This is a genomic window from Empedobacter sp. UBA1574, from assembly GCF_002322895.1.
Lineage (GTDB): Bacteria > Bacteroidota > Bacteroidia > Flavobacteriales > Weeksellaceae > Empedobacter > Empedobacter falsenii_B.
On record NZ_DCOI01000036.1, the window covers coordinates 1 to 57,671 of the forward strand.

Sequence of the window (57,671 nt, forward strand, 5' to 3'; positions counted from 1 at the left end):
CTTTTTGCTGACGATTTACAGCTTACGACCAATATTAGTTAAATCAGGTCCTGTTCTCTCTGTTCCCATTAGTGTTGCTGTATTCTGAAAAAAGCTAATACGTTTATTTCGTGCATAATCTGCAGCAATACTTGGTCTTTCTCCAAAAACCTGATCCATATCTACATTTCTGATCTGTTGTGTATGACAAGCTACACAACCTTCTCTTATATAAATTTGCTTACCACGAACTTCCTCTTCTGTAGAGACATTACTTCCTGGCAAAGGACGATTTATTTTCTGATTATTAAGTGCAGGTAGAATACAAATAATCAATGTTAGAAAAAGAAAAAATGCCAATGCGGAAAGAAAAAGCTTTTTATGATTATTAAAAAAATCCATTATAATGTTGTTTTTTCTATATTAATAATATCTAAAAGTTCAGCTGGTGATTGCGGTATTTTTATTTCCTTTTTTGGTTTTAACATTCTATAAAAGTTATAAGCGAAAATAAAATGAGATATCCACATCATTGTACCTCCTATAGCCCTCCATAACCAATAGGGCATCATTAAAATTATACCTTCAAGAAACGGTTTTTTATCCATCCATAAAATTCCTTTTTCTGTAGATCCTATCATCAACGAAACAGTATAAACAAGTAAACCTATTAATGCAAACCAAAAATGTAAACCAACAGTAATACTTGGTGGTTCATGAGAAGTAAGTCTCGGTACAAGTGTATAAGTAAATGACCATAACATAAATGTGATAATACCATACATAGTTAAATGAGAATGAGCAACAGTGAAGTCGGTAAAATGCCAAACAAGATTAGTTACCCGAAATGCTTCTACAGTTCCTTGCATTGAACCAGTGAAATAGAAAATAATTGAAACGACATAAAATGGTAGTACATAACTTAATTTTAATCTGTGCCAAGAACCTCGAATAGTCATCATAAAATTAATGCTTCCTGCAGCTACAGGTATTATCATACCTACGCTCGCTACAATTGCAATAGTTTGCATCCACCATGGAATAGCACTAAATATAAAGTGATGAGTTCCAATTAGAGTGTAAAATAAGATTTGAGTCCAAAAAGCAAGTATACTTAGACTATATGAGTACACTGGGCTATTAAGTTCTTGTGGAAGGAAAAAATACATTAATCCAAGATTAAAAAACATGAACCACATACCAACACCTTGATGCATAAAATAACCTTGTGTAATGGTTTCACCTAATCCATCTTGCCAAAACGGAAGATAAGCAACAAGTAATATGACAACAACAAACATCATTGCAGATACTATATACCAATTCGAGACATAAATTTCTTCTGTTTTTCTTGATGATATTGTTTGGATATGATTATAAATACTGATAATAATTCCTATTGCAAAAAGAAGCATAACTGGCCAAACATATTCTCTGTATTCTCCACCGCTATTATTTATCCCAACCATTAAACAAATACTTCCTAATAAAACAGCTGAATTCATTAAAATTAGTGAAGTATAAGCTATTTTTAAGCTAAAGATTTTTGTATTACCTACTCTTGGAATAACATAATACGAAAAACCGACCATAGCAACAGATGCCCAACCCCAGAAAACAATATTCGTATGTACGGGTCTTAATCGACCAAAGCTTAACCAACTAACATGATCAGCATCAGGTGCGACAAATTTTATTCCCAAATACTCTCCTACGGTTGTTCCTATAATAAGCCATAAAATACCACATCCTAAGAACCAAAGTATAAGTTTTTTTTCGTTGTTAGGAATAACTATATTTTTTCTTTCTTTTCGTTTGGTTTGTAAAAAACGAATATCATGTATTTCATTTGTTTGATCTACTAATCCACGTGGATCTTCAACAGAATTATTTAATGAAAGTTCGTTTCCTATTAGTTTAAACTCAAGTTCTATCTTTCGTTTTTCAAGAGCAGCCACTTCTCCTGGTTGAAGATTCTTTAAATCTTCATAGATTTTTTTAATTCTTTTTTTCTTAACACATTTGATATAATGCTATTGATTTTAATTAAAATAAGAATCAAAGCAAAAAATACAGGAATAAAGAAAAACAAGATAGTCAATTGAAGACCAGGTTCATTTAATAAATTATCCATTATAGTTCTGTTTATATAATTTTGATTTTCTAATTTACATAGGATAGCGTAACAAGACTTATGCGTGTGGTCATAGGTGTGTTAAATAATTGTACTTGTGTCTTTTACAGAAATTATTTATTTAATATTCATCTTATGAAAAGAAGGAAGCCTTATGGAAGAATTATTATTAAATAGAAAAATAGAAGAGTCTTATCGTAGAAAATATTAACCAATAAATTAAAATTTAATTTCTGAAAATTTAATTCTCAATACTTATATCTACTTTTTACAATACTTTAATTTGCATCAAGATTTCTCGAAGGTCATATGAATTCATTTGAAAAATAATAAGAATAAAAAGAGAAAGGAAGTTTTACATTTTAAATTTAAAATCGTAATATTGCGATGTAATAAAAAGAGAAATGGGAATTACTAAAACAGAGATGTTTACAGAAGAACAAAATAGATTAGCCGTGCTGTTTAAGGTTTTGGGACATCCGGCTCGTATTGCTATTTTACAACATATTATCAATCAAAAAGCGTGTATTTGTAACGATTTGGTAGATGAATTGGGCTTAGCACAAGCAACTATTTCTCAGCATTTAAAAGAATTAAAAAATATAGGAATTATACAAGGTTCTATAGAAGGAAAGTCTGTTTGTTATTGTATTGAAGAAAAAGTATGGAATGAGATACAAAACGAATTAGTCACTTTCTTTAATCAAGAGGTGAAAGTTAAACAATGCTGTTAAAGGCATTTTTTTTTAATCTATATACATCGTAATATTACGATGAATAAAAAAGAAAATAAATTTAAAATTCAATTCATATGACACTTGAACAAATTAAAGAAATATTGCCAAATTTAGACAATGTTGAATTTCAATTAGAAGATGGAACATTTGTACCAGAACATTTCCATGTAACAGAAGTAGGGCAAATTACTAAAAATTTTATTGATTGTGGAGGAACAATACGAAACGAGAAAGCTGTGAATTTCCAACTATGGAATGCCGACGATTATGAACATCGCTTAAAACCAAATAAATTGCTTCATATCATCGAGCTTTCTGAAAAACAGTTGGGAATCGAGAACAGTGAAATAGAGGTAGAGTATCAAGCTGAAACAATTGGGAAATATGATTTAGAATTCAATGGTAAAAACTTTGTCTTAAAAAACAAACAAACAGCTTGTTTAGCAGAGGATGCATGTGGTATTCCAAATCAAAAACCAAAAGTGAAATTATCAGAGATTCAATCGTCTTGTTGCACACCAAATTCAGGATGTTGTTAAAATTCTAACTAAACAATGTATTCAATACTAAAAGAAAACATAATCAAGTTTCAAAATTTTGATCGAATATCTACCGACAGAAAGGCTGTTTTGCAGCCTTTGGTAGATTATATTCAACAGAAAATAAATGATAATCAAGCTGTAAATCTCAACTTTATTTGTACACACAATTCACGTCGAAGTCATTTTTCACAAGTTTGGGCACAGGTTTCTGCTTCGTTTTACAACATACAAAATGTATATTGTTATTCAGGTGGAACAGAAGAAACGGCGCTATTCCCGAAAGTAGTGGAAACATTAAGGAATCAAGGTTTTACTATTTTCAAAATTGAAGAAAGTACAAATCCGATTTATTCCATTAAGTTTGATGAAAATACACTTCCAATTATAGGCTTTTCAAAGAAATATGATCATCCATTCAATCCTAGAACATTCGCAGCTATTATGACTTGTTCGCAAGCAGATGGAGATTGTCCGTTTATTGCAGGAGCTGAAAAAAGAATACCGATAACATTTGAAGATCCTAAAGTTTCAGACCATACAGCAGAGCAATCAAAAGTGTATGCAGAAAGAAGTTTGCAGATAGCAACAGAAATGTTTTACGTTTTTTCTCGAGTTATATCACCCGATAATCGCTTTTTACCTGCTTCTAAAAATTCTTTATTCCACTTATAAAATTGAGATTGACTTATACTATATTTTCTACAAAGTTGGGCTATGGAGTTTCTGCTCGTTAAGCTTCCATTACAATTAAAATTTGTTCTTTGACTTCTTTTGCAAACTCAACACCATTACCATCAGGTAATTTTACATCACATAAAATAACTTCAGGAGTAAGTGTTTTAATTTTTTTTATCCCTGATTTTAAATTTTCTGCTTGATGTATTTCAAAACCTTCTAATTCGAGCTAGGAGTGTTCTGATTTTTGTTTTATCGTCTATGATTAAAATTGAATGCATTCTTATTACTTGTGAACAGAAGGTATTATTTTATGCATATAGCTTTTATAAACTCATTATTTTTTTCTTCTTCAAACTTTTTCAAGAATTCCAAAAATATATCGAATGTGGGATTGAGTAACTTTTGAATCCATTGAAAGGAATTTGATTATTTACTATGTTTTTTATAAATCAATCGTCCGTTCTATTTTTATTTGTTCCAAAAATGCTTCGTCGTGTGATACAACGATTAGCGTTCCTTGATATTCGTTTATAGCTTTTGTCAAAATTTCAATGTTCTGAATATCCAAATTATTGGTAGGTTCGTCCAAAATAATAATGTCAGGAGCTTTACTGTTTATTGTTAAACAACAAAGTAATAAACGCATTCTTTCACCACCACTCAACATTAAGCAAGGTTTCTCTCAGTCGTCTTTTGAAAATAAAAATCGGTTTAAACGAATCTTGATTTCATGTTCTTGTAATGCTGAGGTATTGAATTGTTGTGCTTGCTCATAAACTTTTAGTTTATTATTAAGTAACGAATAATCTTGGTCAATGTAAATGGATTTATTTTCTGCTCGATAAATTGTTCCTTTTTGCGGTTTTATCTTACCTAAAATAAGCTTTATCAACGTGGTTTTCCCTGAACCGTTTTTTCCTTTTAATGCAATGCGTTCGCGACTTGTAATCTCAAAATTTAAGTTGTTTTTCCAAATCAGTTTATCGTTATAACTAAAGTTAACGTTAGTTGCGGTAAATAAAACTTTTCCTTTATGTAAGTCTGAATGATCAAAACCAAATTTCATTTTATCTAAAGGAGATAAAGAGGAGCGAAGCGTTTGTAAATCTTGAGAAATTCCATTAATTTTTTCTGCATGAACACCTTTTAATTTTGATGTACTATTTTCGGCATTATTTCGCAAAGTGTTCATCATTATTCGAGCAACACCTGATTTTTCTTGTTTACTTTTTCCACGATTATCCAATTTTTGTTGTCGTTCTAAAGTATCTCGTTCTTTCTCTTTGGCTTTCCGCAATGCTTTTTCTTTGCTTTGAATATCTTGATTCAAGGCATTGTTTTCAATCTGTTTTTGAGCTTTATAAAAGTCGTAATTTCCACCATAAACTTTAATCCCGTTTTTACTTAACTCATAAACACTATTTAGAAGGTTTAGAAGTTTTCTGTCGTGGCTTACGATGATTAACGTGCTTTTTGTATCGAGAACTAGATCATATAAAAGTTGACGACTTACATTATCGAGATGATTGCTAGGTTCATCCAATAAAATTAATTCGGGCTGATGAATGGAAATTCCAGCTAAAAAAACTTTTGTTTTTTGTCCACCACTTAGAGTTTCCATTTTTTGATTCAAGTCCAAATCGTTGAGTTGCCAATAACTTAATGCTTCATTGCAACGGTCTTCGATTGTCCAATCATCATCGAGTGAATTGAAATTATCTTCACTTGTGTTTCCGTTTAAGATTTCGTTCAAAGCACTTAATTTATCTTCGATTTTCAGTACTTGAGCGATCGTCAACTGATTGAATTGTCCGAAAATTTGTGGAACATAATAAGGTTCAGTTTCAATGTTTATTAGACCATTTGATGGTTGATATTTTTTAGCGATAATTTTCAATAAAGTAGATTTTCCTACTCCGTTGTTACCAATTAAAGCAATTTTTTCTTGATTTTGTACTGTTAAATTAATGTCGCTAAACAGTATATTCTTGTTTGGATGTAGATATGAAATATTTTGTAAAGTAAGCATAATTCCTTTCTTTAGAAGTGAAACAATACAGCAACCGTTTTGAGGTTGTTGTTCTGATTTGTCTGAAAGAAATTATTTTTTACATTGTGTCTTACTTAAATTTTGATTTTGCGAATATACGAACTTTATTTAATGAATAAGAAATCAGAGGGAAGTTAAAGATTAGCTACATAGAAACATAAAATGCTAAAATATTTATTTTACTACTTTATACTCAACGCACCTGAAGGACATTGATGAACTTGTTTGATAAGTTCGTCACTACTTGCATTTTTTGGCTTTAGCCAAGGTTTTTCTTTCGGATTATATACATTTGGAAGTAGTTTTACGCAAATACCTACATGTTGACATAATTCAGGCTTCCAGATTATAGTGATTTCTCCGTTTGTATATTCGTGTTGACTCATTTTGATATTTTAGATGAATTGAAGTTACTTAAAAATTTTAAATATTCAACGTTAAAATAATCTTAGTTCCAATATTTTGGGTACTCTCAATTCGCATTTTAATGTCAGCTATTTTAGCTAACTGTGTCGCGATATTTAGTCCTAATCCAGAACCAGAAATATGGAATGTTGAATCATTTTTAATACGGAAAAATCGTTCTTGAACAAATTTTAAATCTTCTTGATTCATTCCAATTCCATTGTCTTCAAAAATCAATTCATAAGAATTGTTCTCGATGTTAGAAAGAATTGTTATTTGACCTTTTAAGTTAGAATATTTTATAGCATTTGATAAAACATTATCTATAATAATCTCAAAAAATTCTTGGTAATTATCAATTTCACAAGTTTGAAGTTGTTCTGTATCGACAGAAATTTGTTTTTCTTGTAATAAAACATCAAAACGTTCAATTGATTTTAAAACTTCGGTTTTTAGCTCAAATAAAGAAGTTTTCAACTCTAAACTATTATTTTCTACACGAGAAATCAACAAAAATTGCTCTACCAAACGATCCAAACGATTCACTTGTTTCAATGTGTAATCTATTTTTTCATTGTATTGCTCAGGCGTGCGTTCGTGTCGAATCAAAATTTCCAAGGTTCCTTTTATAATCGCCAAAGGTGTTCGAAGTTCATGTGAAGCATCAGCCGAGAACTGTTTAGCTTTTAAAATTTGAAACTCTAATCGATCTAAAAGTGAATTTATTGTCGCTGAAAGTTGAAATAATTCATCTTTATTTTTAGGTAATTGAATGCGTTCTGAAAGATTATTTTCGGTGATCGATTGCGCTGTATGAATAACATTGAAAACAGGTTTAATCGATTTAGCCGCAATAAAACGAGCTAAAAGAAACGTCAATAAAACCGAAATAGGAAAGATAATAAGTAAGGCGGTTTTTAAATAATCTAGCGCTAATTGATTGTGTTTTGTAGAAACGCCAACGACCAAATATCCCACAACTTCGCCGTGATGAATCAATTTTGCTTGAGAAATTAATAACTGAATTGAATTATATTCAGCGTAAAATGGCTTATTTTCTGGTTCTTCATTGTTCCAATCCAATTGATTTTGCACCATATTTGGAGAGCTCTCAATTAATTTGAAATTTTTATTATAAATCGAGATAAAAACAGGATTCAGTGCAATGTCTGTATGTTCAACTTCTTCCCATTCTCGCGGTTGAACAAAGTTCTCTAATGTTGGTTCGTGTAAAACATAATCAACGTGACTATTGATTTCTTCCTCCAACGTTTCGTACATCGTTTTGTTGATACCTCGGTTTACAGAAAAATAAATTAAATAAAATATAATCAGTAAAATAACCGAAAAAGTAAGGCTGTAGAAAAGCGCAATTCTATTTTTTACCGAGAATTTTTTAAGCATCTTTCGAAATGTAACCAACGCCACGAATGGTATGTAAGCGCGGATCGTCTTTTTTTAGATTCAATTTTTTACGAATCGCATTAATAAAAACATCAATCACACTTGTATCGTATTCAAAATGAATATCCCAAACGTTTTCAATGATTTCTTTGCGTGTACAAATTCGGTTTTTATTTTTGAAAAGATAAGCTAAAAGTTGAAATTCTTTTAGTGTTAATTCAACTAAATTATTGTCTAAAAAAGTTTGATGCGTTTCTGTATTTAATGAAATATTTCCGAAATTTAAAAGATTATTCGATTCATTTTGACGAAGATAAACGTTAATTCGCGCTACTAATTCATTGAAATCAAATGGTTTTTTGATGTAATCATTTGCACCAGCATTCAAACCTTCAATTGTATCTTGAACTGTATCTTTTGCTGTAATAAAAATAATGGGTGTTTTTTTATTTGGATTTTCGGTAGATCGCGTTGTTAAACAAACTTCTAATCCAGAAATATTTAACATCATCCAATCCAATAAAATAACATCAAATTTCTCGTTATTTATTTTCACTAAGGCATCTTCGCCGCTTAAACAGTGCGTTGGCGATAAATTTTCTTCTTCTAAACCTTGAAGCATAAAATTGGCAATTCCCAATTCATCTTCAACAATTAAAACTTTTGGTTTGTTCATTTTCTAATTCGGAACAATAACATTTAAAGCATTCGGGACAATCGAAACTTCAATAGAATTTTGGTTAAAAATAACAGCTTCACCATCAACTTGTGCAATGGTTTTAGGTTGTTTGGAATTGAATTTTACGGAATTAACTTGCAACACTTTTGCTTGCTTCATTTTTTCAATTCGTTTTCCTAAAACATTCGCCGAAAACTGAATTTGTTGGATAAAATTAAGTTTTTTTACCGCAAGAAAGTCTAATTTTCCATCATTTAATTTTGCATTGGGCGAAAATGAGATGCCGTAACCCGCTTCGTTAGAGTTGGAGCAGAACACAAAATAAAAGTCATCATCTAATGTATGTTCATTGTCTAATTCGATGTTAAATTTTTTCGGTTGAAAGTTGAAAATGGCTTTTGTACTGGCAGTTACATATCCCAAAAAGTTTCTTGTTTTGGTTTGTGCGTAATTGTTAATCACATCCGCATCAATTCCCAATCCCATATTGCTAAAAAAGTAATTTTCGTTGATTTTTCCTGCATCAATTTTATTGATTTTAGCATTCAAAATCGTTTCAAAAGCTTTTTCAGTAGTTTTAGGAATATGCAAATTAGCCGCTAATCCATTTCCAGAGCCAATCGGAATAATTCCCAAAGCAACATTGCTACCAACCAAAGCTTGAGCGACTTCGTTTATTGTTCCGTCGCCGCCACAAGCTACTATTATATCAGGATTTTTTGTTAGAACTTGATTTGTAATTTCAGTTGCGTGACCAATACTTTCAGTCAAAAATGTTTCGAATTCAACATTTTTTTGATTAAAATAACTTTGAATTTCAGTTTCAATCATTCGTCCTTTTCCCTTACCAGCAATTGGATTGATGATAAAAATGATTTTATTTTTCATTTAATAAATGATTGCTAAATAAATAATCGGCTGTTTGATAATTAGATATGATAGAACGTTCGAAAATAGGATCAACCTTTGTATCAATTAAATTTTTATCAATCCATTTGTATTGATTGATTTTCTTTTGATCGGATAAAATCGAAACATCTTCGCCTTTTTTCATTCCTAATTTAATATACGTACCAACAAAAGAACGCGATTTGTATTGCGGATCGAAAATGTCTTTTCCATAAAATTGAGACGTATATTTCCAATTAAACAACGAAAATAATGTTGGAAAAATATCAATTTGAGAAACTTCTTTTGTGACATTTTCGTTGGCATGCGATTTCAAATTATAAATAAATGCCGGAATGTGATGATTCTTAACGTCAATCGCATCTTTACCTGCACTACTTGCACAGTGATCGGCAATAAACACAAAAACGGTATTGCTGAACCAAGGTTTTGTTTTCGCTTTTGCAATTAAATCTCCAATCGCATAATCGGCATATTTTACAGCACCAGGACGACCAGTTCCAGACGGAATATCAATTTTTCCATCTTCGTACGTATAAGGTTTGTGGTTAGAAGTTGACATCACAAAAGCAAAAAATGGTTGTTTTGTTTTGTATTTTTCGTCCGCAACTTTGATTACTTTTCTGTAAATATCATCGTCAGCAATTCCCCAAGCATTTTCAAAAGTAACTTCATCATCATTAATATTGAAACGATTGGTGTTGATTCTATCACTTAAAACGCTACCACGACCTCGATCGTAAATGTCAAAACCATTTCCACCATAAAACGCATTCATATTATCAAAATATCCATCGCCACCATAAAAGAACATATTGTGATAACCTTTTGCTTTGAAAACATTCGAAATAGTATATAAATTTTGATTATCAACACGTTTCACAATACTGTTTCCAGGAGTAGGAGGAATTGATAATGTAACAGCTTCCATTCCACGTACTGTACGCGTTCCGTTGGCATACATATTCGAAAAATAGATGCTGTTATTTGCTATATCATTAAGGTTTGGAGTGATTGATTTTCCGTTGAATTGCTCTTGCAAAAATGAAGCGCTCATACTTTCCATCAACACAAAAATCACGTTTGGTTTTTGTTCTGCTTGAGACGGATTACTCGCTAAAATTGTTCTTCGTATTGGATTTTTGAATTGTTGATCGAAAACAGTTTTCGAATCTTGCAATTCAGATTTCATCACTGCAAAAGCATCTTCAATCGGAATAGATTTATAATGTTCGTCGTATTTTAAGTGATTATTTCGGAAAGCAGAAAAGAAAGAAAAAATTCCGGCTTTAGAAACTTCGTTGTTGTATCGATTTTCTGAAGTTGAACTACTATCATTATTTAAAAGAAACAATGAGCTAACCGCAAGTAGTAAATTGAACACAAAAACGCCAATTTTTTGACTTGTTTTTGGTTTGTTATGGAATGTGTTGTAAAAGAAATAACCTTTTTTTGTTGCGAAAATTGTCAAGCCTGTAATCAACACAATTCCGCCAATTAAAACTGGTAAAGGATATGATTCTTGAATATTTTTGACAACTTCGTAGGTATAAATTAAATAATCGACCGCAATAAAATTGAATCGGCTTTTGAATTCGTCCCAAAATGTAACTTCGGCAAAAAATGTAAAATAAATGATTACCAAATACAATGTATAAACGAAATACACGAAAGTTCGATCAAATAATGAATTGACGAATTTGTTTGGTAAAATCATAAAATAAAATGATAAGAATAACGTGAAACAGCTTACAACGCTAATGTCGTACACCAATCCATAAAAAATAGTGTGCAATAACGAGCCAATATTCCAATCGAAATCACTTTTTACCCAAATTGCAAAAATTAGGCGTAGAATAAATGAAATTAGAATAAATAACGAACTGAAAAATAGTAAAATACTGTAACGTCCTTTTAAATTATTTGTAAACATTTTGTTTTTGAATTATTGTTCAAATATCTTGATATTTAATAGATTATTAACATGGAAAAGTGAATCTTAAGCGAATCTTAAGTTTGCGATTCTTGAATGAAAGATAGAAACTGAAAACGTTAATAATTCGTGAAAAAATGGTTTTGATTAGAAATAGTTGTAAATTTGTAATTGGTTTATAAAGTAGGTAGAATGGAAGAGATATTAATCAATGAAAAAGAAGAAAAGTTTTTAACATATTGGGAGAAAAGATTCTCTACAATTTTTAAAGACAATACAAGTTGGACAACTTTGTTTATGACAGTTAACAAAGCTACTTTTCCAGATTCATTAAATATAGAAACGTTTTGCAAAAAGTTTATGCAAGATTTCAATATGAAATTATCATATAAATATGATGAATCAGACAACGAATACGATTTGACAATTACAAGATAATTACGGAAAACGAAAAATCCTTATCAATTTTGATAAGGATTTTTTTGTTGTAAAAAGGGACATTTGATTGATAATCATGCTTAAATTTTAAGAAAAATATTTAACCAAAAAATTAAATAAAATATTGTTGATTTAGATTTGATTTTACTAATTAAAATGTTTAATTTTGCAGTTCACTTTTAAAGGTGATTTAGTTTTTAAAGTTTACAACATTTGTATAGCTCATAATAAGGTTGAGCGTCTCTACGGCAGACCATAAAAAATTGCCACTACAAATGAATTTTTTTTCTACAAAATGAGTCTTGAACCACTCTCGTTAGAAAATAGTTTGTTTGTTGATGTAGATGATACAAATGGTTTAAACACATTAAACCAAATAGTACAGCAAACAATACAATGAACCACAGACTTTTCATTCAGAAGAAATCAAATTTTGACGTTATCAGTCAGAAGACTACAATAGAACTCAAAAACCTTGTACCTACAATTGTGTGCAAGGTTTTTGTTATTTATGATCTATTTAATATAGAAGAAAGCCAATTACAAGAGGTTCAAAATAAGGTGTTTGTCGATCCTGTGACAGACGTTGTTTTCAAATACGTAGAAGATGCAGTTAACGAAAGCATTCCTTATTCTAAAAATTATTTTGCAACCGAATTTTTACCAGGTCAATATAATCAACGCGATGATTCTTCGGAACAATGTTTAGTGTTGATGAATGTTGAAAATGTAACCGTAAAATCTGGTTTACTATATGTTTTCAATGATGATTTGTCTGTGGAAGATTTAAAGAAAGTAAAAGATTACTTAATCAATCCAATTGAGTCGCGCGAGAAAGATCTTTCAAAAATGGAAATTCCAGCTAATCCAGAAGCTACAGAAGTTCCAATTATTGAAGGTTTTATTTCTGCTGACGAAAATAAACTACAAGACATTTACAACCAATTTGGATTATCGTTAGAGATGGATGATTTAGTTTTTATTCAAGACTATTTCAAATCAATCAATCGTAATCCAACCGAAACTGAGTTAAAAGTTTTAGATACTTATTGGTCTGATCACTGTCGTCATACAACTTTTGAGACGGAGATTACAGATGTTCAATTTAATTCTAAATTTAACGAAACACTTCAAAAAACATTCGATTATTACCAACAAGTTCGTCAAGAATTAGGAATAACTAAACCAATTCGTTTGATGGATTTAGCAACTGTGATGGGAAAATATCTTTCTCGTACAGGAGTTGTGAAAAATATTGATGTTTCTGAAGAAATTAACGCATGTTCTATTGTCGTTCCAATCGATGTAGATGGTGTTGAAGAAGAATGGTTATTACAATTCAAAAACGAAACACATAATCACCCAACAGAAGTGGAACCATTTGGTGGAGCTTCGACATGTGTTGGTGGAGCAATACGCGACCCTTTGAGTGGACGTTCTTACGTTTTCCAAGCGATGCGTATTACAGGAGCTGCAAATCCTTTAGAAAAAATTGAAGATACGTTACCAGGTAAATTACCACAACGTAAAATCTCTAAAGAAGCAGCAAACGGATACAGTTCTTATGGAAATCAAATTGGTTTAGCGACAACTTTTGTGAAAGAAATTTATGACGAAGGGTACAAAGCAAAACGCATGGAAGTTGGTTTTGTGGCTGGAGCTGTAAAAAAAGAATATGTTCGTCGTGAAGAACCAGTTGCAGGTGACCGAATTATTTTATTAGGAGGAGCAACAGGTCGTGATGGAGTAGGAGGAGCTTCTGGTTCATCTAAAACACACGATGGTCTTAAATTAGACGATTTATCAGCAGAAGTTCAAAAAGGAAATGCAATTGTTGAACGTAAAATTCAACGTTTATTCCGTAATCCAGATGTTTTAGCATTAATCAAAAAATGTAATGACTTTGGAGCAGGAGGTGTTTCTGTTGCAATTGGTGAAATTGCACGCGGAATTAATGTTAATTTAGATTTAGTTCCATTGAAATATGCTGGATTAAACGGAACAGAATTAGCGATTTCTGAATCTCAGGAACGTATGGCTGTTGCGGTTGAGGCTAAAGATGTGGAAACATTTATCTCATTAGCAAAAGAAGAAAATCTTGATGCGACTTGTGTTGCTGAGGTAACGGGAGATGATACAATGACTTTGGTTTGGAAAGGAACAAAAATTGTTGAATTAGACCGTAAATTTTTAGATACAAATGGCGTTCGTAAACAAGCTAAAATCGAAGTTACGGACGAAGAATATACAAATCCTTTTGAGAATAAAGCCTTCAATAAAGAAGCGTTTATTGCAATGATGCAAGAGTTAAATCATGCGTCGCAAAAAGGTATGGTAGAAATGTTTGACAATAACGTTGGACGTTCTACTATTTTGAATGCTTTTGGTGGACAAACAATGGATACACCAGAAGATGTTTCGGTACAAAAATTCCCAACAGACGGATTTACAAATGCAGTTTCTATTGCTTCATTTGGTTACAATCCTACAATTTCTCGTTGGTCAAATTATCACGGAGCTTATTTTGCGGTAATTGATTCGATGACAAAAATTGTTGCTGCTGGTGGAAATTACGCTGATATTCGTTTAACTTTTCAAGAATATTTTGAAAAATTACGTGATGAAGCTACGCGTTGGGGAAAACCATTTGCGGCTTTATTAGGAACGATTGAAGCACAAAAACAGTTCGGAATTCCTGCAATTGGAGGTAAAGATTCGATGTCTGGTTCTTACCAAGATATTGATGTTCCGCCAACGTTGATTTCTTTTGCAGTTGCGCCTTCTTTGGCTGAAAAAATTGTACAAGGAACTTTAGTTGAAAAGAATTCTAAACTTTCAGTTTTTATTCCAACATTAACAGAAGATTATTTAATCGACGAAGCAAATACAAAAGCTATTTTTGATTTTATCGGAACAATTAATGCTGATGTAAAATCAATGATGACGGTTAAATTTGGTGGAATTGCAGAAACTGTAGCGAATATGGCTTTTGGTAATGAAATCGGATTTGAAATCAAAACTGATTTAGATGTAGCAAAATATTATCCAGCTTCGATTGTAATTGAACATTCAGATGATTTAAATATTCCTGCTGAAATCGCTCAAAATTATCATGTTTTAGGTCAGACAAATGATTCAACTTCGTTCAACTTTAATGGAGAAGAAATTAATTTGATTGAATTAAAACAACAATGGAAAGAAACATTCAATTCATTGTTTCCATATAAATCAACTACTGAAACTGTTGTTGAGGAAAAAGATTTAAAAGCAGAACAAATTTGTTTTGCCTTCGCCGATCATAAAGTAGAAAACCCAAAAGTTTTCATTCCAATTTTCCCAGGAACAAATTCAGAATATGATTCAGCAAAAGCGTTCCGTAGAGAAGGAGCAATCGTTTCGACTTTGCCTTTCCGTAATTTAACACAACAAGATGTTGAAGAATCAGTTGATGCTTTTGTAAATGAAATCAATCAAGCCAATATTTTCTTTGTACCAGGAGGTTTTTCAGCTGCTGATGAGCCAGATGGATCAGGTAAATTTATTGCAACGGTTTTACGCAATGAGAAAATCAAAAATGCAATTCACAATTTATTAGAGCGCGATGGTTTGGTTTTAGGAATCTGTAATGGTTTTCAAGCATTGATTAAATCAGGATTATTGCCTTATGGACGTATTCAAGATTTAGAAGAAGATACACCAACATTAACGTTCAATGAAATTGGTCGTCACATTACACAATTAGCGAAAGTGAGAGTGAATAAATCGCACTCACCTTGGTTAAAAGGAATGGAAGGTCAAGAATTCTGGATTCCATTTTCGCATGGAGAAGGTCGTTTCGTAGCAAATGAGGTTGAATTAGAAAAGTTAATTGATAAAGGACAAATCGCAACTCAGTTTGTAGATTTGGATGGAAAATTAGCTGGAAAAATGCCTTATAATCCAAATGGATCTACGTTTGCGGTAGAAGGAATTGTATCGCCTTGTGGAAAAGTTTACGGACGAATGGGACATCCAGAGCGTTACGAAGAAGGATTATTCAAGAACATTCCAGGAAATGGATATATGAATATCTTCAAAAATGCGGTGGAGTATTTTAGAGGGTAGATTATAGATATGAGATATTAGAAGTTAGATATGAGAAAATTTAACTTCTAAAAATTAAATAAAAAATGTCATTTAGAGTTTGTTGAGGAATCTAAAAAGATTTTTCATTACGCCAAGGCTTCATTCAGAATGACAATTGAAGAATAAAGTTTGAGTCATCCTGAACTTGTTTCAGGAACTCATCTTAAAAAAGTGAGAAGCTGAACTGAATTCAGCTTGACATTGAAAATAAAATAAGGAATTTTGAAGTTAGAAATAAGGTAGAAGAAAAAAAATCTAAATATTAAATATCTAACATCTAAATACTAAAAAAAGAAACAAACAACAAACTAATACCAATTTCGATCCTGAACCAATCGAAATTAATCTCGAAAGTTAACCTTGAACAAGTTAATTTTCAAAACAAACAACAAACACGAAGTGGACTTTTTCATTTCAAACAAAACAAAAAAACGATGTAATGAAGTTAGAAATAAGAAACTAGAAGTTAGATGAATTTTAACTTTGAATTTCGAAAATCGAGCTTCGAAAAAACAAACAACAACGATGAGCTTAACAAAAAATGACTTCATTTACGAAGGGAAAGCAAAACAAGTTTACTCAACAGAGGAAGCAGACAAAGTAATTGTTTATTACAAAGATGACGCAACTGCATTTAATGCACAAAAGCGCGGAACTGTTGAGGACAAAGGAGAAATGAACAACAAAATTTCGACTTTAATTTTCAACTATTTGATTGAAAAAGGAGTTAAAACTCATTTCATCGAGCAGTTGAATGATCGTGAGCAATTGGTGAAAAAAGTATCAATTATTCCAATTGAAATGGTTGTGCGCAACTATGTAGCTGGGTCTATGGCTCAACGTTTAGGATTAGAAGAAGGAGCGAAATCTCCAGTTACAATTTTTGATATCTGTTACAAAAAAGATGAATTAGGAGATCCATTAATCAACGATCATCATGCGGTTTTATTAGGAGCTGCAACATATGATGAGTTAGATGAAATGTACACACAAACAGAAGTAATTAACGAAGCGTTGAAAGAATTGTTCTTAAAAGCTGGATTAATTTTAGCTGATTTTAAAATTGAATTTGGTAAAGATGTTGATGGTAATATCATTTTAGCTGACGAAATTTCTCCAGACACATGTCGTTTATGGGATGTTGAAACAGGAAAAAAATTAGATAAAGACCGTTTTCGTCGTGATTTAGGTGATGTTTCAGAAGCTTATCACGAAGTATATAATCGTTTGACAGAAGTTTTAAAATAAACATTTTTTTCATTCTATAATGATTGATAAAAAATTACATAAAAGCCAATTAAAAGCTGAATATTTAACGAATTTCTACGAAAGAAATTTATTAAAAAAATATGCAGCCGATACTGTGGATAGTGTAAACGAAGAATGTGGTGTTTTTGGGGTTTATTCGCCAAATAATATCAACACATATTCTATTGCACAGTTTGGTTTATTTGCGCTTCAACACCGTGGACAGGAAGCGTGTGGTGTTTCTTTCTTGAAAGATGGAAACATTAAAACGGTGAAAAAAACAGGATTGGTATTAGACGTTTTCAAAACAATGGAAGCCGAGATTGAAGAATACCAAGGAAATGCTGCGATTGGACATACACGCTACACAACTGCTGGAGGTGGAAGTCGTCGTAACATTCAGCCACTTTACACGTACAATATTTATGGAAAACCTCATTTCTCTATTGCTCATAACGGAAATTTAATTGAAGTTGAAGCATTAAGAGCTGAATTAGAAGCAGAAGGTTTACCATTTTTAGCAACTTCGGATACGGAGGTTTTATTACGTTCTATTCAAAAATATTCGCATTTAGATATTGTAGAAGCTATACAGAAAGGTACAGAAAAGGTAAAAGGAGCTTATTCGGTTTTGTTATTAGCGAATAATCAAATGGCAGCTTTTCGCGATCCAAATGGTATTCGTCCTTTATGTTTAGGAAAATTGGACGATGCCTATGTTTTCTGTTCAGAAACATGTGCATTAGACGCTGTCGGAGCTGAATTTATCCGTGATGTAGAGCCAGGTGAATTGATTGTTGTAAATGAACAAGGTTTGAAATCTTATTCATTAAATCAACCAACGCAGCGTAATATTTGTGCTTTTGAGTACATTTATTTTGCACGTCCTGACTCGAATATCGAAGGAAATGAAATCTACGATTTACGTGTAGAATCTGGTCGAAAATTATACGAACAATCTCCTGTTGCTGCCGATATTGTAATTGGTGTTCCAGATTCTGGGATCCCGTCTGCAATTGGTTATTCAGAAGCTTCGGGTATTCCTTACGAACCAATTTTGATTAAGAATCGTTATATGTCGCGTTCGTTTATCGTTCCTTCACAAGAAATGCGTGAACGTGTGGTCAACTTAAAATTGAATCCCATCAAAAATAAAATCAAAGGAAAACGTTTGGTTGTTTTAGATGATTCGATTGTACGTGGAACAACTTCGAAACTTTTAATCAAAATCTTAAAAGAAGCAGGAGCAAAAGAAATTCATTTCCGTTCTGCTTCGCCTCCAATTATTGCACCTTGTTATTTAGGAATTGATATGCCTTCTAAAGCAGATTTAATTTCAGGAAATAAGTCAATTAAAGAGGTTGAAGATTATTTGAATGTCGATTCGTTAGATTTCTTAACAGTTGATAATCTGATTGATTTATTAGGAAGTAAAGAACATTGTTTTGGATGTTTTACAGAAAAATATCCCGTAAATTATTCTAATGAAGAATGTAAAGAGGTAAAACCTTTGCATATAGATTAATAAGTTATACGAATTTCGAATCTCGTATTTCGAAAAACTAAATCATAATTAAAATGAGCAATACATATAAACAAGCCGGAGTAGATAAGGAAGAAGGTTATCAAACGGTATCGAAAATTAAAGATGCAGTTGCAGCAACACACAATTCAAACGTGTTGAATGGAATTGGAAGTTTTGGTGCATTTTACCAATTAGGAGGTTACAAAAATCCTGTTTTGGTATCAGGAACCGATGGTGTAGGAACTAAACTACGTGTGGCTTTAGATTCTAAAGTTTACGATACAGTTGGGATTGATTGTTTCGCGATGTGTGCAAATGATATTTTGTGTCATGGAGCAAAACCATTATTTTTCTTAGATTATTTAGCTTGTGGAAAATTAGATTCTGATATCGCAGCAGAAATTGTAGGTGGAATTGCACAAGCGTGTAAAGAAACTGGAACAGCATTAATTGGTGGAGAAACAGCAGAAATGCCAGGAATGTACCAAGTTGGTGATTATGATGTTGCTGGATTTTGTGTTGGAGTAGTAGAACGAGATGAAATTATCGATGGTTCTAAAATAAAAGCTGGACAAGTAATTATTGCGTTACCATCAAGTGGTTTCCATTCGAATGGATTCTCTTTGGTTCGTAAAGTTTTCCCAGATTTTAACGAAGAATTTGAAGGTAAACCTTTGTTCGAAACATTATTAGTTCCAACAAAATTATATCAAAATGATATTTTCAAAATCAAAGATGCTGGAATCGAAATGTCTGGAATTGCTCATATTACAGGAGGTGGATTAATCGAGAATGTTCCTCGTATTATAAATGACGGATTAACTGCTGTAATAGAAAAAGCAAAAATAAATGTACCAACAGTGATGCAAGAATTAGCTAAACGCGGAGGAATTGCAGAAAACGAAATGTTTGGAACATTTAATATGGGTGTTGGAATGGTTGTCATCGTTGACCAAACTGATGCTGAAAAAGTATTGAATATTATTGATGGAAGTGCGTTGATTGGAGAAATTCAAGAAGGTGCTGACAAAATTATATTGAAATAGTAGATTAAATAGTTTAAAAAAGCCGGATAAGATTTCTTATCCGGTTTTTTTATTTTTTGGGATTATTTGTTTTTGATTAAGATTGATCCTTGTTATAAAATTTTGTAGTTTTTTTCTTAAATAAAAAAGCTTAATTAAAATACAATAGCTTTTAAAGTTAATTCATTTTCTTTTTTTTAATTTATTAAGCATTTCCTCACCTCATTCAATCTTCGTATCTTTGCATTTCATTCAAAAAACTCCAAATTCACTCATAAGTTATGCAACAATCAAAGGCTTTGGCAATTCTAAAATCTGGTCGAAATGTATTTTTAACAGGTTCTGCGGGTGCCGGAAAAACTTATGTGTTAAATCAATACATTCAATATCTTAAACAACATGGCGTTCCTGTTGCTATAACGGCTTCTACGGGAATTGCTGCGACGCACATGAATGGTCAAACGATACATTCTTGGGCTGGAATTGGAATAAAAGATTATGTTTCTGATCGATATTTGGCTTCGCTTCGCGACAAGAAATATTTCCGAGATAAAATGGACAAAGTAAAAGTCTTAATTATTGATGAAATCTCGATGCTGCACCGAAATCAGTTGGATGCGGTTGATTATGTTTTGAAGTTTTTCAAACAAAACGATGAACCTTTTGGAGGTGTTCAAGTAATTTTTTCGGGTGATTTTTTCCAGTTACCGCCGATTGGTGAAGAGTGGGAAGAATCGAAAGATAAATTCTGTTTTATGTCCGATGCTTGGGTTCAAGCAAAAGTGCATATTTGTTATTTGACAGAGCAATATCGTCAAACAAATAATGCATTGAATGATATTTTGAATGAAATTCGTTCGGGGAATATTTCGCAAAAAACAGTTGATTTATTAGAAACTCGAATCGAATATTTTCCAGATGAAATAGATTCACAAACTCGTTTGTATACACATAATATGGATGTGGACCGAATTAATAAAGGTCAATTGATTAATATTGATTCATCTTCCAAAACATTTGAAGCAAAAGTTGCGGGAAATCCAGCTTTGGTTGAGGTTCTTAAAAAATCTGTTTTAGCAGAAGAAGTTTTAGAATTGAAGATAGGAGCGAAAGTGATGTTTGTTCGTAACAATTTCGAAGTTGGTTTTGTAAACGGAACGCTTGGAAATGTTTCGGGGTATACTGAAAAAGACGAGCCAATTATCAAAACATTAGATGGAGAATTTTACATTGCAAAACCAGAAACGTGGGCAATAGAGGACGAAAGCGGAAAAGCATTGGCTTCATTTACACAAGTTCCGTTGCGTTTGGCTTGGGCGATTACGATTCATAAATCACAAGGAATGACGTTAGATTCTGCGTTTATTGATTTATCAAAAGCGTTCGAAAAAGGACAAGGGTATGTTGCACTTTCACGTTTACGAGATTTAAATTCGTTGATGTTACACGGATTGAATCAAACAGCTTTAGAAATTGATTCACTTGCAATGAAGGCTGATAGACGTTTTCAGGTTTTATCGAATGAAATGGATGAGTTTCTAGATGAAAAAGAATTGCAAAACTCTTGGGCTGCTTTTATCCGATATTCTGGTGGAACTTTGGATAAAAAACAAATTGCAAAAAATATCGAAAAGAATAAAACCAAAGAAAAAGGACAAAAGAAATCGACTTACGAAATTACATTAGAATATGTGAAAGAAGGTTTGTCTTTAGATCAAATCGCAGAGAAAAGAGGTTTAACTACTTCAGCAATTGTCGATCATATTGGTAAAATCAAAGAAAGTGAGCCTGATTTGGATTATTCAAAATTTAAACCTTCTGATAAAATTATTGATAAAGTTCGATTAGCGTATAGTGAAATCGAATTTGAAGAGAATAAAGTTTTAAAACCAATTTATGATTATTTCAATGGTGAAATTGGTTATGAAGACATCAAAAAAGCATTACTTTTTATAGATTAAATAAAAATTGTCAGTTCAAAAATCTAAATAACTGACAAAATTGGTCAAATTATTCGAAAGGAATAGTTGTTGTTAAAAGATAAGTATTAAAAATGAACGCTTTTTAAAAGCATCCATAATTTACAATTTATGTCAATAGAAAACAATAATGTAGTTTCAGTAAACTACTCATTACATACCATCGAAGCGAATGGTGAAAAAGTATTTGTAGAACAATCAAATACAGAAGAGCCATTAACTTTTTTATTTGGAGCTGGAATGATGATTCCAAAATTTGAAGAAGAATTAAAAGAATTAACAATTGGTGATAAAAAATCATTCGTAATTACTCCAGCAGAAGGATACGGTGAAAGAGTAGAAGAAGCTGTTGCTCAATTACCTTTAGATATGTTCAAAGAATCTGGATTGCCACCAGTTGGAGCAATTTTACCTTTGACTGATGATGCAGGAAATCAATTCCGTGCTTCAGTTGTAGAAGTGACAGAAGAGGCTGTAATTGCAGATTTGAATCCTCCAATGGCAGGAAAAACATTAGAATTTGAAGTTGAAATTCTTAATGTTCGTCCAGCAACTGAGGAAGAATTATCTCACGGACACGCACATGGAGTTGACGGAACTCAAGGGCACTAAAAAATATTTTCAAAAGGCTATTTCAATTTGAGATAGCCTTTCTTGTTTTTAATTGTGAATAAATCATTAATAAATAGATTAAATCCACGTTATATTTTTCGACTTGCATCAACTAAAATCTTATCTTTGTAAAACAAACAAGATTACTTACAAACAAACATGAAAATAGCTGTATTTGTTTCCGGTGGCGGAACAAATCTTCAAAATATTATTGATGCAGTTGAAGACGGAACGTTACCAAATGTCGAGATTTCGATGGTAATGGCAGACCGAGATTGTTATGCAATAGAACGATCGTTGGATAAAGATATCCGAACGTATGTCTTAGACCGAAAAACTTTTTCGGAAGATGCTGAACATAATTTAGAAGGAGAAGAAATCGACCTTATTGTTTTGGCAGGTTTTTTAACCATATTATCTCCAGAATTTACCTCGAAATGGGGCTCGAAAATGATTAATATTCATCCTGCATTATTACCAAAATTTGGTGGAAAAGGAATGTATGGCGCGAAAGTTCACAAAGCAGTTTTAGAAGCTGGTGAAAAAACATCAGGAGCAACTGTACATTTTGTAACGGCTGGTGTAGACGAAGGACAAATTATTTGTCAAGGAATTTTTGAAATTGAAGAAGGTGATGAAGTAGCAGATTTACAGCGTAAAGTTGCTGAGGTAGAAAGTGAAATCTACATTAAGGCAATCAAGCAAATCAGCGAAGCATAAAATATAGAATGCCTCAATGTTGTGTACATTGAGGTTTTTCATTTCCAATAAAATAGTAAACAAACAATAAACTTTAAAAACTAAACACAATGCAAAAACAAGCGCTAATAAGTGTTTCGGACAAGTCGAACTTGTTAGAATTTGCAAAATTCTTGGTTGAACAAGATTACAAAATCTTATCAACTGGAGGAACATTCAAACATTTACAAGACAACGGAATCGAAGTTACAGAAGTAAAAGATGTAACTGGTTTTCCTGAGATTTTAGATGGTCGCGTAAAATCTTTACATCCTGCAATTCATGGTGGTATTATGGCGCGTCGTTCGGACGAAAATCATATGGCAACAATTGCGGAACATGGAATTAACCCAATTGATATCGTTATTGTAAATCTTTATCCTTTCTTCGAAAAGATGAATACAGGTCTTTCTGAAGCGGAAATGATTGAATTTATTGATATCGGTGGTCCATCAATGTTACGTTCTTCTGCAAAGAATTTTTATGATGTAACAGTTGTAACGGATGTGAATGATTATGAAGTAGTGATGAATGAAATTCGTGAGAATGGTTCAACTTCTATCGAAACGCGTAAATTATGTGCTGGTAAAGTATTCAACTTAACTTCTGCTTATGATGCGGCGATTTCTACTTACATTTTAGGAGAAGATTTTCCTCAATTTTTAGAGTCTTCTTACGAGAAAGTGATGGATTTACGTTATGGAGAAAATCCACATCAAAAAGCAGCTTATTATGTTGATAAAACGAAAAATGGCGCAATGAAAGATTTCGAATATTTACAAGGAAAAGAACTTTCTTTCAACAATATTCGTGATATGGATTTGGCTTATAAAGTGGTTTCAGAATTTGAGGAAACAACTTGTTGTGCAGTGAAACATTCAACGCCTTGTGGAGTGGCAATTGGAGAGAATGTTTTAGAAGCTTATGAAAAAGCGTATGAATGTGATCCAATGTCAATTTTCGGTGGAATCATCGCTTTCAATAGAGAAGTTGATGGAAAAACTGCGGTTGAATTAAATAAAATTTTCTTAGAAATTGTAATTGCACCTTCATTTACAGAAGAAGCGTTAGAAATTTTTAAACAAAAGAAAAATTTACGTATCATCAAAGTGAAGAATCCTGTGTCGGATAAAGTAACTTACGTAAAAGTTGATGGAGGATTAATTGTTCAGTCTACAGATAATCAGTTTTCAACAGATCTTAAAGTTGTAACAGAAGCTCAACCAACAGATCGTCAAATGACTGATTTAGTTTTTGCTCAAAAAATTGTAAAATGGGTAAAATCTAACGCGATTGTTGTAGCGACAAATGGTCAAGCTTACGGAATCGGTGGAGGTCAAACGAATCGTATTTGGGCGGCTCAACAAGCGATTGCACGTGCAAAAGAAAAAGTGGAAGATGATTTAGTTTTAGCTTCAGATGCATTTTTCCCTTTCCGTGATGTAGCTGATTTTGCAGCAGAAAATGGAATTAAAGCAATTATTCAACCAGGAGGATCAATCAAAGATCAAGAGTCTATCGATGCTTGTAATGAACGCGAAATTCCGATGGTTTTCACAGGAATGAGACATTTTATGCACTAAAATTCGATATGCGATATTCGTTTTGCGATGTTGGAATTTAAGATTAACTTAGTGTAAATGAGAAGTTATAGAAATTTAGACATATGGCAAAAAAGTTTGGAAATTTTAAGACTGGTTTATAATCTTTCTAATAAATTTCCAGAATCAGAAAAGTATGGATTAACTGTTCAAATAAAAAGAGCAGTTGTTTCAATTCTTTCAAATATCGCAGAAGGTTCTGGAAGAAATTCAAATCAGCAAATGATTAATTTTCTATCTATTTCAAAAGGTTCTGATTTTGAGGTTGAAGCTCAATTAATAATAGCTTTTGAGTTGAATTATATAACAGAGTCAGAATTAAATGAAGCTTTAGAATTAATTGATCATTATTGTAGAATGAATAAAAATTTTCAAAACTATTTAACAAAGAAAAACAATGGAACAAAATAATAGCGCAAACCGCGAATCGCAAACCGCAACTCGCATCTTAGTAATCGGTTCAGGTGGTCGTGAACATGCAATAGGATGGAAGTTTGCTGAAGATTTCAAGCAAAAAGGACAAGATTTAGAATTGTTTTTTATTCCAGGAAATGCAGGAACAGCTCAAATCGGAACAAACGTTTCAGTTTCTTCGATTGAAGAAATGAAAAATTTCGCGAAAGAAAATCAAATCGATTTAACTTTTGTTGGACCAGAAGCTGAATTAGCAGAAGGTATCGTTGATATTTTTCAGAAAGAGAATTTAAATGTTTTTGGACCTCATAAAGCAGCTGCGCAATTAGAAGCTTCTAAAGCTTTTGCGAAGGATTTTATGGATAAATATGGTGTGAAAACAGCAAAATATAAAAATTTTCAAGGACCAATGTTGGCGATTGATTATTTGAAAACACAAGATTATCCAATTGTAGTGAAAGCCTCTGGTTTAGCGGCTGGAAAAGGAGTTATTATCTGCCAAGATTTTGAAGAAGCAAAACAAGCTGTTTTGGATATCATGGAAGATAAAACCTTTGGTGATGCAGGAAACGAAGTGGTTATTGAAGAATATTTAGAAGGTTTTGAAGCCTCTATTTTGTCTTTCTTTAACGGGAAAAAAATCGTTCCATTTGTTTCGGCAAAAGATCACAAGAAAATTGGTGAAGGAGAAACTGGTCTTAATACTGGTGGAATGGGCGTTATCGCTCCAAATCCATTGTTTACGGAAGAGCATTTCAAAATGTTCGAAGAAGAAATTATGGAGCCAACAAAATGTGGTTTAATTAAGGAAAGATCAGAGTTTGCTGGTGTTATTTTCTTTGGATTGATGATTACAACAAAAGGTGTTTATTTGTTGGAATATAACCTAAGAATGGGCGATCCAGAAACGCAAACAACTTTACCTTTGTTAGAAAATGATTTGGCTGAGGTTGTAAATAAAGCAATTAAAGGAGAAGATTTTGACTTGACTTTCAAAAATCAACATGCGTGTTGTGTGGTGATGGTTTCGGGAGGATATCCAGGAAATTACGACAAAGGTTTTGAGATTCGTGGTTTAGAAAATGTAACTTGTCCTAATTTTATTGCTGGTGCAAAATTATCAGGTGAACAAATTGTTACTTCTGGTGGACGCGTAATCAACATAGTTGGATTAGGAAATACATTAGAAGAAGCACGTGAAACTGCTTACGAAAACATCAAAAAAGTACATTTTGATTACGAATATTATCGAAATGATATTGGAGTAATTCAATAAAAAATACAGTTTATATTATTAAAAAATGCGTTTCAAATGAAACGCATTTTTTTTAATTTATTCTGAAAATTCGACGTGATAAACATCGCTTTTATTTCGATTTATTTTTCGATATTCAAATCCTCCAGCTTGCGGAATAATTTCGACTAAATCAAATGATTGACAACTTTTTGGCAAACCATTAAAAATTAAAGTGAAATGAAGAGACGAACCTTCTTCGATATACGTCCAATTTGGATACATTGTAATTCCGTCCGCAAAAACCAATTGACAACGTTTTCCTGATTGATTATCAATAATAAAAGTAGAAGGCCAAATACGTGCAGCATTTGCATATTCATCTGCCGCCATACAACAATGTATAATAACCTGACTTTCTTCTTCGATATTGGTTAAGAGCTCAGAATCAATAAAAATCTTTTCTTCAAGAATAGTTGCACTCATTATTTTGCAATTTTCTTAATGTACAATTCTTCTACTTTTGCACGTGCCCAATCTGTTTTTCGAAGAAATTTCAACGATGATTTCAAACTTGGATTATCATTAAAACATCTGATGTTAATTTGATTTCCCAAACCTTCCCAACCGCCGTAATAAATTACTAATTCTTCGATAATATCGTCTAAACGTTTTCCGTGTAATGGATTATTTTTTTGACTTTCCATTTTGCAAATTTACGAAAATGTTTTTGGTGAATTTAGAATAGTTCAAGCTTTCTAAAATTCATATTTTTCTTCCAATTGTTCTGCTAAATGTAAAATATCATTCACTCGCGCTAATTGCTCAATCCAATTGGTCGGAATTGTTTCTGCATCATAATAAATCCCTGCAATTCCACCAGCAATACAAGCAATTGTATCGGTATCATGTCCTAAATTCACCGCTTTCAAAACACAATCTTTATACGAACTTGTATGTAGCAAACACCAAATAGAAGCTTCTAAACTATCCATGACATAACCAGTTGATTTAATTTCATCTTCTTTTAAATCAATTAGTTTTCCACTTAAAATTCGTTCGAAATATGTAAATTCATTTTTATAAATTTCATTTTCTTCTAAGAATAATTTTAACCAAAAATTTGTGTTCAGATAAGCTTCTTCTAGATTTTCGGCATCTAAAACGTTCAACGCAAATTCAATATAATAAATACACGCCAAAACAGAACGATTGTGCGCATGCGTGATAGAAGAAACTTCTTTGACGATTTCACAGCGTTCATCAATCGATAAATCTTTCGTGAAAATTGCTAAAGGAAGAATACGCATTAACGATCCATTTCCATTATCAGATTCGGATGTAGAACCAGCCTCAATTGGATTTTTTACAACTCGTAAACGATTTATTGCTTTTCGTGTAGAAATTCCAACATCAAAGACTTCTCCGTCAGCCGTCCAATAACCTTCGTGCATCCACATCTGAAATTTTTCTGCAATATCATTCACATTATAACCATTACACAACGATTCAGCCAAGCAAAACATCATCGAACTATCGTCAGAAAAAGTGCCAGGAGGCATATTGTATGTTCCATAACCCATCATATCTGTGACAGGATTTTGTTGTAAATATTGCCTACTTTTAAACTCAACTGGAACTCCTAATGCGTCACCAACCGCCGATCCAATTAATATATTTTTCGAAAAATTTTTTCTATTCATAACTTTCTTTTATAAATGAAAAATAATTGATTTTTTTGAATATATCCAAATTATTTTTGAAAATTTATGAATTAATCATAATAAATTTATCTTTTTCGGATAAAATATTAAAAGGTTTAAAATAGATAAAAAAGAATAAGTCGTATTGTCAGTTTTGAAAAAATTGGAACTGATTTTGATTAAATTACCACACAAACTTATTATTACTATGGCTTTTATAGATTATTATACAACATTAGGTCTGCAAAAGACCGCATCACAAGATGAGATAAAAAAAGCTTATCGGAAATTGGCACGTAAGTATCATCCCGATCTTAATCCAAATAACGATGAAGCTGCACAGAAATTTAAAGAATTAAATGAAGCAAACGAAGTGTTGAGCGATCCAGAAAAACGTAAAAAATACGATAAATATGGAGAAAATTGGCAACATGGTGAAGAATATGAAAAAGCTCGTCAGCAACAACAACAGCAACAATATCAATATAGTAATAGCGATTTTGATGGAGCTGAAGGTTTTGGTGATTTTGATGGCTATTCAGATTTTTTCAGTTCGATGTTTGGACGCGAAGGAAGGAGTAGATCAACAGGTTATAAAGGGCAAGATGTTAATGCCAGTTTGACACTAAATTTGACAGATACATTGACTTCGCATAAACAAACTTTTGCTGTGAATGGTAAAAATATACGAATTACAATTCCAGCTGGAGTAGAAGATGGGCAAACGATTAAGATAAAAGGTCACGGAGGAAAAGGTTATAACAATGGTCCAAATGGAGATTTGTATATCACGTTTCATATCGAAAATAATACGTCTTTTGAAGTTAATGGAGCAGATTTATCTACAATTGTTGAAATCGACTTATACGATGCAATTTTGGGTGGAGAAGCGATGATTGATACACTTTCTGGAAAAGTGAAAGTTCCAATAAAAGAAGGAACAGAGAATAATAAAAAGGTTAAATTGAAAGGAAAAGGTTTACCAATTTATAAGAAAGATGATCAATTTGGAGATTTGTATGTGACATTTTCAGTAAAAACTCCAACTAATTTATCAGCAGAAGAAAAAGAATTATTCGAGAAATTACGTTCACTTAAAAAAGCTTAAAACCATGAAAAATGTAACGATATCTGTTATTCAGTTTAGTAAATATCATCAGATTGAACCTCAATTTGTGATTGATTTGTATAAAAATGATTTGGTTGTTTTGCACGAGCGTAACCAAGAATATTTTATCGAAGAAAATGATTTGAAATTAATCGAACGATTTATTGAATTTCATTATAATTTGGGCGTTAATATAGAAGGTTTAGAAGTGATTCATCATCTTTTGAAACAAATCGAAACGCTACAAAAACAATTAAAATAAACGAATTCAAAAACAACCTTTGCAGAAAACTGCAAAGGTTGTCTTATTTTTGCATAAATATTTTTGTATGAATACTCCCGAAAAGAAGAGTAAATTAAAAAAATTACATTCGCGCAATCGTCATTTAGCGCCTTATAATTTCGAAAAATTGTGTGCGATTTATTCCCCACTTTCCAAATATATCAAACCCAATAAAGAGAACGAACCAACGATTAATTTCTCGGATAGAGAAGCTGTAAAAGCGTTGAATAAAGCGTTGTTGAAAACATATTATGATATTGATTATTGGGAATTGCCAAAAGATAATTTGTGTCCACCAATTCCTGGTCGCGCCGATTATATTCATTATGTTGCCGATATTTTGGGTGAAAGTTTTGATGGTGTAATTCCGCGTGGAAAAGATGTAAAAGTCTTGGATGTTGGTGTTGGAGCGAATTGTATTTATCCGATTATTGGAAATTACGAATACGACTGGAACTTTGTTGGCGCAGAGTTGGATTATGCTTCTTTCAAAAATGCGGAAGAAATTGTCAAGAAAAATGCTCGATTACGTAACAAAGTTGAGATTAGAATGCAATTTAATCCAAACAATATTTTCAAAAAAATCATCAAACAAGGCGAAAAATTTGATATTACAATTTGTAATCCTCCATTTTTTAGATCGAATCAAGAAGTGATGGAGCAAACAATGCGTAAACTGAAAAACTTAGGTCAAAAATCTGATCAAAAACCAATTCAAAACTTTGGTGGGAATAATTCTGAGCTTTGGTGTAGAGGAGGAGAGCGTCTGTTTATCACGAAAATGATAAAAGAAAGTGCGGATTATAAACATCAAGTAAAATGGTTTACAACATTGGTTTCTAAGAAAGAAAATGTTCGAATTTTGGAAGGTATTTTGAAACGTGAAAAAGTAAGAGATTACCGAATTGTAAATATGCAACAAGGGAATAAAATTTCGCGTTTACTAGTTTGGAGATTTTAATTGATTTATTTTTAATTCATTAAAGGTTTTATTTAAAATTATTCCAAATTTTTCTGAAGGGTTTATTCAGTTTAAGATTTGTTTTACCTTTTATAAACAAAATTATTACAAATGAAAACAAATAGAATAATGGTTTCTTTGGTAGTTGTAGCGTTGATGTTTAGTATTTTTTCGTTTACGACTTCTCGTCAAATTGACACAGGAAAAGCAATTTCAAGTTCAGAATGGAAAAATCTAAAAGTGTTACCACAAAACATTTCGGAAGATAGTTTGAAAGGTTTGATGCGCGGATACAACGCTGCTTTAGGAGTGAAATGTAATTTTTGCCACGCCGAAAATCCAGATACGAAAAAGATGGATTTTGCAAGTGATGCAAAAAAAGAAAAGGAATTTGCACGTCATATGATTGTAATGACACGTGATATTAACGCGAAAAATTTCAATTGGGAAAATGCAAAAAATCCTGAAATGATCAATGTTGTAACATGTGTAATGTGTCACAGAGGAAATGAAAGTCCTACAAAATCATTGATTGAGCCTGTAAACGCTGAGTTAAAAAACGTGAAAGATGTTGCAAAAGAAAAATTAGCTCCCACATCTGGTTCAACGAAAGTTGAGAAAAAATAAAGAATAGAAATATAAGCTCCATTTTTGGAGCTTTTTTTATTTTCAAAATTCAATAAATCGTATAACTTTGCTTTCATAATTTAAAGAAATAAAATGTTTAAATTTATTCGTAAGGTTGTAATTTATCTTTTTGTAGCTCATCTTGTATACATTGTTGTGTTAAAGTGGATTAATCCGCCGTTCACGATTACGCAAGTTCAGCAAGGTTTTGAACAAGGAAAATTTAAGCGCGATTATATTTCCTATGAAGAAATGGGACGAAATATAAAATTGGCTGTAATTGGTTCCGAAGATCAAAAGTTTCCTGTACACAATGGATTTGATATGGATGGAATACAAGAAGCGATCGAAAAAAATAAAGAAGGGAAAAAACTTCGTGGAGGTTCTACGATTTCTCAACAAGTAGCGAAAAATGTGTTTTTGTGGCAAGGTCGTTCTTGGTTGAGAAAAGGATTGGAAGTTTATTTTACGTTTATGATCGAAAAAATTTGGGGCAAACAACGTATTTTAGAAATGTATTTGAACACTTCGGAAATGGGAATTGGTGTTTTTGGAGTTGAAGCAGCTTCAGAATATTATTTTAATAAACCAGCTAAAGATTTAACCAAAAATGAAGCGGCTCGAATTGCAGCAGCTTTGCCATTGCCACGAAAATATAATGTGAATCCGCCTTCGTCTTTTATCAGTAGACGCGCTAGTCATATAGAGCGACAAATGCGAAATATACAAGGAAGCACTGATTTGGAAAAGGTTTTAGGAGAATAAAATAGAAAAGAGAAGTTAATAAGCTTCTCTTTTTTGTTTTATTACTCTCTCCAATTAATTTTAACCGCAGAAATTTTCTCTAATTCCAAACGAATTTCAGGAAGTAAATTGAAATCATTTTTCATGTAAAAAGCCAACGGAGAACAATAAGGCTCTCCATTCGCTTTTGTATCTTTTTCATGGTCGATTACCCAACCATTTAGTTCTGTCGAAAATGTTTTTAATCGATTAAAAATTTTACGTCCCAAACCAATTTGATGCAACTCGCTATCCACAATTATTGCAAACCATTTTTCATAATCTCTTTCAAAAATAACCGCCCAAGCTCGCATTTGATTGTTTTCATCTACAGCAAAAAAATGTTTCGCTTCAATCAAACTATTCAAATAATTTTCGGTGTCCTGTAAACTCTCAAAAGCCAAATTAATAGGATATTCGTTGTTCCAAATTTTAAAAATATACTCTTTATGAATTTGGTTCAATGTTGTAAATGAATAGATTTCGAATGAATTAAGTTGAGGCATAAAATGATTTCTTATTCCGCTAAATATACTAATTTATTTAGTCAAAATTTCTTTTAAAATCAAAGGTTTGTCAGTTGTAATATAATCAGCTTTCATATCGATCATTTCTTGCATCACTTTTGGGTCGTTAACTGTCCAAACATTAACCAATAATCCCAAGTTTTTCGCTTCTTTCACCCAAGTAGGATTTTTCTGAAAAATGCTGTAATGATAATCAATTCCATTCCAATTTCTCTCTTTTACTTCTTGAGGAGACAAATCTCCGGCTAAATAAGAAACGTGAAATTTTGGTGCTAATTTCTTAAATTCATCACAAATATTTTTACTAAATGAAATGATTTCAACTTGTTTTTCTACTTTATGTTTTTTGATGATTTCAATCGCTTTTTTTACTGCACGATCTTCATTTTCTTTTGATGAGTGAGGTTTTAATTCGAAAATTAATTTGACATTCTTATTCTTTTTTCCTTGTTCAAAATATTCTTCTAAAGTTGGCATGTTTTCGTTGTTAGCCAATTTCAACGTTTTTAAAAGAGAAGAATTTGTAGTTTCGATTGTATGACCTTGGTAATGATCATCATGATTCACCATCAAAACATCATCAGCACTAATTAATACATCAAATTCAGAACCATAAGCACCAATTTCTTGTGCAGATTTTAATGATTTAATCGAATTTTTTGCGTTGTTTTCGGTGTCCCAATAACCACGATGAGCAATAATTTTTTGAGCATTTGCCATGTTTGTAAGCATAAAGGTTGTTAAGGCAGTAAATATAATTTTTTTCATGATGAATTGTTTTTTCAAGGTAAAATTATTTCGATTAATCGGTTTTAAAGTTATGAAAATATTAAGTTCTTGGAAAACTATAAAAATCTACCTAAAAGAATGAAAAATGACGTGAATAAAATTGTGATTGCGCCGAATTTCACTTAATTTTGCACAAAGACAAACACAATGACGCAAGGAATTATTATTTTAGATTTTGGCTCGCAATACAATCAATTAATCGCGCGCCGAATTCGAGAATTTGGAGTTTATACAGAAATTATTCCCTACAACACTTCGATCGAAGAAATCAAAAAACACAATCCAAAAGGAATTATTTTATCAGGAGGACCTTCTTCAGTTTTTGGAGATGAAGCCGCTTTGGTAGAAAAAGAATTATTCGAAATGGGCGTTCCTGTTTTAGGAATTTGCTATGGAATGCAATTGATTTCGCATTTATTAGGTGGAGAAGTTAAGAAAGGAGAAAAAGGAGAATATGGAAAATCTGAATTAACAGTTTTAGCTCAAAACAGTTTATTCGCAGGAGTTCCAGAACAATCTACAGTTTGGATGAGTCACTTCGATGAAGTGATGACAGCGCCAATAGGATTTACAATTTCAGGAAAATCAAATATAGATATTGCGGCAATCGCAAACGAAGATAAAAAGATTTTTGCGGTACAATTTCACCCAGAAGTTACACATTCAGAATATGGTTCAACAATGTTAGAAAACTTTGTTTTCAATATTTGTCAGGCTGAAAAGAATTGGGTTTTAAAAGATTTTATCGAAACAGAAATTGCTCGTATAAAAGAAGTAGTTGGTGATAAAAAAGTGATTTTAGGACTTTCAGGAGGTGTTGATTCTTCTGTTGCAGCGGTTTTAATTCATCGTGCAATTGGCGATCAATTAACGTGTATTTTTGTTGATACTGGTTTATTGAGAAAAGATGAAGGGAAAAAAGTAATGGAAAATTACGGAAAGCACTTCAACATGAACATCAAAATGGTAGATGCTTCAGAACGTTTCTTAACAAACTTGAAAGGTATCGATGAACCAGAAGCAAAACGTAAATCAATTGGTAAAGATTTCGTGGCTGTTTTTGATGAAGAATCAAATAAATTTGAAGATGCAGCATTCTTAGCGCAAGGAACTATTTATCCTGATGTAATCGAATCGCAATCTGTAAAAGGACCTTCTGCAACTATTAAATCTCACCACAATGTTGGTGGATTACCAGAAGATATGAAACTTCAATTATTAGAACCATTACGCGAATTATTCAAAGATGAAGTACGTAAAGTTGGAGTAGAATTAGGTATTCCTCGTGAATTAGTTTACCGCCATCCTTTCCCAGGACCAGGTTTAGGAATCCGTGTTTTAGGTGAAGTAGACGAAGAAAAAGTACGTATTTTACAAGAAGCAGATCAAATTTTTATTGACGAGCTTTATGCACATAATTTATACGACGAAGTTTCTCAAGCTTTCGTGGTTTTATTACCTGTAAAATCTGTTGGAGTAATGGGAGACGAGCGTACGTACGAATATACGGCGGTTGTTCGTTCTGCAAATACGATCGATTTTATGACAGCAACGTGGTCAAAATTACCTTACGAATTCTTAGAATTAGTTTCGAATAGAATTATCAATGAGGTAAAAGGAATTAACCGTGTAGCTTACGATATCAGCTCAAAACCACCAGCAACTATCGAGTGGGAATAAGCTGAAAAATATATCAAAGCCAGCCAATGTGCTGGCTTTTTTTCTATGTAAACTTTAAAAAACTAAATATTAAATGGAACTTTTAAAAGAAAGAATTCTGAAGGATGGAAAAAGTTTCGATGGTGGAATTCTAAAAGTTGATAGTTTTATCAACCACCAAATGGATCCTGTTCTGATGAAAGCAATTGCGTCGGAATTTGTCCAGCGATTTTCGGATTTAAACATTAATAAAATCATTACAATCGAAGCAAGCGGCATTGCTCCAGCGATTATGGTTGGATTAGAATTGAATTTGCCTGTTGTTTTTGTGAAGAAAGCAAAGCCTAAAACAATGACAGATTTTTATGCGTCGCAAGTGTATTCATTCACGAAAGACCGAACGTACGATGTTTGCGTAAGTAGTCAATTTTTGAATGAAAATGATCATGTTATTTTTATTGATGATTTTTTAGCGAATGGAAATGCAGCGTTGGGTGTTGAAAATTTGATTAAACAATCTGGCGCAAACCTTTTGGGAATGGGCTTTATAATTGAGAAATCATTTCAAGAAGGACGCGATCGCTTATTGAATGAAAATATCAGAGTTGAATCTTTAGTAAGATTAAAATCTTTGGGAGACAACTCAATTATTTTTGAAGAATAAAAAATATCAACCAAAAGCCAATTTATATTGGCTTTCTTTTTACTTTTAAAAAACAAAAAACTTACCTTGATAATATGAAAATAAAATTACTTGCCTTAACGCTCTCTTTACTATTCTTTACAAATTGTAATTCGTACAAATCGGCGAATTCAGCATTGGTTTCTGGTAATTTTCAGCAAGCTTTTGAACAATCTACGCAAGCTTATTTCAAAAATCCATCGGAGAAAAATGGAATCAAATATGTTCCATTAATTTTTGAAGCTTATAACAAAGGACAGCAAGAAGATGAAAATAGATTGAAACAAATCGAAACGTTGACTAATCCTTCTAAATATCAGGAAGCGTATCAAATTATTAATCGTTTGCAAGAAAGACAAAAAACGATTGCTGGAATTGATGGAAGATCGATTAGCGGGAAAACGTATAATTTCAAAACAAAAGATTATTCAGTAGCTTATAAAACGATTCAAGAAAAGTATGCGCAATTTTTGTACGATGAAGGAAAATCTTTTCTAAATCAAGGAGGAAAACTGAATGCACAAACGGCTTATCAAAAGTTTCAAGTTTTAGAAAGTGTTTATTCAAATTATAAAGATACTCGTAGTTTGATGAATACGGCTCGTACAAACGGAATGTATAAAGTTTTGGTGCAATTGGTGAACAACACAGAAGTTGTTATTCCTAAACTATTAGAGAAAGATTTGTTAGATTTTAATTCGTATGGATTGGATTCTAATTGGACTGAATTTTACACGGGAAAATTAAATAGTTCTTATGATTATGTAATTCAATTAAGTTTTGAGACGATAAATGTTTCACCTGAACGAGAAAAAATTGAGGTGCATAATTTTGAGAAAAAAATTGTTGATGGTAAAGAAGAATTGGTGCAAAATGGAGTAGTGGTAAAAGATAAAGACGGAAAACCCGTGATGGTAGATCGTTATATTACAGTAAAAAGTCGTTTTGAAGAAGTACAACGCATCAAGGAAGCTGCAATTACGGCAAAATATTATTTGATCGATAATCAAAAAGAGCAAGCCATCGATTCTAAAAATTTAGCAAGTCAGTTTATTTTTAGAGATTCTTACGGAACTTACAAAGGTGATCGACGTTCTTTGGATCGAGATTATATAAATATGATTGGTAGAAGACCAGCTCCATTTCCATCAAATGAGCAAATGATTTTTGATTGTGGGCAAGATTTGAAACGTAAATTCAAGAACGAAATCATCCGTATGAAGCTTTGATAAAAAAAATGTAAAAAATTTAATCATTTTTTAAAATTCATTTTCAATAGCTTATCACATAAAACGTCTGTTTTAGCTAAAAACTTGTAAAATTAGTTTTGGTGAATTAAAAAACCTTTCTATATTTGCACAGCAATTAAGACATAGACCCATGGTGTAACGGTAGCACATCGGTTTTTGGTGCCGCTAGTTGGGGTTCGAATCCCTGTGGGTCTACAAAAGTCTTATGCCTCGATAAGCAATTGTTGAGGCATTTTTATCTAACCTAGTTAAGAGAAAAGTTGCAAAAATTGAAATAAAATTTAGTCAGACCCATGGTGTAACGGTAGCACATCGGTTTTTGGTGCCGCTAGTTGGGGTTCGAATCCCTGTGGGTCTACAATTTTTTCTTTTCAATTTTAACATAATAATCATGGACAGACCCATGGTGTAACGGTAGCACATCGGTTTTTGGTGCCGCTAGTTGGGGTTCGAATCCCTGTGGGTCTACAGATTTTAAGCTTCAATATTTTTATTGAAGCTTTTTTTATACTATATATTTTGTTATATTTATCATAATTGATTTAGTAAATGACATTAGAGGACATAATTTTAGAAGCTAAAAAAGGGAAACGAAATGCTCAGAACGCAGTGATAGAGGTTTTGTGGAACAAAGTTTATCATTATGTATTTTCTAAGATTAGAAACGAAGAAGAAGCCGAAGATATCGCTATAGAAACGTTTACGAAGGTTTTTACAAAATTGAAATTATATAACGAAGATTTTGACTTTACGACTTGGGTAATTTCTATCGCACATAATACGATGATTGATCATATCAGAAGATCTCCAAAACTGAATATTTCTCTTGATGATGAAACCAATTTTTTAGAAATTTTAGAAGATCATCCTTCGCCAGAAGAACATTTGATTTTAAAACAAGATAATGACACGCTGATAAAAGCTATTGCAAAATTGAGAGAACCTTATCAAAAAATTATAGAATTGCGTTATATCGAAGATAAAACATACAAAGAGATTGCTGAAGAACTCAATTTGACCTTACCAAATGTTAAAGTTCGTCTTTTAAGAGCCAAACAATTGTTAACAGAGGTGATGCAAGATAATATTTAGTAAATTTATTCGTTGAAAATTTGTTGAAGAAAACTGGATCGAAAATGAAGAAGCACATATACCTTACAACAATTATTATCGCAAGTTTATTCTTGACGTCTTGTGGAAGTAGTAAAGTAACTTCGTATAAGAAAACTGGTTCTAAAAAAGTTTATACTTCTTCCAAAAAAAACGAATCTACAGAGGTTTTTCGTTCTAAAAATGCTGATGATAGTGCGCCTCGTGATATAAATAAAATTCTAAAAACGGCAAAATCTTACTTAGGAACACCTTACAAATATGGTGGAGTTACGAAAACAGGTTTCGATTGTTCGGGACTGGTTTATGTAAGTTTCAAGGAAATGAATTTAGAATTGCCTCGTCGTTCGAGTGATCAAGCTGAATATGGAAAAGAAATTACAATCGAAAATGTTAAAATAGGTGATTTAATATTTTTTAATACTTCAGGAAATTCAATCTCTCATGTAGGTATTGTAGAAAGTATTAATCATGACGGATCAATCAGTTTTGTACATTCTTCAACTTCGAAAGGTGTCATCATTTCTTCCCTTGATGAAAATTATTGGAAAACTAGATTTGTAAAAGCGGTTAGACTTTTATAACTTGACGTGTGCTTAAAAAAAGAACTATATTATTAACTTTTTTTGGATTACTATTTTTTAGTTTATCCATAGTTGTTAATGCTCAAGAAGATAGTGTCAAAATTGATACAGTTAGAATTGAGAATAAAAATCATTCTAAGTTTAGAAAGTTTTACCAAAAATTATTATTCAAGAAAAAACCAACGAGTTTTCCTATTCAGCCCAATAATAATGTAGGTGATGGAAAATATCAAGGAAAAATTATTCGAAATATTTACTACAAAACACAAGACCCTTTCGGATATTCTTTGCAGGACACGACAAGAAAACCGACAAAATGGATTGAAAGAACTGGAAATACACTACACGGGAAATCTAAGCAATTTGTGTTGCGTCAAAATATGTTGCTGAAACTAGGAGATAAATATGATTCTGTAAAAGCAGCTGAATCTGAGCGTTTAATACGTACCAATCGTTCTATTCGTCGAGTAGAGATTAAGGAAGAAGCTGTCGGGAATGATTCGGTTGATTTATATGTCAATTCAATTGACTCTTGGAGTATGTTTATTACAGGTTCGGTTTCGAGTTCAAAAGCTGGAATTCGCATTAGAGAGCGAAATTTTTTAGGTTTAGGACATGTGTTTGATAATCGTTACCGTCACAATTACAAAACAGGAAATTCGTTATATCAATTTAATTATACGGTTCCAAATATTGCCCAAACTCGAATTATTGGGAATGTACGTTATTTCAAAAATGAAGATAATCATTATACAAAATCAATCAGTTTTGTACGACCTTTTTATTCGCCATTAGCACATTATGCAGGTGGAGTTTCGGTTGGACAAGTGTATTTTAAAGATTCATTAGATTTCGAAAAACCTATTTTGGTTGATAACCATTTCAAATATAATTACCAAGATTATTGGTTGGCAAGAGCGTTTAGAATTGATGATGGTCATTCAGAAAATATTACCAATTTTATTGTTTCAGGGCGATTTTATGATCGATCTTATACCGAAACACCAACTCCAGAAAACGATCCTGTGAACTTTTTTTCTGACCAAACGAATTATTTAGTAGGGATAGGAATTTCTTCAAAACGATATATCAAAACAAAATATATTTTCAATTATGATATTGAAGAAGATATTGCGATAGGGAAATCATTGGGCATTATAGGAGGAATTCAAAATATTCGTCAAACTGATCGTTATTATCTTGGCGGAAAAGCTTCTGCTGGAGGTTTTTTAAATACCGGTTTTTGGGGATTTGGAGTTGAGTTTGGAGGATTTTTTAATAAAGGAAAATTTGAACAAAAAACGCTGTCTGTAGAATTACAATATATGGCAAAGTTGATAAATTGGGGAAAATGGAAGTTCAGAAACTTCATGAAAACTAATTATCTTTTGGGACATGATCGTTTAGATTCTCCTGCGGATCAACTTTCGCTTCATGAACATGATTATTTGGGAATGGCAGGTTTCAAATCGGATAGAGGCTTAACAGGTCAACAGAAATTAATGTTCGAGTATCAATTGCAATCCTATACGCCTTACGAGTTTTTAGGATTTCGTATTTCGCCTTTTTTCAATGCGATGGTTGCGGCAATTGGAGATAACAAAAAATTTATACTGAATAATAACCCAATTTATTCGCGTTTTAGTTTGGGTGTGATGTTGACAAATGATTATTTTGTGTTCAACAATATTCGTTTTTCATTGTCGTATTATCCATCAATTCCTGGACAAGGCGATAATCTAATCAAGACAAATTTATTGGATAATAGAGATTTTCAAATGATGGATTTTGACTTTTCAAAACCAAATTACATTCGTTGGAATAGGTGGGATTAAGACATAAAAAAAGCTTNNAAGCTTTTTTTATGTCTTAATATTTTTTATTTCACTTGTCTGGAAACGATCCACGAAACTAAGCTTCCCAAACCTAAAACAGTTACAATAACTGCAACAAAATTTTCGACAGAAAAGATAAATGGAAATGGAACAGTTGGCGAAGCCATAACCAAACCAAAATCTATTTGTAATAATCCAATAACAGAGGCGATTAATAAACCTGTTGTCATCGCGATAAGGGTGATAATAAAACCAGTTTGAAAGAAAATATTACGAATGTTTTTTCGTGATAATCCAAAACTATACATCGTCTGAATTTCTTTCTTTTTATCCAAAATCAAGATAATAATTGTTCCTGCCAAATTGAAACATGCAATGATAATGACTAACGTAAAAATCAAGTAACTGATTAAATTTTCCATATTCATTACTTTTAAGAAAGCTGAATCTAAATCTTGTCTGGTTTCGATTTTATAATGAGAACCTAATATTTTTTGAAGTTGAATTTTTACTTCGTTAAACGATTTTTTTCCAGTCGTTTTTACCTCAATCGAATAACATTGATTTTCGTTTAACAACAATAATTCTTGCGCCAAACCTAAAGTTGTAAATATGTGTTTGTCGTATTGTTCGTTCAAAATAAACACGCCAACACTGTACGCATCTTTGCGTGTAAAAGCATCGCTTTCTTGTTTTATTAGACCTGTTCCAGCTTTTGGCATCATCAAATCTGCTGGCGTTATCGGATCGATATAAAGTTGCAAACGCTCTGCAATTCCATTCGAAACAATAAAATTATCATCGCGATTAAAGTCTAAATATTGTCCACCATAAATTACCGTATCTAAACGTGTAATTTTGGTGAAATTTTCGTCAACACCTTTCAAATAGGCAATATCTTGCTTTCCTTTGTAATCGATGTAGACTTTTTCTTCGATGATTTTAGAAAAAGCTTTGACATCTTTTTGTTGCTTCAATTGATCCACAACAAAAGTTAAACTGTCCAATACTTTTCCTTTCGAAGGTGATATTTTAATTTCAGGATTTACATTGCTATAATACTTTAAATTCATTTTTTCTAATCCCGAAAAAACGGATAAAATAATAAATAAAGCCGCTGTAGCAACCAGAATAGCACCAACAGCAATCGATGTAATAATGTTTACGGCGTTTGTATTCGTTTTCGAAAAAATGTAGCGTTTCGCAATGTAAAGTGAAATGTTTCTCATTATAAGATTGGATTATTTCCTTCTCCTCTTAGCGCTTTGTCGATTTTATCCATTTCGTCTAACGAATTATCTAAAATGAAAATTAATTCTGGTGTAATACGCATTTGTTTAGAAGCACTTTTTGATAAAATTCCTCTAAATAATGGTGTATTAACTCTAATTTCTTTGAAAATTTCGTCTTTTTGAGTACTTGGAAAAATACTTACATAGATTTTAGAAACGCTCAAATCTGGTGTTACTTTTACTTCTGTAACACTAATCAAATTTCCAGGGAATTCCTTTACAGCCCATTTTCTAAAAGCTTCTGCTAATTCTTCTTGAAATAATTTACTTACTTTTTGTTGTCTATTGCTATCCAATTTTATTCATTTTTATGAGACTGTAAAATTACTGCATTTTTTCGTGATTAAAAACATTGATGAATTGAATTAAGTTCTTTGTAAATTTGTTTTAATGAAAAAAGATATCGAAACTTCAGAAGATGTTGCTTTATTGGTAAATACGTTTTACGATAAAGTGCAAAAAGATGATGTCATTGGTTACTTTTTTTCGGAAGTTGCAAAGGTAAATTGGGACGAACATTTGCCGCATATGATTCAGTTTTGGGAAACTGTTTTATTAGGAAAAGCAACTTTTGAAGGTTGGCCAATGCGAACACATTTGGTTTTGAGTCAGAAAGAGAAATTAAAACCGCATCATTTCGAGCGTTGGATTGAATTGTGGTACGGAATAATTGACGAAAAATTTGAAGGAGAAATAGCAAATGAAGCAAAAAATAGAGCAAAAATTATGCGTGATTTAATTCTTTTCAAAATTGACCAAATGGAACAAAAACAAGGGTTTATTCAATAAAAAAAATGCAGCTTCATAAAAGTTGCATTTTTTTTGTATAATTTGATTAATGATTGAAAAATTATTTCGCAATCATGATTAATTTTTTATTGATAAACTCCATAATTCCAGCTTTAGAAAGTTCGCGTCCGTAACCCGAATGTTTCACACCACCGAAAGGTAAATCTGGGCTTGAAGAAACTTGTTTGTTTACGTAAACCATTCCCGAATCTATTCTACGAGCGATTTTCTCCGCATTCGGAACATCTTCTGTATAAATAGAAGCACCTAATCCGTAAGGCGTATCATTCGCAATTTTGATTGCTTCTTCTACATCCTTCACTTTCCAAATACAAACTACAGGTCCAAAAACTTCTTCGTCATAGGCCTTCATTCCAGGTTTTAAATCTGTTAAAATTGTTGGTTGTAAAAAGAACCCATCACGATCAATACGTTTTCCTCCTGAAACAATTGTTGCTCCTTTATTAGCTGAATCATTAATTTGATCCAATAATTTTTCTAACGCGCTTTCCGAACTTACAGGTCCCATATTGGTGTCAGCATGTGTAGGGTCGCCAACTTTCATTCCGTTTATATAGTCCGTAATTTTTTTCAAATATTCATCGTAAATACCTTCTTGTACTATAATACGTTTCGAAGAAGTACAAGCTTGTCCAGCATTACGTAAACGACCGTTAATGGTTCCGTTCATCACTTTTTCGATATCCGCATCATTCAAAACGATCATTGGATCAGAACCACCAAGTTCTAAAACCGAAGGTTTTACATTTTTACCAGCGATACTTGCAACCTCTGCACCAGCAGCTTCTGAACCAGTTAAAGATACACCAACAATTTTTGGATTATTAATAATCGAATCTGTGTCTTTTCCTGACATCAATAAGTTTTTGTACAAACCTTTTGGAGCGCCAGCAGCAGTAAACATTTCTTCGAAAGCGATTCCACATTGCGGAATATTAGAAGCCGTTTTCAAAACAACTGTGTTACCAGCCATAATGTGAGGCCCAGCAAAACGTGCAATTTGAGAAAAAGGAAAGTTCCAAGGCATGACACCTAATAACACACCAATAGGTTCTGAAACCACATAAGCGTCACCTTTTTCTGTTTGTATAGGAACATTTGCCAAGAATTCTTCTGCATTATCAGCGTAATATTCGATGATATTTGCACTATAATCAATTTCGATTTCACTTTCATACAATGGTTTTCCCATTTCTGTTGTAATCAAAGCAGCTAATCGAGCTTTTTGCTTACGCATTTCGTTTGCGACACGTTTCATTACAGCTTTTCTTTCTTCGAAAGATTCGAATCGCCATGTTTGATATAATTCGTTTGCGTCGTCTATATATTGATTGATTTCTTCGCTTGTGTAGGCTTGAAATTCTTTTTCGATTTTACCTGTAGCAGGATTTAATGTTCTGATTGAACTTGCCATTTCACTCTTTATTTAATGTATACAAAGTTGTAGCAATTCTCGTTCCTAACAAAACTTTTAGGATAAATAAAACTGATAGTTGATGAGATTTTAGAAGGTTTGAACAATAAAGTAAGTATAAATGAACAATAGAAATTAGAAGAATGATTATTTATCTAAATCAGTTGCTGAATTTGTTCGTGATAAAAACCAAATTGTTCCGTTTTTACTTTTCATTTTTTTATTTGCTAAAATAATTCCTAATATTAATCCTGTTAGAATGAAGATAGAACCAATAATTAAATTAGAAATTGATTTATTTTGAAAATAAATCAACAATCCAATTATGAAGCCAATAATAAAGGGTGATATAAAGATTTGAATCCAACCATAAAGTTCTGCAATAAATTCTAGATTCTTTTTCATAAAGTAAATATTTATGATTGATTAAAATTATCAAATCTTAATAGAACAATTCGTTCAAAATAAAATCATTCTTTTAAAACGGTAAATTATCGTCGTCGTTGTTCATCGAACTTGTGAATTCTCCGCCGAAATCTCCAAAAGCATCAGAAGGATCGATAGCAGATAAATTCATTGCACTTCCCATTTCTTGAGAACCATCATTCATCGAGCTTTGAATTTCGAAATCTCCACCAAATGAAGTTTCTAAATCGGTAAATTTAGCTTGCTCATTAATGAATCGTAGACGCACATTTTCTAACGCACCATTACGGTGTTTAGCAATGATAAATTCGGCTTGACCAGCGCAAGGTTCACTTTCATCATCCCAATATTCTAATTTATAATATTCGGGACGATAAATAAACGAAACGATATCGGCATCTTGCTCAATCGCTCCAGATTCACGTAAATCCGATAATAATGGACGCTTGCTTCCTCCACGAGTTTCTACCGAACGAGATAACTGCGAAAGTGCAATAACAGGAATACTTAACTCTTTTGCGATTGCTTTTAAGGAGCGCGAAATCATCGAAATTTCTTGCTCACGGTTTCCATTTGCTTTTCCACCAGCAGTCATTAACTGTAAGTAGTCAATCAAAATCATTTTTACACCATGTTGAGAAACCAAACGACGCGCTTTTGCTCTTAAATCGAAGATAGAAAGGGCAGGCGTATCGTCAATGTAAAGCGGTGCATTTTCAAGACCTTTTACTTTTGTATATAATTGTTTCCATTCGTGATCGGCTAATTTTGCTTTACGCAATTTTTCACCCGAAATTCCAGTTTCACCCGAAATCATACGCGTAATCAACTGAACAGAAGACATCTCTAATGAAAAAACAGCAACTGGAATATTTTTGTCCACCGTCATATTTTTCGCCATCGAAAGGATAAAAGCGGTTTTCCCCATACCAGGACGAGCGGCTAAGATAATCAAATCCGATTCTTGCCAACCCGAAGTAATTTTATCAATTTCTGTAAATCCAGAAGATAAACCAGACATTCCTTCTTTGGTAGATTGGGCTTTAATTTTGTCAATCGCTTCTGTAACTAAATCTCTTGCTTCCGAATAACTACGCTTGATTCCACCTTCTGTAATTTCGAATAATTTCGATTCAGAATAATCCAGTAAATCAAATACATCGGCAGTATCATCGTATGATTTTTCAATGACTTGATTCGAAATTTCAATTAAACGACGAAGAATATATTTTTCTTGAATGACACGAGCATAATACTCCACGTGTGCAGAAGAAGAAACTTTTTGCGTTAATTGAATCAAATAATAATCACCGCCAACACGATCTAATTTGCCTTCACTTTTCAACTCATTCGAAACCGTTAATAAATCAATAGGTTCTGAATCGTTAAATAATTTTTGAATGACAGCATAAATCGCTTGATGCTCTGGACGATAAAAAACTTGCGGTGTAAGAATGTCAATGACTTCATCCAACCCTTTTTTATCAATCATCATCGCACCAAGTACAGCTTGCTCTAAATCAACAGCTTGTGGAGGAAGTTTACCTTTCTCTAAACCAATGACATTGTGCTTGTTAGCTGGTATTTCGGGATTATAATTTGCTTGTTCCATAAGAGTTTCAAAATTAAATAAAAAAACGAGATATAACTAATTTTATATCTCGTTTTAAAATTGTATATTCTACAATAAGTATTATTGTAAAACAATATTTTATCCTGAAAATTCTCCGAATTTGATGTAACGTTCTTGACGTTGTTGTTGTAATTCTTTTGGAGAAAGTTTTTTCAATTCGTTGTAAGTGTCTAAAACTTTATTTTTCAAGTTTGTGTACGCAACTTCTGGTTTGTAGTGTGCTCCACCAAGCGGTTCTTGAATGATGTCTTCAATTAATCCTAATTCTAACATATCAGGACCAGTTAATTTCATTTGCGAAGCAGCTTGCTCTTTGTAATCCCAACTTCTCCATAAAATTGTAGAACAGTTTTCTGGTGAAATTACAGAATACCAAGTGTTTTCTAACATGAAAACTTTGTTCCCAACTCCAATTCCTAATGCTCCACCTGAAGCTCCTTCACCAATTACAATTGTAATGATAGGAACTGTAAGTTTCAACATTTCATAGATGTTTTTAGCGATAGCTTCACCTTGACCTCTTTCTTCAGCTTCTAAACCAGGATATGCACCAGGAGTGTCGACTAAAGTCAAGACAGGAATATTAAACTTTTCTGCTAACTTCATCAAACGTAAAGCTTTGCGGTAACCATCTGGATTAGACATTCCGAAACGACGATATTGTCTTTCTTTGGTATTTTTTCCTTTTTGTTGACCAATAATCATAAAAGTTTGACCATTGATTTTTCCCATACCACCAACCATTGCTTTATCATCAGCAAAAGTTCTATCTCCGTGAATTTCGATAAACGTGTTATCTGTGATCGCGTAAGCGTAGTCTAAAGTATAAGGGCGAGAAGGATGACGAGACAATTGTACACGTTGCCATGGCGTTAAATTACCATAGATTTCCTTCTTTTTATTTTCAATTGCAATTTCAATTTCAACGCAAGCCTGTTTGATGTTAACACCGCTTCCTTCGCCGACGATTTGACAGCTTTGTAACTGTTCTTCTAAATCTTTGATAGGTTGTTCAAATTCTAAATATTCCATACAAAAGTGTTTGTTCAATCCAACAAATATAGAAAAGGTTTTTAAGCCAATTATAATAAATGTCGAATGTTTTTCAGATTTTTTACAAGTATTTTAATTTCAAAAGATAAAAAAGCGTCTACAGATTAGACGCTTTCATCGTGTATTTGATCTAAAATTAGATTTTTTCGATAATCATTGCAGATGCTCCACCGCCACCATTACAGATAGCTGCACCACCAATTTTTCCTCCGTTTTGCTCTAAAACATTTAATAATGTAACCAAAATTCTTGATCCAGAATTTCCAAGTGGATGACCAATAGAAACCGCACCACCATTTACATTGACTTTAGAAGCATCAAGGTTTAATAATTTAGTATTTGCAATTCCAACAACTGAAAACGCTTCGTTAAATTCCCAGAAATCAACATCAGCAGCTGTCATATTTGCTTTTTTCAATAATTTTTCAACCGCTTTAGCTGGTGCAGTTGTAAATTTTGAAGGTTCTTGAGAAGCATCAGCATAAGCAATAACTTTTGCAAGAGGTTTTAATCCTAATTCGTTTGCTTTATCTAAAGACATTAATACTAAAGCAGAAGCTCCATCATTAATTGTAGAAGCATTTGCAGCAGTTACAGTTCCGTCTTTAGAGAAAACAGCGCGCAAACCTGGAACTTTATCAAAGTTTACATTTTTATATTCTTCGTCTTCTTTAAAAATAACTGGTTCTCCTTTGCGTTGAGGAATTTCTACAGGAACAACTTCGTTGTCAAATTTTCCAGCAGCCCAAGCAGCAGCAGATTTTTTGTAAGAATTAATTGCAAACTCATCTTGCTCTTCACGAGAAATATTGAACTCAGTTGCACAAGTATCTCCGAAAAGTCCCATCATTTCTTTGCTGTAGTAATCTTGTAAACCATCGTTCACAATTCCATCTAACAAAACAGTATTTCCGTATTTATTTCCAGTTCTTGCATTTGGTGAATAGAAAGGAACCATCGACATGTTTTCCATTCCTCCAGCAACTACAACATCTGCGTCACCTAAACGAATTGCTTGTGTAGCAAACATTACAGCTTTCATACCAGAGGCACAAACTTTGTTTACCGTTGTTGCAGGAATTGTATTTGGTAAACCTGCTTTTATCATTGCTTGCTTAGCAGGTGCTTGTCCTTCACCAGCTTGCAATACATTTCCCATATATACTTCATCAACCAAAGATCCATCTAAGTTGATTTTATCTAAAGCTCCTTTAATAGCTGTTGCGCCTAAATCTGTAGCTGGAACGTTAGATAAACTTCCCAAAAAAGATCCCATTGCTGTACGAACAGCTGAAACTATTACGACTTCTTTCATTTAATTTGTGATTTGTTGTTTTTATTATGATAACTTAATAATGCAAGATATAAAATTTATAGTAGTATTAATTTGATTTACTTTTTAAAGATTTTTTAAATTTGTTATTGACTTAATATAGATAATTGATTTTTTTTGTTAAAATGATAATTATCTTAGAATAGAATATTTTTTGAAGAATAAAATGATTAAAATGCTGAAGAATAAAATGATATTATTTGGTTTGATTTCGTGTTTTGTAATTACAATCGGAAATGCGCAAACCTTTGATCAAAAATATTTTAAATCAATTTTAGATTCGCTTACGTCAAATTCGTTTGCTGGCAGAGGTTATGTAGAAAATGGAATGACAAATGCTGGAATTTATTTACAAAACGAATTTCAAAAAAATGGATTGAAGTCTTTTTCTAATCGTTATAATCAAACATTTACTTTTCCGATTAATATTATCAAAGATGCAAAACTGAAAATTAATGGAAAAGAATTAAAATATGGAATTGATTTTATTGTAAAACCAATTTCTAAATCAATTTCGAAAACCAATTCACCTTTTTATATTTTTGACACAAAAGCCTATGTGGAATCTTTTCAGTCGAAAGATAAAACGAGGGATTTTATTGTGAAAGATGATGAATCGCAAAAAGGAAAACATATTATTTTGCCGCCTTTAGTGACTTCTGTAGATTCTATTCAGAAATATTACAAACAATGGGCGAATATTTATGAGAAAAATGAAAATAAAAATCGAGCGATTTTTAGATTTACATCAGATAAATTGACTTCAAGTCTTAGTCAACGACAATCTTCTATTTCAGAATTTATTATTTCGGATAAATTTTATTCTAAAAATTTAAAAATAAACGATTATTCTATTGATTCAGAGTTAAATAATTCATTCGAAGCAAATAATATAATTGGTTACATTGACGGAAAGAACAATGATAGCGTAATTGTGATTTCTGCTCATTATGATCATTTAGGGAAAGTTGGACAAACTATTTTTCCTGGAGCGAGTGATAATGCGAGCGGAACTGCAATGATGATGGCGCTGATGAAGTATTATTCAAAACATCAGCCTAATTATAGAACAGTTTTTATGGCTTTTGCAGGTGAAGAAGCGGGGATTTTAGGCGCAGATTATTATGTTAATCATCCTCTTTTTCCATTGAATCAAATCAAATTTTTAGTCAATTTAGATATTATGGGAGCGGGCGATCAAGGAATTCAAGTTGTGAATGGTAAAGTTTTTAAAAATCAATTTGAAAAATTAGTTGAATTCAATCAAACAAATAAATACCTAAAAGAAGTTAAAATTCGAGGAGAATCGTGTAATTCCGATCATTGTCCGTTTTATTTGAAAGGTGTTCCGTCGTTTTTTATTTACACATTAGGAGGAAAAGGTTTTTATCATGATCCCAATGATACAGCTGAAAGTTTGGATTTGAGTTCCTCTGAAAAAGTATATAATTTGTTGAAAGCTTTTATTGATAAGCTATAAAAAAATAATCCGTTCAAAGTGAACGGATTACTAACCAACCTAAACTACTATAAAAAACTCTAAAAAGTAAAAAGAGTGCGAGTAATTCCAAACTTCATAAATCAATTTCGTTATACTCGTTGTTACTCTTTGTCTTACTATCTATGAATAAATTATTTGACACTGCAAATGTCTAACTTTTATGTCTTGTTTGGAAAAATTGTAAAAGATTTTATTTATAATAGTTATAGAGAATATTTATAATAAACGTTTGTTGTCGGATATTAAACTTTGTATTAATTTGTTAAAAATAAACAATAATAGTTAAAGTGTAATTGTATGAAAGCGTACTTTAACACCTTTTTAACTATTTGTTTACGAAAATATGATGAAATGATAAGATTTGAAATCTTTTCAACTAAATTTGATTTTTGAATCGTAAAGACTTCATAAATTTAAACAAATTTTAAACCAAAACGCCAAAATGAGACTTTTTTTATTGGTTTTTTCCTTACATATTGTGTTATTTGTTGATGCGCAAAATGTTAACCCAAATCAAATTCGAACAAAAATTTACGATACTATTTTACAAGATATCCAAAAACAAAGTTTAGAATTTCCGAACAAAAAAATTGTGGTAGATCCTACGATTAATAAGTTTGAAGATTATAAAATGGACGAATTTGGGCTGAAATTAGATTCGGCGAAATATCTACAAGACACTTCAATTTGTTCTAAATTAACAACCTATAAATGCGTTTCGAAATTTGAGATTGATAATTATTCGATTACCAATGTTTACAAAGATGAAGCAGATGCGTTATATCCTGACTTTTATGGGATTTATGCACCAATCGATTCGTGGTACAATTTGATTTATTATGCGGCTGTTAATCATTTTGAGAAGGATAGAGAATTTCAATTTAACGTCTTAATTCCAGTTCGAAATGTGCAAATGAAAAATAAAACGATGAAGGAAAAAATGTTCTTTTATAACGTTTTGTTTGATGAGCAATTTAAGATTCTAAAATTTGAAAAATTATTATTAAAACATTAAAATTCAATCAGAAAAGTTGTAAATTAGCAAGACTCAAATTTTTAATTGATGTTAAACGTTAGCGCTTATATAGACGAGCTTTTGCAGTTATCAAAAGGTAATTTACGAATTTGCCGCATGAATTGGTGGCTTTTAAAGTACGAAGACGAATTTGAGAAAGCGATAGAAGAAACGTCGTGTAAAAAGTGGCAGAGATGGCTTTATAATGGCGAACATCCGTATCCGTGTGTTTGTCCAAAGCGCGAAAAATTATGTGTTTTTATTGATTTATATCGCGAATTGGATCGTTTGACACAAGTGCAACGTTTAGAGAATTTTTTTCAAGAATATTTTCAAAAATTTGAGTTGATTAAAGATTCAAAAGAATCTTTGAGAAATTGGATGAATGATATTCGTCCAACGATTTCTTCCATTTATTTATTATTGGATAAGAATGATAATCTAAAAATTAGATTTTATAATTCGGATCCAGTTTTGGAAGTGGATATCAATAAAAATGATTATAAATACACCTTGTTGTGTTTGGATATTTTTAACTACAACATGTACGTAAGAGGAATGTAAAAGAAAAGAGAGTTGACGAAAATCAACTCTCTTTTTTATGAAATAATAGATTAAATATGGCTTATTTAATTAAACCAATTTCTCTTAAACGCTGAGTTAAGAAATCCCCAGCTGTAATATCTTCAAATTGTTTTGGATTTTCTTCTGTTACACAATCTTCTAAAACAGATAAGTCCATTTCAGAAACTGGATGCATAAAGAATGGAATAGAAAAACGAGATGTTCCCCATAATTCTTTCTCTGGATTAACCACTTGGTGAATTGTAGATTTCAATCTGTTGTTTGTGTGACGAGATAACATATCACCAACATTAATCACCAATTCGTCGTCAGCAGCAATAGCATCAACCCAAGTTCCATCGTGACGTTGCACTTGTAATCCACGACCTTGCGCTCCCATTAACAATGTAATCAAGTTAATATCTCCGTGAGCACCTGCGCGAACCGCATCTTTAGGCTCTTCTGTGATAGGAGGATAGTGAATTGCTCTCAAAATAGAGTTTCCGTTTTTCACTTTATCATCAAAGTAAAACTCGTCTAAACCTAAGAATAAAGCCAAAGCACGTAAAACGTAAACACCAGTTTTTTCTAATTGTTTGTATGTCTCTTCACCATAAGTGTTAAAACCTGGAACTTCGTTTACATCAACATTTTCTGGATAGTTGTATTTCGCTTTATCTTCTTCAGTTAAATACTGTCCAAAATGCCAAAATTCTTTCAAGTCACCAACAGTTCTACCTTTAGCATGTTCGTTTCCGAAAGCTGTATAACCGCGTTGACCACCAATTCCTTCTACTACATAAGTTTGTTTTGTTTCTGTAGGTAAAGCGTAAAATTCGCGAACGCTTTTATATAAATTTTCAACTAATTCGTCAGATAAAAAATGTCCTTTCAAAGCAACGAATCCGATTTCTTCGTATGCTTGTCCAATTTCGTTGACAAATTTTTGTTTTCTTGCTGGATCATCAGATAAAAAGTCTGCTAAATTAACCGATGGAATTCCGTTTTGTGACATTTATATTTTGTTTTATAAAATTTCTTCTGCAAAGGTATAGAAAGATTTCTTTTGTGAATAATATTGTTAATAACTTTTTTGGATTGCTATTGGTTTGATTTAAAATTAAATCGTTTAAATGATTTTAATTGGCTAAAATATTTATTTTTAATGCTATTAAGTTTATTTTGAAGGTTCTATTGATTTTGATAAATATAAGTATTTACTATTTAAAATTGTATTTTAATATATATTACTTATAATTCTGATAATGGATATGGGTTTTGTTATATTACAAAAAATTAAAATGAATGAAATTACTATTTACTTTTTTATTATTTAGTTCAATTGTCTTTGCTCAAGAAAAAGGGAAGGCTAGGATGATGATTTATCCTGGTTGTGAAAAATTTGAAAAGAAAGGTGTAAAGAAGTTAGCAGACTGTTTTAGTAAGGATTTTAATAAACAGCTATTGCTTGAAGTTGAACAGGTGTTAAAAAATAATGGCTTGACAATTAATGAAATAAATGTAAATGCAAAAGTTAAATTTGAGATAAATAAAGAAGGTGAATTTCAAGATTTAGAAATAAATGGGAATGATTCAGAAAAATTACTTATAGAAGAGGCTTTTGTGAATTATGTTTTAAAATTGAAAAAAGACAACAAAAAAATAATTCCAACTTTTACTGAAAAAGGAGAACCTGCAAGATTAATTTTTGATATACCATTTAAAATTATAAATTAAGGTTTGAAATTTTATTAATCTTAAGGCTAATTTTATCACAAGGAGATTTCATTCTATATTTGCAAAAATATTTATGATGAAAGATCAATTTTTTCAATATATACAAGACTTACAAAGTAAAATTATAGCCAAACTTGAAGAAGTTGATGGTAAAGCTAAATTTTTACGAGATAATTGGGAACGCGAAGAAGGAGGTGGTGGATTATCTTGTGTTTTAACTGACGGAGCTGTTTTTGAGAAAGCTGGCGTTAATATATCTAAGGTTTATGGTGAATTACCAGAAACCATGCAAAAGGCTTTGAATGTTTCTTCGGGTAAATTTTTTGCTTGTGGATTGAGTTTGGTTATTCATCCAACAAGTCCACATATTCCGACGACTCATGCAAATTGGAGATATTTTGAAATGTATGACAAAGAAGGAAATATTGTCGATCAATGGTTTGGAGGAGGTCAAGATTTGACGCCATATTATTTGGATGAAAAAGATGTGATGCATTGGCATACGATCTGTAAAAAAAGTTGTGATGCGCATGATGCGGCTTTTTATTTAAAGTATAAAGAAGAATGTGATAAATATTTTTGGAATACGCATCGAGAAGAAGCGCGTGGAATAGGAGGTTTGTTCTTTGATTACTTGAAACCAACTTCAGAAAAAACAGTTGAACAATGGTATGATTTCGTAACAGAAGTAGGAAACTCATTTTTGGAGGCGTATATTCCGATTGTTGAAAAACACAAAAATGATGAATTTTCTGCTGAACAAAAGGAATGGCAAGAAATTAGACGAGGTCGTTATGTAGAATTTAATTTGATTCATGATAGAGGAACTTTGTTTGGTTTGAAAACCAATGGACGAATAGAATCTATTTTGATGAGTTTACCCAAACATGTACAATGGCATTATAATCATCAGCCAGAAGAAGGTTCTGAAGAATATAGATTAGTAGACGTGTTAAAACATCCAAAAGATTGGATTTAATCAATAAAATATAAAATGCCTGAACAATTTGTTCAGGCATTTTTTTAATCTTCTCTTGATCCGTCATCAGCCATTCTGACCATTTTAGGCGTAAAAGTAGCCACAACATCAACGAGATCTTGTTGCGCTGCCATTACTTCGTGAATATCTTTATATGCCATCGGCGCTTCATCTTTTCCACCGCCAATTAATGTAATTCCAAAATCGTTCAAATAATCATTTATCTTGTTTTGTGATAATGATTTAATTGCTTGTGTTCGGCTCATTTGACGACCAGCACCATGCGAAGCCGAATGAATAGAATTTTCTTCACCTTTTCCGCGAACCAAAAATCCTGGCGCAGTCATAGAACCTGGAATAATTCCCATCACATCTTTAGAAGCTGGCGTTGCACCTTTTCGATGAACAATGACTTCTTCGCCGTTGTAAATTTCTTTCCAAGCAAAATTATGATGATTTTCTACTTTAGCTAAAACTTCTGCACCGATAGATTTTTTAATTTTTTGATGAATAATTTCGTGACAAGCCGAAGCATATTCACCAGCCAAATTCATCGTAATCCAATATTCTTGACCTTCTGCAGAATCCAAATCCAAATAAGCTAAATTTTGTGCTTTATACGGAAGTTTACAAATTTCTTTTGCAATTTTTGTATAATGTCCAGCGATTGTAGCACCGAAACCTCTCGATCCAGAATGCGTTAATAACGCTAAATACGAACCTTTTTTGATGTTCAGTTTCTTATCATCTTCTTTGAAATCAATCAGACCAAATTCTACAAAATGATTTCCTCCTCCAGAAGAACCCAATTGCGACCACGCTTTATCTTTTAAATTTTGAATAAATGAATTTGTTTCGAATTTTGCATCATCCAAAATCTGATGTTCGGCTTTGTATTGACCATGAAAACCATGTCCTGCACCAAACTTTGTGTTTTTTATTAAAGTTTTTTTTAACGAATCATGATGCTCAAAATAATAAGAAGCAGGTAAATCATAAATCGATAAAGCCATTCTACATCCAATATCAACGCCGACACCATAAGGAATAATTGCATTTTTTGTTGCTAAAACTCCGCCAATCGGTAAACCATAACCTTGATGAGCATCTGGCATTATTGCGCCGGCAACTGTTACAGGAAGTTTCATGGCTACTTTCATTTGTTCTAAAGCACCATCTTCAATATTTTTTGCACCATAAATGTTGAAATCGTTCGGATTTTCATTCAATTCAATTAAGTTTTCATCTTGTTGAGGTAAATGAATTCCATTGATAAAACCATTTGCAAGCGTTTTGAAAATTTTATCTTCTAAGAAATCTTGTGGCGAAGACAAAACTTGCGCATATTTATCAAGCATTTCGGCTTTTGTATAACCATTTCTTTTTCGGTTAATTTTTAAGGCAATTCCTAAAATTTCATTCTCAGGATAACCCAAGGCAATCAAATCATTTCCATTAATTGGTTTGTTTTGTTGTTCAGTTGTTTTCATATAATTTGGTTAGAATATTATTTAGTAAACAATGTTTTTAGTTCATTTAACACATTCGATCCACCAGAAATTGAGATTTCTCCCACTTTATCGGCAATTTTTTCGATGTATTCCATTTCTTTTAATTTCCATAACGTTTCGTTTTCTTCCATCAATTTCGCAGTGTTCAATAAACTTCTTGTCGAAGCAGTTTCCTCACGACGCGTAATCGAATTAGCTTGAGCCGTTTTTTCGGCAATCAAAACACGGTTCATAATTTCTCTTATTTCTCCAGGAAGAATAATGTCTTTCATACCTGCGTCAATCAATTTTAGACCAATTTCTTGGAATTGAGCTTGATATTTTTGAATGATATAATTCGTTACCGAATTTTTATCTGACATCAAATCATCAAAATTCATGTTTCCAATAAATTCTCTCAAACCTAATTGAATCGCTTGATAAATCATTTTTTCGAAATCTTTGTTCGATTGATAAGCGTTTAACAAATCAGTAATTTGATAATTTACCATAAAATTGATTCGTAATTGCGCTTTATCTTTCGTCAAAATTTCTTGTCCCGAAATTTCAATTGTTTGCGGACGCATATCAAAAGATACCATCGAGATTTTAACTTCGTTGTTATAAAATTTATACTCGCCAGCTTTTAAAACTGAATTAAATTCATTGTCTTTAAATAAAATTCCTTCATGATAAGTTGGAATAGAAATAATACGAATCGCACCAGCTTTTCTTAAAATATCTATTTCTCTTTTTGTTAAATTCTTAATTTCGTCAGTAGAATTTAAATCAAATTTTACAGCTTTTAATTGAGTCGAATTTTTCCAAATCATCACGTTTTTATTGTAAAATGAATCATAGATTTGATTGTTTTTGTAAATAATCAACACTTCGTTATGTAAAACTTCGATAAAATCTACCATCGATTTCAATGTTTCATTTTCTAAAAATATTGCATAGTATTTTTCATCAATTATTTCGTTAATGTTTAATTTTTCGATGTTTTTATTAAAAAAAATCCAATAGTTTCCTTTTGTATAAATTTTTTCTACTTCGTTATTTTTGATATAGATTCCAATTTCTTGGTTGTTAATTGGTAATTTTTTCATTATCTAATTTTTTATAAGTTTTTACTATTTTATATTTCTCCTTTATCGAAGAATCTTTTTCTAAATTTTTTAATTAAAAAAGCTAAATCATTTTCCTTTTTTAAAACGGAATTTGAAGTTTGAGCAGCTTATTTTGATTTCTTGTTTTAATCATTTTTTTCAAATCATTTTGACTTGATTTTTTAGTTTAAACTTTTGAAATCAATCATCAACTAAAGTTTCAAATTCAGGTTTTAAAGAAGTTTTTGATCTTATTTCAAATTCATTTCTAGGAAATATATTCTCTATTCGAAAAGAAAACTTTTTAGCTTTTGTTTCCAATGGTACCCTTTCGGGCGATAAACAGATTAAAGTCTGTGTGAATTGCTCTACCCACTGAGCTATTTCAGTTTCCTGAAAGTAGGAATCGAACCTACGACCCATCCGCTGGAGATTTTAATTATTCAGAATAGAAGTGATGAAACAATTTCTACTACAATGCTATACTGAAACATTTGTCAAGGAATAATTAAAATCGTTTGGTTTTTAAACCTTTGACAAAGTTGGAGTAGAAGTGTGCAAGTGAATTGCGCAATAAAATATTTTTTCGAAATAATTTGTAAACGATGATTAACAGAGGGTTTTATATTGAAAATATTTTGAATAAAATTTGAAATAAAAATTTCTGCGCAAATAGATTGCGTACTTTGATTTGAAATTTGTAGTATTGAACAAAGAAATCAACCATGGCAACCAATAAAATTGCATTAATACGTTATCAAACGATCGATAAATGTCTTCAAAATCATTTCAGAAAATGGACATTAGAAGATTTGATAGAAAAAGTTTCGGAAGCTTTGTATGAATACGAAGGAATAACTTCTGGCGTTTCGAAACGGACAATTCAAAGCGACATTCAGGTGATGCGAAGTGATAAATTGGGTTATCATGCGCCAATTGTTGTTCGAGAAAAAAAGTTTTATGAATATGAAGATCATAATTATTCGATTCATAATTCGCCTGTTTCGTCTGCAGATTTAGATAAA

At 31.9% G+C, this 57,671-nt stretch carries 54 protein-coding genes, 3 tRNA genes, 3 pseudogenes and 1 riboswitch (1 of these 61 running past the window's edge); of the genes and pseudogenes, 35 read left to right on the forward strand and 25 right to left on the reverse strand.

Annotated elements, in window-relative coordinates; translation table 11 throughout:
• Positions 1–15: 15 nt before the first annotated feature.
• Entirely contained in the window at positions 16–381 is a 366-nt protein-coding gene (locus B3578_RS11970; protein WP_291048995.1) for a cbb3-type cytochrome c oxidase subunit II, read from the reverse strand.
• A complete protein-coding gene (locus B3578_RS11975) occupies positions 381–1,937 on the reverse strand; it encodes a cbb3-type cytochrome c oxidase subunit I (RefSeq protein ID WP_291048998.1) in 1,557 nt (518 codons plus the stop codon). Before B3578_RS11975 ends, B3578_RS11970 begins: the two co-directional genes overlap by 1 nt.
• A gap of 580 nt (positions 1,938–2,517) precedes the next feature.
• On the opposite strand from B3578_RS11975, the gene B3578_RS11980 reads away from it, so the two are divergent.
• The 3 genes and pseudogenes from B3578_RS11980 to B3578_RS11990 all read left to right on the forward strand — a co-directional run.
• Positions 2,518–2,847 (forward strand): ArsR/SmtB family transcription factor, encoded by a 330-nt coding sequence (locus B3578_RS11980; protein ID WP_125349011.1) that lies wholly within the window; start codon positions 2,518–2,520, stop codon positions 2,845–2,847.
• A gap of 77 nt (positions 2,848–2,924) precedes the next feature.
• Positions 2,925–3,389 carry a DUF6428 family protein gene (locus B3578_RS11985; RefSeq protein ID WP_125349012.1) on the forward strand — a complete coding sequence of 155 codons (465 nt, stop codon included), beginning with the start codon at positions 2,925–2,927 and terminating at the stop codon, positions 3,387–3,389.
• 15 nt (positions 3,390–3,404) lie between these two features.
• Positions 3,405–4,007 (forward strand): annotated as a pseudogene (locus tag B3578_RS11990) (protein-tyrosine-phosphatase); the annotation flags it as partial.
• On the opposite strand, the pseudogene B3578_RS14350 reads toward B3578_RS11990, so the two are convergent.
• The 8 genes and pseudogenes from B3578_RS14350 to B3578_RS12025 all read right to left on the reverse strand — a co-directional run.
• Positions 3,992–4,126: pseudogene (locus B3578_RS14350) on the reverse strand (IS3 family transposase); the annotation flags it as partial. The pseudogenes B3578_RS11990 and B3578_RS14350 overlap by 16 nt on opposite strands.
• Positions 4,123–4,275: a response regulator gene (locus B3578_RS14415; protein WP_125349105.1), complete on the reverse strand. Its 153-nt coding sequence runs from the start codon at positions 4,273–4,275 to the stop codon at positions 4,123–4,125. The gene B3578_RS14415 and the pseudogene B3578_RS14350, both read right to left, overlap by 4 nt.
• A 237-nt stretch (positions 4,276–4,512) precedes the next feature.
• Positions 4,513–6,099 (reverse strand): annotated as a pseudogene (gene abc-f, locus B3578_RS12000) (ribosomal protection-like ABC-F family protein).
• A 203-nt stretch (positions 6,100–6,302) separates the two neighbouring features.
• Positions 6,303–6,506, reverse strand: a complete 204-nt coding sequence (locus B3578_RS12005; RefSeq protein ID WP_291049002.1) for a (4Fe-4S)-binding protein — start codon at positions 6,504–6,506, stop codon at positions 6,303–6,305.
• A gap of 37 nt (positions 6,507–6,543) precedes the next feature.
• Positions 6,544–7,929, reverse strand: coding sequence for a sensor histidine kinase (locus tag B3578_RS12010; protein WP_291049004.1), 1,386 nt, complete (start codon positions 7,927–7,929; stop codon positions 6,544–6,546).
• Positions 7,922–8,605 carry a response regulator transcription factor gene (locus B3578_RS12015; protein ID WP_280061601.1) on the reverse strand — a complete coding sequence of 228 codons (684 nt, stop codon included), beginning with the start codon at positions 8,603–8,605 and terminating at the stop codon, positions 7,922–7,924. Before B3578_RS12015 ends, B3578_RS12010 begins: the two co-directional genes overlap by 8 nt.
• 3 nt (positions 8,606–8,608) lie before the next feature.
• Entirely contained in the window at positions 8,609–9,496 is an 888-nt protein-coding gene (locus tag B3578_RS12020; protein ID WP_291049009.1) for a diacylglycerol/lipid kinase family protein, read from the reverse strand.
• Positions 9,486–11,450, reverse strand: a complete 1,965-nt coding sequence (locus B3578_RS12025) for an LTA synthase family protein (RefSeq protein WP_291049011.1) — start codon at positions 11,448–11,450, stop codon at positions 9,486–9,488. The genes B3578_RS12020 and B3578_RS12025 overlap by 11 nt, the downstream gene beginning before the upstream one ends.
• 192 nt (positions 11,451–11,642) lie before the next feature.
• Between B3578_RS12025 and B3578_RS12030 the strand changes: the two genes are divergently transcribed.
• From B3578_RS12030 to purD, 11 genes are all read left to right on the forward strand, one after another.
• Positions 11,643–11,888 carry a hypothetical protein gene (locus tag B3578_RS12030; protein WP_038332385.1) on the forward strand — a complete coding sequence of 82 codons (246 nt, stop codon included), beginning with the start codon at positions 11,643–11,645 and terminating at the stop codon, positions 11,886–11,888.
• 193 nt (positions 11,889–12,081) lie between these two features.
• Positions 12,082–12,180: riboswitch (purine riboswitch) on the forward strand.
• Positions 12,181–12,284: 104 nt separating this feature from the next.
• A complete protein-coding gene (locus B3578_RS12035) occupies positions 12,285–15,992 on the forward strand; it encodes a phosphoribosylformylglycinamidine synthase (RefSeq protein ID WP_125349019.1) in 3,708 nt (1,235 codons plus the stop codon).
• A gap of 546 nt (positions 15,993–16,538) precedes the next feature.
• Positions 16,539–17,261 carry a phosphoribosylaminoimidazolesuccinocarboxamide synthase gene (gene purC, locus B3578_RS12040; RefSeq protein WP_291049017.1) on the forward strand — a complete coding sequence of 241 codons (723 nt, stop codon included), beginning with the start codon at positions 16,539–16,541 and terminating at the stop codon, positions 17,259–17,261.
• Between the two features lie 19 nt (positions 17,262–17,280).
• Positions 17,281–18,786: an amidophosphoribosyltransferase gene (purF, locus tag B3578_RS12045; RefSeq protein WP_125349020.1), complete on the forward strand. Its 1,506-nt coding sequence runs from the start codon at positions 17,281–17,283 to the stop codon at positions 18,784–18,786.
• Between the two features lie 53 nt (positions 18,787–18,839).
• Positions 18,840–19,832, forward strand: a complete 993-nt coding sequence (gene purM, locus B3578_RS12050) for a phosphoribosylformylglycinamidine cyclo-ligase (RefSeq protein ID WP_114999539.1) — start codon at positions 18,840–18,842, stop codon at positions 19,830–19,832.
• 260 nt (positions 19,833–20,092) lie between these two features.
• A complete protein-coding gene (locus B3578_RS12055; protein ID WP_219034720.1) occupies positions 20,093–21,772 on the forward strand; it encodes an AAA family ATPase in 1,680 nt (559 codons plus the stop codon).
• A gap of 129 nt (positions 21,773–21,901) precedes the next feature.
• Positions 21,902–22,402: an FKBP-type peptidyl-prolyl cis-trans isomerase gene (locus tag B3578_RS12060; protein WP_038332370.1), complete on the forward strand. Its 501-nt coding sequence runs from the start codon at positions 21,902–21,904 to the stop codon at positions 22,400–22,402.
• 159 nt (positions 22,403–22,561) lie between these two features.
• Positions 22,562–23,122, forward strand: coding sequence for a phosphoribosylglycinamide formyltransferase (purN, locus tag B3578_RS12065; protein ID WP_038332368.1), 561 nt, complete (start codon positions 22,562–22,564; stop codon positions 23,120–23,122).
• A gap of 89 nt (positions 23,123–23,211) precedes the next feature.
• A complete protein-coding gene (gene purH / locus B3578_RS12070) occupies positions 23,212–24,723 on the forward strand; it encodes a bifunctional phosphoribosylaminoimidazolecarboxamide formyltransferase/IMP cyclohydrolase (protein WP_280036526.1) in 1,512 nt (503 codons plus the stop codon).
• A gap of 57 nt (positions 24,724–24,780) precedes the next feature.
• Positions 24,781–25,152 (forward strand): four helix bundle protein, encoded by a 372-nt coding sequence (locus B3578_RS12075; protein WP_125349023.1) that lies wholly within the window; start codon positions 24,781–24,783, stop codon positions 25,150–25,152.
• Positions 25,139–26,431 (forward strand): phosphoribosylamine--glycine ligase, encoded by a 1,293-nt coding sequence (gene purD / locus B3578_RS12080; RefSeq protein WP_125349024.1) that lies wholly within the window; start codon positions 25,139–25,141, stop codon positions 26,429–26,431. Before B3578_RS12075 ends, purD begins: the two co-directional genes overlap by 14 nt.
• A 57-nt stretch (positions 26,432–26,488) precedes the next feature.
• Here purD and B3578_RS12085 read toward each other — a convergent pair whose 3' ends face one another.
• The 3 genes from B3578_RS12085 to B3578_RS12095 are packed head-to-tail and all read right to left on the reverse strand — an operon-like array spanning position 26,489 to position 28,092.
• On the reverse strand, positions 26,489–26,875 hold the full coding sequence (locus tag B3578_RS12085) for a hypothetical protein (RefSeq protein ID WP_114999543.1): 387 nt from the start codon (positions 26,873–26,875) through the stop codon (positions 26,489–26,491).
• Entirely contained in the window at positions 26,875–27,096 is a 222-nt protein-coding gene (locus tag B3578_RS12090; RefSeq protein ID WP_038332359.1) for a VF530 family DNA-binding protein, read from the reverse strand. Before B3578_RS12090 ends, B3578_RS12085 begins: the two co-directional genes overlap by 1 nt.
• A 51-nt stretch (positions 27,097–27,147) precedes the next feature.
• Positions 27,148–28,092 (reverse strand): ADP-ribosylglycohydrolase family protein, encoded by a 945-nt coding sequence (locus B3578_RS12095; RefSeq protein ID WP_114999545.1) that lies wholly within the window; start codon positions 28,090–28,092, stop codon positions 27,148–27,150.
• Between the two features lie 208 nt (positions 28,093–28,300).
• Here B3578_RS12095 and B3578_RS12100 point away from each other — a divergent pair, with 208 nt between their 5' ends.
• The 5 genes from B3578_RS12100 to mtgA all read left to right on the forward strand — a co-directional run bounded on the left by B3578_RS12100 (position 28,301) and on the right by mtgA (position 31,836).
• Positions 28,301–29,200 (forward strand): DnaJ C-terminal domain-containing protein, encoded by a 900-nt coding sequence (locus tag B3578_RS12100; RefSeq protein ID WP_114999547.1) that lies wholly within the window; start codon positions 28,301–28,303, stop codon positions 29,198–29,200.
• A gap of 4 nt (positions 29,201–29,204) precedes the next feature.
• The gene (locus B3578_RS12105; protein WP_135834956.1) at positions 29,205–29,462 is read left to right on the forward strand and encodes a chaperone modulator CbpM; all 258 of its coding nucleotides are present in this window, start codon (positions 29,205–29,207) and stop codon (positions 29,460–29,462) included.
• 67 nt (positions 29,463–29,529) lie between these two features.
• Positions 29,530–30,444: a 23S rRNA (adenine(1618)-N(6))-methyltransferase RlmF gene (rlmF, locus tag B3578_RS12110; RefSeq protein WP_038332349.1), complete on the forward strand. Its 915-nt coding sequence runs from the start codon at positions 29,530–29,532 to the stop codon at positions 30,442–30,444.
• A 111-nt stretch (positions 30,445–30,555) separates the two neighbouring features.
• Positions 30,556–31,071 (forward strand): c-type cytochrome, encoded by a 516-nt coding sequence (locus B3578_RS12115; protein WP_125349029.1) that lies wholly within the window; start codon positions 30,556–30,558, stop codon positions 31,069–31,071.
• A gap of 93 nt (positions 31,072–31,164) precedes the next feature.
• Positions 31,165–31,836: a monofunctional biosynthetic peptidoglycan transglycosylase gene (gene mtgA / locus B3578_RS12120; RefSeq protein ID WP_291049037.1), complete on the forward strand. Its 672-nt coding sequence runs from the start codon at positions 31,165–31,167 to the stop codon at positions 31,834–31,836.
• Between the two features lie 41 nt (positions 31,837–31,877).
• Here the strand turns inward: mtgA and B3578_RS12125 are convergent, their stop codons facing one another.
• Positions 31,878–32,360, reverse strand: a complete 483-nt coding sequence (locus B3578_RS12125) for an N-acetyltransferase (protein ID WP_291049040.1) — start codon at positions 32,358–32,360, stop codon at positions 31,878–31,880.
• Between the two features lie 33 nt (positions 32,361–32,393).
• Positions 32,394–33,149 carry a glycerophosphodiester phosphodiesterase gene (locus B3578_RS12130; RefSeq protein ID WP_125349032.1) on the reverse strand — a complete coding sequence of 252 codons (756 nt, stop codon included), beginning with the start codon at positions 33,147–33,149 and terminating at the stop codon, positions 32,394–32,396.
• A 168-nt stretch (positions 33,150–33,317) separates the two neighbouring features.
• Here B3578_RS12130 and guaA point away from each other — a divergent pair, with 168 nt between their 5' ends.
• From guaA to B3578_RS12175, 9 genes are all read left to right on the forward strand, one after another.
• Entirely contained in the window at positions 33,318–34,850 is a 1,533-nt protein-coding gene (guaA, locus tag B3578_RS12135; RefSeq protein ID WP_125349033.1) for a glutamine-hydrolyzing GMP synthase, read from the forward strand.
• Between the two features lie 73 nt (positions 34,851–34,923).
• Positions 34,924–35,493, forward strand: coding sequence for a xanthine phosphoribosyltransferase (gene xpt, locus B3578_RS12140; protein ID WP_219034709.1), 570 nt, complete (start codon positions 34,924–34,926; stop codon positions 35,491–35,493).
• A gap of 74 nt (positions 35,494–35,567) precedes the next feature.
• Entirely contained in the window at positions 35,568–36,740 is a 1,173-nt protein-coding gene (locus B3578_RS12145) for a hypothetical protein (RefSeq protein ID WP_286495801.1), read from the forward strand.
• A 145-nt stretch (positions 36,741–36,885) separates the two neighbouring features.
• A tRNA-Gln gene (locus tag B3578_RS12150) sits at positions 36,886–36,956 on the forward strand.
• A gap of 92 nt (positions 36,957–37,048) precedes the next feature.
• Positions 37,049–37,119: transfer RNA gene (locus tag B3578_RS12155), tRNA-Gln, on the forward strand.
• 39 nt (positions 37,120–37,158) lie between these two features.
• A tRNA-Gln gene (locus B3578_RS12160) sits at positions 37,159–37,229 on the forward strand.
• An 81-nt stretch (positions 37,230–37,310) separates the two neighbouring features.
• A complete protein-coding gene (locus B3578_RS12165; protein ID WP_038334626.1) occupies positions 37,311–37,853 on the forward strand; it encodes an RNA polymerase sigma factor in 543 nt (180 codons plus the stop codon).
• A 44-nt stretch (positions 37,854–37,897) separates the two neighbouring features.
• Positions 37,898–38,455 carry a C40 family peptidase gene (locus B3578_RS12170; protein WP_038334631.1) on the forward strand — a complete coding sequence of 186 codons (558 nt, stop codon included), beginning with the start codon at positions 37,898–37,900 and terminating at the stop codon, positions 38,453–38,455.
• 8 nt (positions 38,456–38,463) lie between these two features.
• Positions 38,464–40,290, forward strand: coding sequence for a hypothetical protein (locus B3578_RS12175; protein WP_286495803.1), 1,827 nt, complete (start codon positions 38,464–38,466; stop codon positions 40,288–40,290).
• Between the two features lie 44 nt (positions 40,291–40,334).
• On the opposite strand, the gene B3578_RS12180 is transcribed toward B3578_RS12175, so the two are convergent.
• Both B3578_RS12180 and rbfA read right to left on the reverse strand, forming a co-directional pair.
• Positions 40,335–41,519: an ABC transporter permease gene (locus B3578_RS12180; RefSeq protein ID WP_221855976.1), complete on the reverse strand. Its 1,185-nt coding sequence runs from the start codon at positions 41,517–41,519 to the stop codon at positions 40,335–40,337.
• Complete coding sequence (gene rbfA, locus B3578_RS12185; RefSeq protein WP_038334637.1) at positions 41,519–41,878, reverse strand: 30S ribosome-binding factor RbfA; 360 nt, start codon at positions 41,876–41,878, stop codon at positions 41,519–41,521. The genes B3578_RS12180 and rbfA overlap by 1 nt, the downstream gene beginning before the upstream one ends.
• Before the next feature lie 94 nt (positions 41,879–41,972).
• Here rbfA and B3578_RS12190 point away from each other — a divergent pair, with 94 nt between their 5' ends.
• On the forward strand, positions 41,973–42,371 hold the full coding sequence (locus tag B3578_RS12190; protein WP_019975256.1) for a group III truncated hemoglobin: 399 nt from the start codon (positions 41,973–41,975) through the stop codon (positions 42,369–42,371).
• A 61-nt stretch (positions 42,372–42,432) separates the two neighbouring features.
• Here the strand turns inward: B3578_RS12190 and B3578_RS12195 are convergent, their stop codons facing one another.
• The 5 genes from B3578_RS12195 to B3578_RS12215 all read right to left on the reverse strand — a co-directional run bounded on the left by B3578_RS12195 (position 42,433) and on the right by B3578_RS12215 (position 48,233).
• Entirely contained in the window at positions 42,433–43,806 is a 1,374-nt protein-coding gene (locus B3578_RS12195) for an NAD-dependent succinate-semialdehyde dehydrogenase (protein WP_219034703.1), read from the reverse strand.
• A 147-nt stretch (positions 43,807–43,953) separates the two neighbouring features.
• Entirely contained in the window at positions 43,954–44,211 is a 258-nt protein-coding gene (locus tag B3578_RS12200) for a hypothetical protein (RefSeq protein ID WP_125349038.1), read from the reverse strand.
• A gap of 73 nt (positions 44,212–44,284) precedes the next feature.
• Positions 44,285–45,844 (reverse strand): replicative DNA helicase, encoded by a 1,560-nt coding sequence (gene dnaB, locus B3578_RS12205; RefSeq protein WP_115001280.1) that lies wholly within the window; start codon positions 45,842–45,844, stop codon positions 44,285–44,287.
• Positions 45,845–45,943: 99 nt separating this feature from the next.
• Positions 45,944–46,897 (reverse strand): acetyl-CoA carboxylase carboxyltransferase subunit alpha, encoded by a 954-nt coding sequence (locus B3578_RS12210; protein WP_038334644.1) that lies wholly within the window; start codon positions 46,895–46,897, stop codon positions 45,944–45,946.
• 157 nt (positions 46,898–47,054) lie between these two features.
• Positions 47,055–48,233 carry a thiolase family protein gene (locus B3578_RS12215; RefSeq protein ID WP_115001279.1) on the reverse strand — a complete coding sequence of 393 codons (1,179 nt, stop codon included), beginning with the start codon at positions 48,231–48,233 and terminating at the stop codon, positions 47,055–47,057.
• 193 nt (positions 48,234–48,426) lie between these two features.
• Here B3578_RS12215 and B3578_RS12220 point away from each other — a divergent pair, with 193 nt between their 5' ends.
• The 3 genes from B3578_RS12220 (at position 48,427) to B3578_RS12230 (ending at position 51,331) form a co-directional block, all read left to right on the forward strand.
• Positions 48,427–49,731: a M28 family metallopeptidase gene (locus B3578_RS12220; RefSeq protein WP_291049058.1), complete on the forward strand. Its 1,305-nt coding sequence runs from the start codon at positions 48,427–48,429 to the stop codon at positions 49,729–49,731.
• 463 nt (positions 49,732–50,194) lie between these two features.
• Positions 50,195–50,767 (forward strand): hypothetical protein, encoded by a 573-nt coding sequence (locus B3578_RS12225; protein ID WP_125349041.1) that lies wholly within the window; start codon positions 50,195–50,197, stop codon positions 50,765–50,767.
• 117 nt (positions 50,768–50,884) lie between these two features.
• The gene (locus B3578_RS12230; protein ID WP_291049061.1) at positions 50,885–51,331 is read left to right on the forward strand and encodes a hypothetical protein; all 447 of its coding nucleotides are present in this window, start codon (positions 50,885–50,887) and stop codon (positions 51,329–51,331) included.
• A 61-nt stretch (positions 51,332–51,392) separates the two neighbouring features.
• On the opposite strand, the gene B3578_RS12235 is transcribed toward B3578_RS12230, so the two are convergent.
• Positions 51,393–52,346, reverse strand: a complete 954-nt coding sequence (locus tag B3578_RS12235) for an isopenicillin N synthase family dioxygenase (RefSeq protein WP_291049064.1) — start codon at positions 52,344–52,346, stop codon at positions 51,393–51,395.
• A gap of 290 nt (positions 52,347–52,636) precedes the next feature.
• Between B3578_RS12235 and B3578_RS12240 the strand changes: the two genes are divergently transcribed.
• Both B3578_RS12240 and hemF read left to right on the forward strand, forming a co-directional pair.
• Entirely contained in the window at positions 52,637–53,068 is a 432-nt protein-coding gene (locus B3578_RS12240) for a hypothetical protein (protein WP_291049067.1), read from the forward strand.
• Between the two features lie 76 nt (positions 53,069–53,144).
• Positions 53,145–54,047, forward strand: coding sequence for an oxygen-dependent coproporphyrinogen oxidase (gene hemF, locus B3578_RS12245; RefSeq protein ID WP_291049071.1), 903 nt, complete (start codon positions 53,145–53,147; stop codon positions 54,045–54,047).
• Positions 54,048–54,091: 44 nt separating this feature from the next.
• On the opposite strand, the gene B3578_RS12250 is transcribed toward hemF, so the two are convergent.
• Together B3578_RS12250 and B3578_RS12255 are read right to left on the reverse strand one after the other, a co-directional pair.
• Complete coding sequence (locus B3578_RS12250) at positions 54,092–55,537, reverse strand: RtcB family protein (protein ID WP_291049074.1); 1,446 nt, start codon at positions 55,535–55,537, stop codon at positions 54,092–54,094.
• Positions 55,538–55,554: 17 nt separating this feature from the next.
• Positions 55,555–56,646, reverse strand: a complete 1,092-nt coding sequence (locus B3578_RS12255; RefSeq protein ID WP_291049077.1) for a slipin family protein — start codon at positions 56,644–56,646, stop codon at positions 55,555–55,557.
• A 725-nt stretch (positions 56,647–57,371) separates the two neighbouring features.
• Here B3578_RS12255 and B3578_RS12260 point away from each other — a divergent pair.
• A protein-coding gene (locus B3578_RS12260; protein WP_188319801.1) for a helix-turn-helix transcriptional regulator crosses the window boundary here: on the forward strand, positions 57,372–57,671 show its 5' portion. 720 nt of this gene lie beyond the right edge of the window; only the first 300 of its 1,020 coding nucleotides appear in the window; the start codon lies at positions 57,372–57,374; the stop codon falls past the right edge of the window.

Coding starts and splice junctions, on each gene's coding strand:
- B3578_RS11970 (WP_291048995.1), bottom strand. CDS start 381: ATGGATTTTTTTAATAATCATAAAAAGCTTTTTCTTTCCGCATTGGCA.
- B3578_RS11980 (WP_125349011.1), top strand. CDS start 2,518: ATGGGAATTACTAAAACAGAGATGTTTACAGAAGAACAAAATAGATTA.
- B3578_RS11985 (WP_125349012.1), top strand. CDS start 2,925: ATGACACTTGAACAAATTAAAGAAATATTGCCAAATTTAGACAATGTT.
- B3578_RS12005 (WP_291049002.1), bottom strand. CDS start 6,506: ATGAGTCAACACGAATATACAAACGGAGAAATCACTATAATCTGGAAG.
- B3578_RS12010 (WP_291049004.1), bottom strand. CDS start 7,929: ATGCTTAAAAAATTCTCGGTAAAAAATAGAATTGCGCTTTTCTACAGC.
- B3578_RS12015 (WP_280061601.1), bottom strand. CDS start 8,605: ATGAACAAACCAAAAGTTTTAATTGTTGAAGATGAATTGGGAATTGCC.
- B3578_RS12020 (WP_291049009.1), bottom strand. CDS start 9,496: ATGAAAAATAAAATCATTTTTATCATCAATCCAATTGCTGGTAAGGGA.
- B3578_RS12025 (WP_291049011.1), bottom strand. CDS start 11,450: ATGTTTACAAATAATTTAAAAGGACGTTACAGTATTTTACTATTTTTC.
- B3578_RS12030 (WP_038332385.1), top strand. CDS start 11,643: ATGGAAGAGATATTAATCAATGAAAAAGAAGAAAAGTTTTTAACATAT.
- B3578_RS12035 (WP_125349019.1), top strand. CDS start 12,285: ATGAACCACAGACTTTTCATTCAGAAGAAATCAAATTTTGACGTTATC.
- purC (WP_291049017.1), top strand. CDS start 16,539: ATGAGCTTAACAAAAAATGACTTCATTTACGAAGGGAAAGCAAAACAA.
- purF (WP_125349020.1), top strand. CDS start 17,281: ATGATTGATAAAAAATTACATAAAAGCCAATTAAAAGCTGAATATTTA.
- purM (WP_114999539.1), top strand. CDS start 18,840: ATGAGCAATACATATAAACAAGCCGGAGTAGATAAGGAAGAAGGTTAT.
- B3578_RS12055 (WP_219034720.1), top strand. CDS start 20,093: ATGCAACAATCAAAGGCTTTGGCAATTCTAAAATCTGGTCGAAATGTA.
- B3578_RS12060 (WP_038332370.1), top strand. CDS start 21,902: ATGTCAATAGAAAACAATAATGTAGTTTCAGTAAACTACTCATTACAT.
- purN (WP_038332368.1), top strand. CDS start 22,562: ATGAAAATAGCTGTATTTGTTTCCGGTGGCGGAACAAATCTTCAAAAT.
- purH (WP_280036526.1), top strand. CDS start 23,212: ATGCAAAAACAAGCGCTAATAAGTGTTTCGGACAAGTCGAACTTGTTA.
- B3578_RS12075 (WP_125349023.1), top strand. CDS start 24,781: ATGAGAAGTTATAGAAATTTAGACATATGGCAAAAAAGTTTGGAAATT.
- purD (WP_125349024.1), top strand. CDS start 25,139: ATGGAACAAAATAATAGCGCAAACCGCGAATCGCAAACCGCAACTCGC.
- B3578_RS12085 (WP_114999543.1), bottom strand. CDS start 26,875: ATGAGTGCAACTATTCTTGAAGAAAAGATTTTTATTGATTCTGAGCTC.
- B3578_RS12090 (WP_038332359.1), bottom strand. CDS start 27,096: ATGGAAAGTCAAAAAAATAATCCATTACACGGAAAACGTTTAGACGAT.
- B3578_RS12095 (WP_114999545.1), bottom strand. CDS start 28,092: ATGAATAGAAAAAATTTTTCGAAAAATATATTAATTGGATCGGCGGTT.
- B3578_RS12100 (WP_114999547.1), top strand. CDS start 28,301: ATGGCTTTTATAGATTATTATACAACATTAGGTCTGCAAAAGACCGCA.
- B3578_RS12105 (WP_135834956.1), top strand. CDS start 29,205: ATGAAAAATGTAACGATATCTGTTATTCAGTTTAGTAAATATCATCAG.
- rlmF (WP_038332349.1), top strand. CDS start 29,530: ATGAATACTCCCGAAAAGAAGAGTAAATTAAAAAAATTACATTCGCGC.
- B3578_RS12115 (WP_125349029.1), top strand. CDS start 30,556: ATGAAAACAAATAGAATAATGGTTTCTTTGGTAGTTGTAGCGTTGATG.
- mtgA (WP_291049037.1), top strand. CDS start 31,165: ATGTTTAAATTTATTCGTAAGGTTGTAATTTATCTTTTTGTAGCTCAT.
- B3578_RS12125 (WP_291049040.1), bottom strand. CDS start 32,360: ATGCCTCAACTTAATTCATTCGAAATCTATTCATTTACAACATTGAAC.
- B3578_RS12130 (WP_125349032.1), bottom strand. CDS start 33,149: ATGAAAAAAATTATATTTACTGCCTTAACAACCTTTATGCTTACAAAC.
- guaA (WP_125349033.1), top strand. CDS start 33,318: ATGACGCAAGGAATTATTATTTTAGATTTTGGCTCGCAATACAATCAA.
- xpt (WP_219034709.1), top strand. CDS start 34,924: ATGGAACTTTTAAAAGAAAGAATTCTGAAGGATGGAAAAAGTTTCGAT.
- B3578_RS12145 (WP_286495801.1), top strand. CDS start 35,568: ATGAAAATAAAATTACTTGCCTTAACGCTCTCTTTACTATTCTTTACA.
- B3578_RS12165 (WP_038334626.1), top strand. CDS start 37,311: ATGACATTAGAGGACATAATTTTAGAAGCTAAAAAAGGGAAACGAAAT.
- B3578_RS12170 (WP_038334631.1), top strand. CDS start 37,898: ATGAAGAAGCACATATACCTTACAACAATTATTATCGCAAGTTTATTC.
- B3578_RS12180 (WP_221855976.1), bottom strand. CDS start 41,519: ATGAGAAACATTTCACTTTACATTGCGAAACGCTACATTTTTTCGAAA.
- B3578_RS12190 (WP_019975256.1), top strand. CDS start 41,973: ATGAAAAAAGATATCGAAACTTCAGAAGATGTTGCTTTATTGGTAAAT.
- B3578_RS12195 (WP_219034703.1), bottom strand. CDS start 43,806: ATGGCAAGTTCAATCAGAACATTAAATCCTGCTACAGGTAAAATCGAA.
- B3578_RS12200 (WP_125349038.1), bottom strand. CDS start 44,211: ATGAAAAAGAATCTAGAATTTATTGCAGAACTTTATGGTTGGATTCAA.
- dnaB (WP_115001280.1), bottom strand. CDS start 45,844: ATGGAACAAGCAAATTATAATCCCGAAATACCAGCTAACAAGCACAAT.
- B3578_RS12210 (WP_038334644.1), bottom strand. CDS start 46,897: ATGGAATATTTAGAATTTGAACAACCTATCAAAGATTTAGAAGAACAG.
- B3578_RS12215 (WP_115001279.1), bottom strand. CDS start 48,233: ATGAAAGAAGTCGTAATAGTTTCAGCTGTTCGTACAGCAATGGGATCT.
- B3578_RS12220 (WP_291049058.1), top strand. CDS start 48,427: ATGCTGAAGAATAAAATGATATTATTTGGTTTGATTTCGTGTTTTGTA.
- B3578_RS12225 (WP_125349041.1), top strand. CDS start 50,195: ATGAGACTTTTTTTATTGGTTTTTTCCTTACATATTGTGTTATTTGTT.
- B3578_RS12230 (WP_291049061.1), top strand. CDS start 50,885: ATGAATTGGTGGCTTTTAAAGTACGAAGACGAATTTGAGAAAGCGATA.
- B3578_RS12235 (WP_291049064.1), bottom strand. CDS start 52,346: ATGTCACAAAACGGAATTCCATCGGTTAATTTAGCAGACTTTTTATCT.
- B3578_RS12240 (WP_291049067.1), top strand. CDS start 52,637: ATGAAATTACTATTTACTTTTTTATTATTTAGTTCAATTGTCTTTGCT.
- hemF (WP_291049071.1), top strand. CDS start 53,145: ATGAAAGATCAATTTTTTCAATATATACAAGACTTACAAAGTAAAATT.
- B3578_RS12250 (WP_291049074.1), bottom strand. CDS start 55,537: ATGAAAACAACTGAACAACAAAACAAACCAATTAATGGAAATGATTTG.
- B3578_RS12255 (WP_291049077.1), bottom strand. CDS start 56,646: ATGAAAAAATTACCAATTAACAACCAAGAAATTGGAATCTATATCAAA.